Origin of the sequence: Brevundimonas sp. (genome assembly GCF_046299535.1) — a bacterium.
Lineage (GTDB): Bacteria > Pseudomonadota > Alphaproteobacteria > Caulobacterales > Caulobacteraceae > Brevundimonas.
This window is the reverse complement of sequence record NZ_JBKBIB010000017.1, coordinates 1-42,907: the sequence shown is the minus strand read 5'-3', so window position 1 is coordinate 42,907 and position 42,907 is coordinate 1. Positions and strand designations below refer to the sequence as shown.

The window sequence follows — 42,907 nt, the reverse complement described above, 5'->3', positions numbered from 1 at the left end:
CGCCGGCCTTCGCCAGCGTCATCGTGATCGCCGCCGTCAGCGTCGTCTTGCCGTGGTCAACGTGGCCGATCGTGCCGATGTTGCAGTGCGGCTTGTTACGTTCGAACTTTTCCTTGGCCATATCTCTTAGCTCCTGTCCCCCAAACGGGGTCCTTTAAGGTTGGGGGTGTGGGTTAGGCGTACTTCTTGATCACTTCGTCGGCGACGTGTTGCGGCACCGGGTCATAGTGGTCGTACTGCATGGTGAACTGCGCGCGGCCTTGCGACATGCCGCGCAGGTTGTTGACGTAGCCGAACATGTTGGCCAGCGGCACGAAGGCGTTCACGACGGTGGCGTTGCCGCGCACGTCCTGGCCCTGGATCATGCCGCGACGGCCGTTCAGGTCGCCGATGACCGAACCCAGATACTCCTCCGGGGTCACGACCTCGACGGCCATGATCGGTTCCAGCAGCTTGGGCGCGCCCTGGGTGCGCAGTTCCTTGAAGGCGGCGCGCGAAGCGATTTCAAACGCCAGCACCGAGGAGTCCACGTCGTGGTAGGCGCCGTCGATCAGGGTGGCCTTGAAGTCGATCAGCGGGAAGCCGGCCAGCAGGCCGTTGTCCTTGGCGGACTCGATGCCCTTCTGGACGCCCGGGATATATTCCTTGGGCACGTTGCCGCCGACGATCTTGGACTCGAACACGAAGCCCGAACCCGGCTCGCCCGGCTCGAACAGCATCTTGATGCGGGCGAACTGACCCGTGCCGCCGGTCTGCTTCTTGTGCGTGTAGTCGATCTCGGCGGCCTTGCCGAGGGACTCGCGGTAGGCCACCTGCGGCGCGCCGATGGTCGCCTCGACCTTGTAGGTGCGCTTCAGGATGTCGATCTTGATGTCCAGGTGCAGCTCGCCCATGCCCTTCAGGATCGTCTGGCCCGACTCGTGGTCGGTGGAGACGGTGAAGGACGGATCCTCGGACGCCAGCTTGGCCAGGGCGACGCCCAGCTTCTCCTGGTCGGCCTTGGTCTTGGGCTCGACGGCGATCTCGATGACCGGCGCCGGGAACTCCATCTTCTCAAGGATGACGGGCGACTTGACCGGGTCGCACAGGGTGTCACCGGTGCGGGTGTCCTTCAGGCCGGCCAGGGCGACGATGTCGCCGGCGTAGGCTTCCTTGATGTCCTCACGGTTGTTGGAGTGCATCAGCAGCATGCGGCCGACGCGCTCTTTCTTGTCGCGGGTCGAGTTCAGCAGGCCCATGCCCGTTTCCATCTTGCCGGAGTAGATGCGGCAGAAGGTCAGCGAACCGACGAAGGGGTCGTCCATGATCTTGAACGCCAGAACCGACAGCGGCTCGTCGTCCGAGGCGTGACGGACGACCGGCTCTTCGGTCTTGTAGTCCAGGCCCGGAGTCGGGGGGATGTCCAGCGGCGACGGCAGATAATCGACCACTGCGTCCAGCAGCGGCTGCACGCCCTTGTTCTTGAACGCCGAGCCGCACAGGATCGGATAGAAGGCCGCCGTCAGAACCGCCTTGCGCAGGCACTTCTTGATTACGTCCTCGGAGGGCTCGTTGCCTTCCAGGTAGGCTTCCATCGCCTCGTCGTCGAGTTCGACGGCGCTCTCGATCAGATAGCTGCGGGCGGCCGTGGCCTTCTCGACCAGATCAGCGGGGATCTCTTCCTCGGAGAACTCGGCGCCCAGGCCGTCGTTTTCCCAGATGATCGCCTTCATGCGCACCAGATCGACGATGCCGCGCAGGTCGGATTCCTGACCGACCGGCAGCTGGATCGGAACGGCCTTCACGCCCAGGCGGTCGCGGATCGACTGAACCGAGGTTTCGAAGTCGGCGCCCAGCTTGTCCATCTTGTTGACGAAGATGATGCGCGGCACGCGGTACTTGTCGGCCTGGCGCCAGACAGTCTCGGTCTGGGGCTCCACGCCGGCGTTGCCGTCCAGCACGGTCACCGCGCCGTCGAGCACGCGCAGCGAGCGCTCGACTTCAATGGTGAAGTCCACGTGGCCCGGGGTGTCGATGATGTTGAGGCGCTTCTCTTTCCAGAAGGCGGTCGTCGCGGCGGACGTGATGGTGATGCCGCGCTCCTGCTCCTGGTCCATCCAGTCCATGGTCGCGGCGCCGTCGTGGACTTCGCCGATCTTGTGGGACTTGCCGGTGTAATAGAGAATCCGCTCGGTCGTCGTCGTCTTGCCCGCGTCGATGTGGGCCATGATGCCGAAGTTGCGGTAATCCTCGATCTTGTTGATGCGGGCCATATTCGAAAACTCGGGTGTTCGGCGCCGATCCGGCGCCTGGGTCAGGGAGGGGTCTTCAGGAGCGCGGGCGGTCTAACGCAAACCGCCCGCTTCTTGAAGGGCCGTCAGCCGGAAATCCGGCTTACCAGCGGTAGTGAGAGAAGGCGCGGTTGGCTTCGGCCATCTTGTGGGTGTCTTCGCGCTTCTTGACCGCGGTGCCGCGGTTGTTGGCGGCGTCCAGCAGCTCGGCGGCCAGCTTTTCGGTCATGGTGTTCTCGCCGCGGTTGCGCGCGGCGTTGACCAGCCAGCGGATGGCCAGGGCGCGACGGCGATCGGGGCGAACCTCGACCGGCACCTGATAGGTGGCGCCGCCGACCCGGCGCGACCGGACCTCGACCGCCGGAGCGACGTTTTCCAGCGCCGAGTGGAAGGTCGCGACCGGCTCCTGGTCCTTCTTCTTCTCGGCCAGGATTTCGAAGGCGCCGTAGACGATGTTCTCGGCGACGGCCTTCTTGCCCTCGTACATGACGTAATTCATGAACTTGGTGACGATCAGATCACCGTACTTGGGATCCGGCAGAACTTCACGCTTCTGTGCGCGGTGACGACGGGACATGGGGTTATCCTCTTAAATAATATTCTGGACGCGCAGGGCTTACTTCGGACGCTTCGCGCCGTAGTGCGAACGGCGCTGCTTGCGGTCCTTCACGCCTTGCGTGTCCAGCACGCCGCGCAGGATGTGGTAGCGGACGCCGGGAAGGTCCTTCACGCGGCCGCCGCGAATCAGGACCACCGAGTGCTCCTGAAGATTGTGACCCTCGCCGGGGATGTAGCACACGGCTTCGTAGCCGTTCTTGGCCAGGCGGACCTTGGCCACCTTACGAAGCGCCGAGTTGGGCTTCTTCGGGGTCGTCGTATAGACGCGGGTGCAGACGCCGCGACGCTGGGGCGAACCCTCCAGGGCCGGCACCTTGTTGCGCACGGGCTTGGGCTTGCGAGGCTTGCGGATCAGCTGGTTGATCGTAGGCATTCGTGTCTGGTCTCTTCTGCGATGGAGGCGTGTGCCTGTCGGCCGGGGCGCCTCGCGTTCCTTCTTTTGGACGTGGCCGAAAACCGCGCCCGGGCTGTTATCGAGACCGACCGTGCGCTCAAACAGCCCCCGGTTCGCCGCCTCCGGCGAACCGGCGCGACAAGCACAATGGGCCGGAACGCGCGCTTCGGGCGTTCCGGCGGGCTCAGCCCGTCCGTTCGATTGTCACGAGATCAGCAGACGGCGGACCGCCCATGCCTCGAAGTGCGCGCCGTTTACGCTTTGACCCGCAAAAGGTCAAGCGCGTGAAAGCGTTTGCCACATCCGGCCCCCTCCCCTAGCTTGGCCTTGGGCTGGGCTGCGGGTGGACGATTGAGGGGCCATGTCCGCAGTGACACGTCTTGGCAGACTCGCGGCGCGTAACAGGGCCCTGACCACCGTCATGGCCGGGTCGCTGGCGCTGCACCTGGCCCTGCTGGTCACAGTGGGCATGCGGACCGGCCTGGACATGTCCGGCTACAGGTCGCCGCCCGAGCCCCTCTACATCCGGATTGAGCCCCGGCCCATGTTGCGAGGCGAGACGCCGCGCGAAACCCCCGTCACGGTGATCGAGGAGCCTCGCGACGCGCCCGCCCTCACCCGGGAAATTCGCCTGCGCGCGCCCGAGCGTATTGAGGACGAGGAAGAGCGCCGCCGGCTTGAGGCGCTGCGTCTGCCGGTCCGGCCCTCTGCGGCGGATCAGGACGTGGAGCCGCGCTGGCTTGTGACACCCGACGCCGCCGGGGACCAGGTGGCCCGGGCCCTGCGCTCTTCCGGCCTGGCGTGCAGCCGCCCCCGCAACCAGATGACGCCCGCCGAGCGCGCCGCCTGCGACGAGCGCTTCACCGGCGCCGGCGACGCTCCGGCCATTCGCGGCAGCGGCGATCCCGAACGTGACGAAGGCTTCGCCCGTCAGGGTCGCGCCAACATCGCCCGCTATGAAGCGCAGCGCGCGCCGCTGCCGGGCGGAACCGGCGTGGTCGGGCCCGGCGACTGCCCCGGCTCAAACCTTGGCATGGGCTGTGCGGGCGCCCACCTGCGCGAGGTGCCGGGGGTGGACATGCGCCAGGGGGCCGAAACCCCCATCCGTCAGCGCAGCAACCGGGTGGACGAGGATTAGGCCAGCGCCCCGCGCACCCGCCACCCGGCCATCAGGCCCAGCCCCGCCAGCACCGCCATGGCCAGATACCCCAGCGCCCCGTAAGCATCATACAGCGGTCCCGCCATCAGGGTCGCCAGCCCGATCAGCACGCCGGAAGACAGGGCTGACAGCAGGGTCTGGGCCGCCGTCTGGTTGGCGGAGGGCGCCAGACGCTCCACGATCTGCAATCCGGCCAGGAACGTCGCAGCGAAGCTGAGCGCATGCAGGGCCTGCAGCGGCCACAGCAGCCACAGGGGCGGCATTAAGGCCAGGGCGACCCAGCGCACCACAGCCGCCGCGCCCCCGATCATCAGCAGCAGCCACGGCCCGATGCCGCGCCGCCGCCGCCAGGGCTCCACCATCCACATGAACAGCACCTCGGCGATGACGCTGAAGCCCCACAGCATGCCGGTCATGGACTCCGGGATGCCCCGCGCCTTCCACTCGATGGCCGAGAATCCGTACAGGAAGGCGTGGGTGGCCTGGATGGCGCCCACGGCCAGGATGGCGGTCATGAACACCGGGTCGGCGACCAGGGCGCCCAGGCCCCGGAATCGCTCTCGCTTCGGCGGGGCGGCGCCCTCCCGGACCCGCTCGGCGGGCAGGACGGTGAGGGCGACCACCGCGCCGATCAGACAGGCGGCGGCGATCCAGACGATGATCACGTCGGGCGAGGCGCGCAGCAGCAGCGCCCCCATGGCCACATTGGCGACCACGAAGGCCAGAGACCCGGCGCTGCGCGGGGCGGCGAAGGTGAATCCCTCGCGCGCGGCGCCCCTCAGGGTCAGCACGTCGGCCAGGGGGATCACCGCCGCCGCCGCCGTGGCCCCGATGAACCACAAGGGCAGCCACAGGGCGAAACCCTCCACCAGCCCCGCCGCTCCGTATCCGAGCGCCGCCACCACGCTGAGGATGGCGATGGCGGTGCGGCGCAGGGCGAAGCCGTCGGCCCAGACCGCGATCATGGGCCCGGTCACCAGCCGCGCCAGCATGGGCGCCGCCAGCAGGGTCCCGATCTCGGCCCCGCTCAGCCCCTGGGACTGGAACCACAGGCCGGCGAACGGCAGGCTGACGCCGGTGGCGCCGAACAGCAGGATGTAGTGCAGCGCATTGCGCCAGGCGGTGCTCATGGCCGGGCCTTTAGCAGGCGGGCGGGTTACACAACCAGCCGCTCATTCCCGCGAAAGCGGGAACCCAGTCCTTTGGGTGTTGCAGCGGGCAAAGGATATCCACGGCGCCGGTCCTGAAATACAGGTGCAGCTGGACAGAACTGGGTCCCCGCTTTCGCGGGGATGAGCGGAAAAACGGATCAGGCCGTGTCCTGCCGCCGGAACAGCCGGCCCTTCTCGGCCCACAGCACGAACACCAGCGCCCCCAGACCGCAGACCACGAAGCCCAGGGACAGGGGCAGGGTCGAGCCGTCGTACTGCTGGCCGATGAAGAAGCCGATCAGGGCCCCGCCCACGGTGGTGATCAGTCCCTGCACCGAGGACGCCGTGCCCGCGATATGGCCCAGCGGCTGCATGGCCATGGCCCCGAAATTGCCGGGCACCAGGCCGAAGAACAGCATGGTGGCGGCCTGCAGGGCGATGAAGGTCCACAGGGTCTCATGGCCCATGGCGGAGACCAGCACGTGCAGCGCCGCCATGCCGGTGAAGCCGAACAGGGCCAGGTGCGACAGGAACCGCATGCCCAGCCGCTCCACCAGCCGCGCATTAAGGATCGAGGCCACGGCGATGGCCCCCGCAATGCCCGCGAAGGCGATGGGGAAGACATTGGGCCGCCCGAAGGTGTCGGCGAAGATCTGCTGGGCCGAGTTGATGAAGCCGAACAGGGCGCCGGTGATCATCATCATGCCCAGCATGTAGCCCACCGCCTGGCGATGGGTCAGGCTCTCGCGGAAGCCCGCCGCGATGCGGCTGATTTTGATGGGCAGGCGATACTCGGGGTGCAGGGTCTCCGGCAGCTTGAAGGCGCACCAGACCAGCCCCGCCGCGCCCGCCGCGCCCAGCACCAGGAAGATGGCCCGCCACTCGGCGAAGAACAGCACCAGCTGGCCCAGGCTGGGCGCGATGATCGGCACGCCCAGGAAGACGATAAAGGCCAGCGACATGACCCGGGCCATGGTCCGGCCGGAGTAGCAGTCGCGCACGATGGACACCGCCAGCACCCGCAGCGCCGCCGCCCCCACGCCCTGCAGGGCCCGCGCGATCAGCAGGCTGTCGAAGGTGGGCGCCAGGGCCGCGATCAGGCCGAACAGGGTGTAGATCCCGAGGCCGATCAGCAGCAGCGGCTTGCGCCCGAACCGGTCGGCCAGCGGCCCATAGACGATCTGCGCCCCGCCGAAGCCCAGCAGATAGGCGGTCACCACCCACTGCCGGTCATTGTCCGCCAGCACGCCCAGGTCCGACCCGATCTGCGGCAGGGCCGGCAGCATGGCGTCGATGGCCAGGGCGTTCAGCGCCATCAGGGCGGCGATGGTGACGACAAAGGCCCTGAACCCCAGACCGGGATGCGGCGGGGCGGACGAAGGGGAGGCTGGCGCGGACATCGGCCCCATATCGGCGCACGATGTGACGGAAGCTAGGGCGAGAAGGAAAAATCCTCCCCCCTTGGGGGAGGGGGACCATGCGAAGCATGGTGGAGGGGGTCCATCCGCCGCACGATCAAAAGACCTGTCCGCCGAACAACCTTGACCATAATATCCGCCTCATGGACGCCACGAAGGAAACCGTCACCCGGGCCCGTCAGCTTCGTCGCAAGTTGACCTTGCCCGAGGTGATCCTCTGGAACGCTTTGCGCGGTCGCCGCATGGATGGCCGGCGTTTCCGCCGCCAGCATCCGCTCGGCCCGTACATCCTCGATTTCTACTGCGCAGAGGCGCGGCTGGCCGTGGAGATCGACGGATCGGCTCACGACCATCCGGACAAGGTCGAGCACGACCAGCGCCGCACGCGATGGCTGGAAAGCTGCGGCGTTCGGGTGCTGCGCATTCCAGCGCGCGAGGTGCTCGGAAATCTGGATGGGGTGCTGGCCGGGTTGTGCGTCGCGCTAGGGGCGACCCGAGCACAGCGGTGAAGCGGAAACACCCCCTCCACCGCTTCGCGGTCCCCCTCCCCCAAAGGGGGAGGATTTACGCCGCCCGGTTCGAGCCCTCCGGCGCGGTCCAGCGCAGCACCGGCTGGCGGGCGGCGCGGGTTTCGTCCAGACGCCGCATGGGGGCGTGGAACGGGGCGCCCTTGAAGCGGTCCACGTCGCCGGCCTTGGCCGCCGTCGCCAGCGCGCGCATGGCCTCGATGAAGCGGTCCAGCTCGGCCTTGGACTCCGTCTCGGTGGGCTCGATCAGCATCGCCCCGTGCACCACCAGCGGGAAATACATGGTCATGGGGTGGAAGCCCTCGTCGATCATCGCCTTGGCGAAATCGAGGGTGGTGATGTCCGTGCCCTTCAGCCATTCGTCGTCGAACAGGGCCTCGTGCATGCACGGCCCCTCGGGGAAGGCCGGGCTCATCAGGTCCTCAAGGCGGGCCTTGATGTAGTTGGCGTTCAGCACCGCGTCCTCGGCCACCTGACGCAGGCCGTCCGAGCCGTGGCTCATCATGTAGCTGAGCGCGCGCACATACATGCCCATCTGGCCCTGGAAGGCGCACAGGCGGCCGAACGCCTGTTCCGCCTCGTCCTCGGCGAACTCCAGCAGCTTGAAGCCGTCCTTGCCGCCGACCACCCAGGGGGCCGGGGCGAACGGGGCCAGCGCCTCGGACAGCACCACCGGGCCCGCGCCCGGTCCGCCGCCGCCGTGGGGCGTGGAGAAGGTCTTGTGCAGGTTGATGTGCATGGCGTCGACGCCCAGATCGCCCGGCCGCACCCGGCCGACGATGGCGTTGAAATTGGCGCCGTCACAGTAGAAATACGCCCCCGCCTCGTGGGTCAGGCGGCTGATCTCCAGAATGTCCCGCTCGAACAGGCCGCAGGTGTTGGGATTGGTCACCATGATGGCGGCCACGTCGTCGCCCAGCCTGGCCTCCAGATCCGCCAGATCCACGCGCCCGTCGTCGGTCTGGGCGATCTCCACCACCTGATAGCCGACGAAGGCGGCGGTGGCGGGATTGGTGCCGTGGGCGCTGGTGGGCACCAGCACCTTGTTGCGGGGCTTGTCCGAGCGCAGGCCGTGACCCGCCGCCCGGTGCGCCGCGCGAATGGCCATCAGGCCGCACAGCTCGCCGTGGGCGCCGGCCTTGGGCGACAGCGCCACCGCCGGCATGCCGGTCAGGCTGGTCAGCCAGTGCGACAGGGAGTCCATCAGCTCCAGCGCGCCCTGCACCGTGGACTGCGGCTGCAGCGGGTGGATGTCCGAGAAGCCCGGCAGGCGCGCCATCTTCTCGTTCAGGCGCGGGTTGTGCTTCATGGTGCACGAGCCCAGCGGATAAATGGCCAGATCGATGGCGTGGTTCTTCTGGCTCAGCCGCACATAGTGGCGCATGGCCTCGGGCTCGCTCAGGCCCGGCAGGCCGATGGGATCGGCCCGCACCAGACCGCCCAGATCGCCGCCGTCGGTCTTCGGCTCCGGCAGGTCGACGCCGGTCTTGCCCCAGCCCTCGCCCTCAAAGATCAGCGCCTCGTCCTGCAGCAGGCCGCGACCGCCCGTCAGGGTGTCGGGCTTGGTCGAGACTTCGTTCGGCGTCGTGGGGCGTCCCACAGTGTTCATGGTGCTCATCACAGAACCTCCGCCAGGGCGGTCTTCAGGGATTGGATGTCGTCATCCGTCGTGGTCTCGGTGGCCGCGATCAGCAGCACGTCGTCGAAGCGGGCGCCGGGGTTCAGGCGGCCATAGGGCACGCCCGCCAGCACGCCGCGCTCGGCCAGCTGGTCGACCACCTCGGCGGCGTTCCTGGGCAGCTTCACCGCGAACTCGTTGAAGAAGCGCGGAGTCAGCACCTCCACGCCCGGCACCGACGCCACCGCATCGCGGGTCGCCAGCGCCTTCTCGTGGTTCAGCAGGGCCATGCGGCGCAGGCCCGTCTCGCCGAGCAGGCTCATGTGGATGGTGAACGCCAGCGAGCAGAGCCCGGAGTTGGTGCAGATGTTCGACGTCGCCTTGTCGCGGCGAATGTGCTGCTCGCGGGTGGACAGGGTCAGGACGAAGCCGCGCCGCCCCTCCGCGTCCGCCGTCTCGCCGCACAGGCGGCCGGGCATCTGGCGCACCAGCTTGTCGCGGGTGGCGAACAGTCCGACGTACGGGCCGCCGAAGTTCAGCGCATTGCCGATGGACTGGCCCTCGGCCGCCACGATGTCCGCGCCCATCTCGCCCGGCGACTTCAGCAGGCCCAGCGAGACCACCTCGGTCACCACCACGATCAGCAGGGCGCCGGCGGCCTGGGCCGCCTCGGCGATCTTCGTCACGTCGGTGGCCGTGCCGAACACGTTCGGCGTCTGCACCACCACGCAGGCGGTGTCGGCGTCGATGGCCGCGATCACCGCGTCCTCGGCGTCGATGGCCGGGTCCAGCGCCTGGGTCTCGACCCCCACCGCGTGCACCACCGTCTCGGTGGCCGACACATAGTGCGGGTGCACGCCGCCCGAGATCACCGCCTTGTTCCGGCGCGTCACCCGCGTGGCCATCAGCACGCCCTCGGCCATGGCGGTTGAGCCGTCATAGAGCGAGGCGTTGGCGACCGCCATGCCGGTCAGGTTCGCCACCTGGGTCTGGAATTCGTACAGATACTGCAGCGTGCCCTGGGCGATTTCCGGCTGATAGGGCGTGTAGCTGGTCAGGAACTCGGACCGCTGGATGATGTGGTCCACCGTCGCCGGCACATGGTGGCGATAGGCCCCGGCCCCGCAGAAGAACGGCGCATCCCCCGCCGCGGTGTTCTTCCCCGCCATGCGCTTGAGGGCGCGCTCGACCTCAAGCTCCCCCATCACGCGGGGCAGGTCCACAAAGCCGTCGCGCCGCGCCGCCTGGGGCACGTCCACGAACAGGTCATCCACGGATTTCGCCCCGATGGCGGCCAGCATGGCCGCGCGGTCGTCGGGCGTCAGGGGGAGGTAGCGCATGGCGGGGAGGTCCGTGCTGAAAGGGCTTTAGAGCGTGGTCAGATACTGGTCGTAGGCCGCCTGATCCATCAGGGCGTCCAGCGCCGAGGCGTCGGCCACCTTGATCCGGGCGAACCAGCCGTCGCCCTGCGGGTCGGCGTTGACCGTCTCGGGGGCCGAGGCCAGCACGGCGTTGGCCTCGACCACTTCACCGGCGACGGGGGCGTAGACGTCCGAGGCCGCCTTGACGCTCTCGACCACGGCGAAGCTGTCGCCCGCCTTCACGGTCTTGCCCACTTCCGGGGTCTCGACGAACACCACGTCGCCCAGCGCATCGGCGGCGTGCTTGGAGATGCCGACGGTGGCGACGTCGCCGTCCAGACGGACCCACTCATGTTCCTTGGTGTAACGCATTGGCTGGTTCCTTGCGGGCCTGAAATCAGGACCTGGGTTTGCGATAATAGCGGTTGGCGACGAACGGCGTGGCGACCACCTCGGCGGCCAGCGGCTTGCCGCGCACGATGACGGTCAGGGCGGTCCCGATCTCCGAGAACGCCGGCGGCGCATAGCCCATGGCGATGTTCTTGCCGAGTGTCGGCGACGGCCCGCCCGAGGTCACCTTGCCGATGACCTTGCCGTCCGCATCGGCGATCTCCGCGCCTTCACGGGCCGGGGCGCCTTCCTTGACGTGCAGGCCGACGCGGACCCGCGACAGGCCGCCGTCCAGCTCCTTCGCGATACGGTCGGCGCCGGGGAAGTCGGCGCGCTCCTTGCGCGACTTCGACAGGGCGAAGGTCAGGGCGGCCTCCACCGGGCTGGTGGTCTCGTCGGCGTCGTGGCCGTACAGCGGCAAACCCGCCTCCAGCCGCAGCGAGTCCCGCGCGCCCAGGCCGATGGGTTTGACCCGCGCGTCTTCGAGGATAGTGTTCCAGATGCGCTCGGCCTGATCCGCCGGCACCGAGATCTCGTAGCCGTCCTCGCCGGTGTAGCCCGAGCGCGAAACAAAGCAGTCCGCGCCGAACAGCATCAGCCGCGCACAGTCCATGAAGCCGAAATCCGCCAGCACCGGCTCGTGCGCCGCCATCACCTCGGCGGCTTCCGGCCCCTGGATCGCCAGCAGGGCCCGGTCCAGCCGGGTCAGCTTGGCGTCGCCCTGAAGCCCCGCCTCGATATGGGCGAAGTCGGCGTCCTTGCAGGCGGCGTTGACCACGATGAACAGGCCGTCGTGGTCGGGCTTGCCCGCCATCAGGTCGTCCATGATCCCGCCCTGGTCGTTCAGCAGCAGGGAGTATTTCTGGCGGCCCGCTTTCAGGATTTCATAGTCGCCGGGCACGAAGCGCTCGAACTGCGCCACGGCGTCCGCGCCGGTCAGCTTGGCCTGGCCCATGTGCGAGACGTCGAACAGGCCGGCGTGCTCGCGGGTCCAGCGGTGCTCGGCCAGCACGCCCTCGTACTGGACCGGCATGTCATAGCCCGCGAACGGCACCATGCGCGCGCCCAGCAATCGGTGCGCGGCGTTCAGCGGCGTGGTCTTCAGAATCTGGTCGCTCATGGGCGCGCTCCGGCTGAGGTGGGTCGGCGGCGCACCGGGCGAAGCTTCGCCCGTCACGCGCCCCCGCTGTCCTGAAGCCTGAGAGATTCCGGCGCCGAGCGTATGGCGCCTTGCTCCGTCGGCGAGCCCGAAGGCTGCTTTCCAGCGTTCCTGAGCCGTCGCGGTCCTTTTGCCTGAGCGTTTCCGGGGCGGTTGCGCCTTCGGCTCCGAGGCCCGGAATCAGGACCTCGATCTCTCCCGCGAGAGCCCGTCTTCCCTGTGCGCGGAACCCTTCGGAGTCAAGCGCCGCCGTGCCGCAGGGCCTGCGCCAGTCCACGCGCCGCCGCCCTGACGTCGGCCCAGGTCACGTCGAAACCGTCGTCGCCGCCGTAATACGGATCCTCCACCGGCTCCCCCGCCCGGCCCGCGTGATCCAGCATCAGGCTGAGCTCGGCCTGCGCGCCGGGCGGTCTCAGTCGTTCCAGATTGGCGAGATTTTCGCCGTCCATGGCCACGATGTGGGTGAAGCGGTCGAAGTCGTCCCCCCTCACCCGCCGCGCCCGGTAGCCGCCGATGTCCACGCCGTTGCGACGGGCGACGGCCTGGGCCCTGGGGTCCGGCGGCTCGCCCTGATGCCAGCCCCCCGTACCCGCCGAATCGACGTCCACCGCCAGCCCCAGCCGCTCCGCCTCCAGCCGGAACGCCGCCTCGGCCAGGGGCGAACGACAGATGTTGCCCAGACACACGAACAGGACAGCGATTTTCGACATCGGGACCACTCTTTATTCTTGCCGCGCGCAAACCCGTCGCGCCGCGCGGAAATCGGACGCCCGGGTCTTCTAAACGCAGCCGTTACCCGCTAGCAAAACGCCTTCGGAAACGGGTGATCGTTGTTCCGGGCTGATTCCGAGGAGCCGCCTTGCTGCTTGCCTTCCTGGCTGTCCTGCCGCTGATCGGCGCCCTGGCGCCCGCCCTCGCCATCCGCGCGGGCCGCGACGCCTGCGCCCTTGCCGCCGGTTTGGTGACGCTGTCGGCCATCATCATCCTGGCGACCATGGCCCCGGCGGTCATGGCGGGCGAGGTGATCCAGGCCCGCATGGACTGGATCCCGTCCCTGGGGCTGAACGCCAATTTCTTCCTTGATCCTCTGGGCCTGATGTTCGCCGGCATGATCCTGGGCATCGGCCTGCTGATCATCATCTACGCCCGGTTCTACCTGTCCAAGGCCGACCCCATGGGGCGGTTCTTCACCTATCTGCTGCTGTTCCAGGGCGCGATGCTGGGCATCGTGCTGTCGGACAACGTCCTGCTTCTGCTGATCTTCTGGGAGCTGACCAGCCTGTCGTCCTTCCTGCTGATCGGCTTCTGGCGTCACCTGCCCGAGGGGCGTCAGGGCGCGCGCATGGCCCTGGCGATCACCGGCGCGGGCGGGCTCAGCCTGATCGGCGGCCTGATGATCCTGGGCAATATCGCCGGGTCCTACGACCTGACCGTGATCCTGCAAAACCGCGAGGCGATCCAGGCCTCGCCGCTGTACCTGCCCGCCCTGATCCTGATCCTCGGCGGCTGTTTCACCAAGTCGGCCCAGTTCCCGTTCCACTTCTGGCTGCCCCACGCCATGGCCGCCCCCACGCCGGTCAGCGCCTATCTGCACTCGGCCACCATGGTGAAGGCGGGCGTCTTCATGCTGGCCCGCCTGTGGCCGGTGCTGGCGGGCACGGACGCCTGGTTCCTGATCGTGGCCTCCACCGGCCTCGTCACCATGGTGGTCGCCGCCTGCATCGCCCTGTTCAAGGACGACCTGAAGGGCCTGCTGGCCTATTCCACGGTCAGCCATCTGGGCTTCCTGACCATGCTGTTCGGTCTGGGCACCCCCATCGCGGCGGTGGTCGGCGTGTTCCACATCATCAACCACGCCACCTTCAAGGCCGCCCTGTTCATGAACGCGGGCATCGTCGATCACGAGGCGGGCACCCGCGATCTCAAGCGTCTGGGCGGGCTGTTCAGTCTCATGCCCATCGCCGGGACCCTGGCCCTGATCGCGGGCCTGTCCATGGCGGGCATTCCGCCGTTGAACGGCTTCATCTCCAAGGAGATGATGCTGGAGGAAGCCGCCCACACCGTCTGGCTGGGCCAGCCGTGGGTGTTCCCGGTGCTCGCCACCCTCGGCGCGACCCTGTCGGTGGCCTATTCGCTGCGCTACGTGATCCACGTCTATTTCGGGCCGAAGCGCGACGACTATCCGAAGAAACCCCACGATCCGGGCGTCGGCCTGTGGGGCCCGCCCGCGGTCCTGACCGCGCTGGTGGTCCTGATCGGCCTCATGCCCGCCCTGTTCGCCGGCCCCATCGTGGCGGCGACGGCCGGCGCCGTGATCGGCGCGGACCTGCCCTACTACTCGCTGACCCTCTGGCACGGCGTGACCCCGGCCCTGTTCATGAGCATCATCGCCGTGGCCGCGGGCGCCCTGCTTCTGTGGCGTCACCGCAATCTCGAAGCGATCTGGACCCGCATCGGCGTGCCCGAGGCCAAGGCCATGTTCGACGGTTTCGTGGAGGCCCTGGCCGCCGCCTGTCGCCGCCTGACCCTGAAAGTCCACAACGGCTCCCTGCAGCGCTACCTGGCCTTCTTCGTGGGAACCGCCATCGTGGTGGGCCTGGCCGGTTTCTTCACCGCGAGCCACAGCGAGGGCACGCGCGAGGTCATCGCCGCCACCCCCGTCGCCATGATCGCCTGGCTGGTGCTGATCGCCGCCACCCTCGCCGTGGTGGTCGCCCACCGGGCGCGGTTCCTGTCGCTGATCTTCATCAGCGTGGTGGGCTCCACCATCGCCCTGACCTTCGTCTATCTGTCCGCCCCCGACCTGGCCCTGACCCAGATCTCGGTGGAGGTGGTGACCATCCTGTTGCTGCTGCTGGCCCTGAACCTGATGCCCAAGACCTCGCCGGCGGAAAGCTCGATCCCACGCAGGCTGCGCGATGGCCTGCTGGCGATCACCGGCGGACTGGGCGTGGGCGCGGCGGCCTGGGCCGTCATGACCCGCGACGGCATGGAGTCCATCTCCCGCTTCCACTGGGAGAACAGCTATTCCGGCGGCGGCGGCACCAATGTGGTCAACGTCATCCTCGTGGACTTCCGCGGTTTCGACACCTTCGGCGAGATCATCGTGCTGGGCATCGCGGCGCTGGCCATCTTCGCCCTGCTGGACACCGCCGACCGGGGCGCGGCCGGACGCCGTCTGGCGGGCTGGACGCCGGACCTGATCCGCTCGCCTGAGCGTCACCCCATGATGCTGGTGGTGGCCACCCGCCTGTTGCTGCCCCTGGCCCTGATGGCGGGCCTGTACATCTTCCTGCGCGGCCACAACGAGCCCGGCGGCGGCTTCATCGCCGGACTGGTGTTCTCCATCGCCCTGCTGATGCAGTTCATGGCCTCCGGCTGGGGCTGGGCCGACGCCCGCCTGCGCGCGGACAACCACAACCTGATCAGCTGGGGCGTGCTGATCGCGGGCCTGACCGGCGTCGGCTCGATGCTGTTCGGCGCGCCGTTCCTGACCAGCGCCTTCGACTATTTCACCCTGCCCGTGGTGGGCGAGTTCGAGCTGGCCACCGCCATGCTGTTCGACATCGGCGTGGCGCTGACCGTGGTGGGCGCCGTCATGCTGGCCCTGGCCCAGCTGTCCCGCGTCGGTCAGCGCGCCGAGAACCTTCAGCCTTCCGAGCACCCGATGGATATCGATCCCGCCCGTGACCCGTCCATGGAGACGAGGTCATGAGTCTGGAGTTCCTGATCGCCACCGCCATAGGCGTCATGACGGCGGCCGGCATCTACCTGGTCCTGCGCCGCCGCACCTTCCCGGTGGTCCTGGGCCTGGCCTTCCTGTCCTACGCCATCAATGTGTTCCTGTTCTCCATGGGGCGCGTGGTGGTGGATCTTCCGCCGATCTATGACAGCGCCGCGCCCGGCTATTCGGACCCGCTGCCCCAGGCCCTTGTGCTGACCGCCATCGTCATCGCCTTCGGCATGACCGCCTTCGTGGTGATCCTGGCCCTGCGGGCCTACCTCGAAACCGGAACCGATCAGGTGGACGGCCTGCCGGACGCCGTCCGCCCGGTGGAGGACGGCGTCGACGCCGACTCCATCATCCCCGACACCGAGGTGAAGGCGCCGCCCCCCCCAGGTCGCCCGAAGGGCGGCAGGAGGACCCGGAAATGACCGCCGCCATCGCTCCCTGGGTCGTCGCCCCTGTCATCATTCCGGCCCTGGCCGCGGCCCTGATCCTGCTGGTCATGCGTCGGCGCCTGGTGCTGTCGCGGGTCACGACCCTGGCGGTCTCGGCCGCCCTGGTGGTCATCAGCGCCGTCATGGTGGCCCACGCCTCCACCGGCGAGGTGGTCGCCTACGCCATGGGGAACTGGTCCGCGCCCTTCGGCATCGTGCTGGTTCTGGACCGCCTGTCCGCCCTGATGGTGCTGCTCACATCCGTGGTGGCCCTGGGCGTGCTGATCTACGCCATCGCCACGGGGCTGGACCGCAAGGGCTGGCACTTCCACCCCCTGTTCCAGTTCCAGCTGCTGGGCCTGAACGGCGCCTTCCTGACCGGCGACCTGTTCAACCTGTTCGTCTTCTTCGAGGTGCTGCTGCTGGCTTCCTACGGCCTGATGCTGCACGGCCAGGGCGCCGCGCGCCTGAAGGCAGGGGTGCAGTACGTCATCATCAACCTGGCCGGATCGGTGCTGTTCCTGATCGCGGTGGGGATGCTCTACGGCGTCACCGGCACCCTCAACATGGCCGACATGGCCCTGCGCGTGGCCGCCGCGCCCGAGGGGGACCAGGCCCTGCTCAAGTCCGCCGGCCTGTTGCTGATCGTCCTGTTCGCGCTCAAGGCGGCGCTGGTTCCGCTGCACTTCTGGCTGCCGCGCACCTACGCCCACACCTCCGGCGCGGTGGCGGCCCTGTTCGCCATCATGACCAAGGTGGGCGCCTACTGCATCATCCGCGTCGCCACCCTGATCTTCGGCGACGACAGCCAGGCCTCCGCCTGGGCGGCGGCCGACTGGATGCTGCCCGCCGCCCTGGTCACCATCACCCTGGGATATTTCGGGGTTCTGGCCGCGAAGGGTCTGCGGGATCTGGCCGCCTACGCGGTGATCGGCTCCATGGGCACCCTGCTGGCGGCGGTGGCGGTGTTCCAGCCGGACGCCATGTCCGCGGCCCTGTATTACACCGTCCACTCCACCCTGGCGGGCGCGGCCCTGTTCCTGGTCATGGATATGATCGCCGCGCGCCGGGGCGAATACGGCGACGCCATCAATGTGGGGCCCCGCTTCCAGGATGTGGAGAAGCTTTCGGCCCTGTTCTTCCTCGCCGCCATCGCCATGGTCGGCCTGCCGCCCCTGTCCGGCTTCCTGGGCAAGCTGCTGATCCTGGACGGCGTGCGTGACGCGCCGGGCGGATACTGGGTCTGGGCCGTCATCCTGATCACCACCGTCATCGGCATCCTCGGCTTCGCCCGCGCCGGCAGCCAGATCTTCTGGAAGAGCGCCTCGGTCGAGGGCGACTGCAAGGCCGGCCGCATCCACGGCGGCGGCGCGACCATGGCCGTGGCGGCCGGCTTCATCGCCCTGCTGGCCGCTTCGGCCCTCTTCGCCGGGCCGCTGACCGCCTATACGGACGCCACGGCCGCCCAGCTGTTCGACCCTGACGCCTACATCAACACCGTCATGGGAGGCCAGTCGTGAGCGAGCTTCCGGTCCAGCGCCCGTCCCTGATCCAGCGCATCCTGCCGCACCCGGCCCTGTCGGTGATGCTGGTGGTGGTGTGGATGCTCCTGCTGAACAGTCTCAGCTGGGGCGGGCTGGTGCTGGCCGTCGCCTTCGCCGTGGCCATCCCGCTGCTCACCAGCCGGTTCTGGCCGGGCAATCCGCGCATGCGCTTCGGCCCGCCCCTTTGGGGCTATCTGGCCATTGTGCTGTGGGACATCATGGTGGCCAATTTCCAGGTGGCCTGGATCATCCTGTTCCGCCGCAACCGGGACCTGCGTTCGCACTGGCTGGTCATCCCCACCGACCTGCGCTCGCCGGAAGCCATCACCGCCTTCGCCGCCACCATCAGCCTGACGCCCGGCACGGTCTCCACCGACATCTCCGCCGACGGCCGGGCCCTGCTGGTGCACATTCTGGATACGGCCGATCCCGACGCCGAGATCGCCCGCATCAAGTCCCGCTACGAGGCCCGCCTGCTGAGGATCTTCCCATGAGCCCCATCGGATACGCCCTCGGATTCGCCATCGGCTGCGTGGCGCTGGGCATGGCCCTGAACCTGTTCCGCCTGCTGCGCGGTCCCACCAGCGGCGACCGCATCCTGGCCCTGGACACCCTGACCATCAACATCATCGCCATGGTGGTGCTGTTCGGTCTGTGGGAGCGCACCGCCAACTATTTCGAGGCCGCCCTGCTGCTGGCCATGGTCGGGTTCCTGGGCACCGTGGCCTATTCCAAATTCCTCCTGCGCGGGGACATTGTGGAGTGACGCCCGTGATCGAGATCATCATCGAATATGTCATCGCCCTGCTGCTGGTCATCGGCGGCGGCTTCCTGCTGGTCGGCTCGTGGGGCCTGGCGCGGCTGCCGTCCCTGATGACGCGCCTGCACGGACCCACCAAGGCCACCACCCTGGGCGTCGGCGCCTGCCTGATCGCCTCCATGATCTTCTTCCCGGCCATGGAGGGGACCTATTCGGCGCACGAGCTGCTGATCACCCTGTTCCTGTTCCTGACCGCGCCGGTGACCGCCAACATGATCGCCAAGTCGCACCTGCACCGTCAGGGCCGCCACATCGATCCCAACCCCGCCGACGACATCCGCGAGGGCCTGCCCCAGCCTTCGGGCGGCAAGACCTGGGCCACCTTCGACGACAGCGCCACCCTGGACCAGAAGGTCGTCAGCGATCTCTGAGGTCATGGGCTCCCGGTTGCCTTGCTGCGCCGCACAAGGCATAGGGGCGGTTCGTCGGACCCGGACCTGATCCGGGTGGCTACGCCGGGCGCCGATCCCCCGGACACACCACAGGCCTGACGGCCGACAGTGGCTGCACCCACGCCGTGACGGGGCGACGGGTCCGCTGGTCCTCCCCGGACGACCCATGAAAATCATCTCCCTCGCGCGCCAGGAGTGGCTCGCCAGCCCCCGCCGCGATCTGCTGGCGGGCACCGTCGTGGCCCTGGCCCTGATCCCCGAGGCCATCGCCTTCTCGATCATCGCCGGGGTCGATCCGGCGGTCGGCCTCTACGCCAGCTTCGTCATCGCCGTGACCATCGCCTTCGTCGGCGGACGCCCGGCCATGATCTCGGCCGCCACCGGCGCCATGGCCCTGCTCATGGTCACCCTCGTGCGGGACCACGGCCTCGAATATCTGTTCGCCGCCTCCATCCTCACCGGGGTGATCCAGATCATCGTCGGGGTGCTGAAACTGGGGCGCTACATCAAATTCGTCTCGCGCTCGGTGATGACCGGCTTCGTCAACTCCCTGGCCATCCTGATGTTTCTGGCCCAGCTGCCCGAGCTCATAGGCGCCAACTGGCAGACGTACGCCATGGTCGCGGGCGGTCTGGCCATCATCTATCTGCTGCCGCGCCTGACCAAGGCCATCCCCTCGCCCCTGATCGCCATCGTGGTGCTGGCCGGTCTGGCCATGTGGCTGAACATCGACGTGCGCACCGTGGGCGACATGGGCCAGATGCCCTCGACCCTGCCCGTGTTCCACCTGCCCGACGTGCCCCTGACATGGGAGACCCTGGCCATCATCGGCCCGGTGGCCGCCACCCTGGCCTTCGTGGGCCTGCTGGAATCCCTGCTGACCGCCAACCTGCTGGACGACATCACCGACACCCCGTCGGACAAGGACATGGAGTCCCGCGGTCAGGGCATCGCCAACATCCTGTCGCCCCTGTTCGGCGGCATGGCCGGCTGCGCCATGATCGGCCAGTCGATCATCAACGTCACCTCCGGCGCGCGCGGGAGACTGTCCACCCTGTGGGCCGGCCTGTTTCTGCTGTTCCTGATCCTGGTGCTTCAGGACTGGGTGGCGCGGATTCCCATGGCCGCGCTGGTGGCCGTGATGATCATGGTCTCCATCGGCACATTCGACTGGGGCTCGGTCCGGCGCCTGCGCTCGACCCCGATGCAGTCCTCCATCGTCATGATCGCCACCACCCTCACCGTGGTCCTGACCCACGACCTGTCCAAGGGCGTGATGCTGGGCGTGATCCTGTCGGCCATCTTCTTCATCCGCCGTCTCGGCAAGATGATCGAGGTGGTCGAAGCCGGGGACAGCACCGACGAGGTGCGCCGCTACACCGTGCGCGGCCACGTCTTCTTCGTCTCGGCGGATCTGTTCGCGGCGGCCTTCGAGTATCACGGCCAGCCCGAGCGCGTGATCATCGACATGAGCGACGCCCACCTGTGGGACATCACCGCCGTCGCCGCCGTGGACAAGGTGGTGTTCCGCTATCGCCGCCGGGGCGTGAAGGTCGAGGTCTACGGCATGAACGCCGCCGCCCGGACCCTGGTCGCCCGCACCGGCAAACACGACAAGGCCCACCTGCCCGAGGGCGCGGTGCATTAGGTTGTCTGCCTTTGACAAACCCGTGCGGGTTTAGAACTGAGCGTCTCGTTGATAGCGCTCGGTCCGCTCCTGCTCTCTCCGCTCCCTCAGATCGGTCGCCATCTCGCTGAGAAATCCGCCGTGCGCGTATCCATTCTGGTCGCTGGATTCGACGCCAAGGCCCGCCGTGGTCTCCTTTCGGAGCCACGCCACCTGATACGTCAAGCGCTGAATAGCGTTGATAATGGCGCTAGCTGCTAGCCCAACCGTGACCGCTAGTGCGACAGTGCAGATGACGATGACCCAGATCATTAGTTTGGCTCCCCTTCCGCCCTAACCGTACGTCAGGAACGTCTCGATCTCCGCCCTCGACCCCAGCATCACCGGCACGCGCTGGTGCAGGGCGTCCGGGACCACGTCCAGCATGGGCTGCGTCCCGTCGCTGGCCGCGCCGCCGGCCTGCTCCATCACCATGGCCATGGGCGCCGCCTCGTACATCAGGCGCAGGCGGCCCGGCTTGGACGGGTCCTTGCGGTCCGCCGGGTACATGAACACCCCGCCGCGCATCATGATGCGGTTCACGTCCGCCACCATGGACGCCACCCAGCGCATGTTGAAATCCTTGCCGCGCGGCCCCGTGGTCCCCGCCAGACAGTCGGCGATGTAGCGCTGCACCGGCACGTGCCAGTGGCGCTGGTTCGACGCATTGATGGCGAATTCCTTCGTTTCCACCGGCACGGCGATGCGGTCGTGGGTCAGCACCCATTCGCCGCTGACCGGCTCCAGGGTGAAGCCGAACACGCCGTCGCCAAGGGTGAACACCAGCAGGGTCTGGGGCCCGTAGACCACATAGCCCGCCGCGACCTGCTCCCGTCCCGGCTGGAAGAAGTCCTCGGCCACCGGATCGCGCGGCGTCTCCACCAGCGGCGCGGGCAGCACCGAGAAGATGGTGCCGATGGACACGTTGACCTCGATGTTGCTGGACCCGTCCAGCGGATCGAACAGCACCAGCCAGCCCTCGTTCGGGCCGACCTGGGCCACCGGCACGATGCCGTCCTGCTCTTCCGACGCCGCCGCCACCACGCCCGGCGCGGCGCGGCACACGTCCATCATGATGTCGTCGGCGGCCAGATCGAGGGTCTTCTGCACCTCGCCCTGCACATTGGTGTCGCCCGCCGTGCCCAGCATGTCCGCCGTCGCGCCCTGACGCACCGCATGGCTGATGCGCACGCATCCGTCGGCGATCCCGGCGATCAGCCCCTTCAGGCTTTCGGGGGCGGACTGAGCCTTCAGAAAGGCGGCGAGGGTCTTGCCGGACGTTTGGGCCATGAGGGTCTCCGTATGCTGAAGGCGATCTCGCATCCCGCGACGCGGGGCGCAACCTGCGCTATCCGTAGCGAAACGAAACGGGAGGAATCGCATGGGTCATGGCCCCTTGAACGGCCTGAAGGTCGTGGAGTTCGCCGGAATTGGACCGGCGCCCTTCTGCGCCACCCTCCTGTCGGATCTGGGCGCCGAGGTGCTGCGCATCGATCGTCCGGGCGGCGGCGCGGCGCCCCATGACGTCACCGCGCGCGGACGGGCCGGCTCGCTGGCGCTGGATCTGAAGGCCGGCGCCGACCGCGAAACCGCCCTGCAGGCCATCGCCGCCGCCGACGTGCTGATCGAGGGCTTCCGCCCCGGTGTCATGGAGCGGCTGGGCCTCGGGCCGGATGAGGCGCTGGCCGCCAATCCGCGCCTGATCTACGGCCGCATGACCGGCTGGGGCCAGACCGGGCCGCTGGCCCACGCGGCGGGCCACGACATCAACTACATCGCCGTCACCGGCGCCCTGGACGCCATCGGGCCGAAGGGCGGCGATCCGGTCCCGCCGCTCAATCTGGTGGGCGACTACGGCGGCGGCTCGCTCTATCTGGCCATGGGCATCCTCGCCGCCCTGCATGAGCGCCAGACCTCGGGCGAGGGTCAGGTGATCGACGCGGCCGTGGTGGACGGGACCGTCTCCCTGATGGGGGTGTTCAGCTGGCTCACCCATGACGGCCTCACTAGCATGAAGCGGGGCGAGGGCCTCTTGAACGGCGCCATGCCCTTCTATCGCACCTACGCCTGCGCCGACGGCCGCCACGTCTCGGTCGGCCCATTGGAGCCCGCCTTCTATCTGGAGCTGCGCACCCGCCTCGGCCTCCCGCCCCAGCCTGCGGGCGACATGGACCAGCAGGCCGCCGAACTGGCCGCCGTCTTCATGACCCGGCCCCGCGACCACTGGACCACCCTGCTGGAAGGGACCGACGCCTGCTTCGCCCCGGTTTTGTCTCTGGACGAGGCCCCCGCGCATCCCCATCTGGCCGCCCGCGAGAGCTTCACCGAGGCCTTCGGCGTCACCCAGCCCGCCCCCGCCCCGCGCTTCTCCCGCACGCCGGGCGCCCTTCAGGGTCCGCCTGCAAAGGCGGGCGAAAACGGCGAAGCGGTGCTGGCGCGCTGGTCGGACGCGACGATTTAATCCCACTGTCCGGGAGCGGTGTATACTGGCCTGAGCCGACACCGCCGCCGGGAGGCGATTTCGGACATTTCGTACAATTCGGACACGTTTTTTCTGACTCCGAAATCCGCCCTGCCGGACGCCGGTTTCGGACAATTCGGACAATTCGGACCCTGTTTTTCGCCGTCAGGATCCGAAACTGAAAGATCGGGCGGTGGAGCCTCCTGACCTCAGGCCCTATGGTCCGCCGACCTGAAGGAGTCGCCCATGTCCCAACCCGTCATCGTCATCACCGGCGCCCACGGCGCCCTCGGCTCTGCGGTCGCCAGGGCGGCCGGCGAAGCGGGCTGGACCGTCGCGGCCGTCGACCACGCCGACAAGGGCGACCTTCCCGGCGCGGCCCTGACCCTGTGCGGCGTGGACCTCACCGACGCGGCTCAGGCGGACAAGGCCATACAAACCGTCGCCGACCAGCTCGGCCGCATCGACGCCCTGCTCAACATCGCCGGCGGCTTCGTCTGGCAGACCCTTGAGGACGGCGACCCCGCCGCCTGGGGCCGCATGCACGCCCTGAATGTGACCACCGCCCTGAACGCCAGCCGCGCCGCCCTGCCCTTCCTGAAACAGGCGCCCGACGGCCGCATCGTCAATGTGGGCGCGGCGGGGGCGCAGAAGGCCGCCGCCGGCATGGGCGCCTACGCCGCCTCCAAGGCGGGGGTCCATCGCCTGACCGAGGCCCTGGCCGAGGAGCTCAAGGACAGCGCCGTCACCGTCAACGCGGTCCTGCCCTCCATCATCGACACCCCCGCCAACCGCGCCGACATGGGCGAGGAGAACGCGGACAAGTGGGTCAAGCCCGCCGATCTGGCCGCCGTCATGCTGTTCCTGGCCTCCCCCGCCGCCCGGGCGATCACCGGCGCCCTGATCCCCGTCACCGGCCGGGTCTGAGCCATGACGCCCCGCCGCAGCGTCCTCTACCTGCCCGCCTCCAACCCCCGCGCGGTGGAGAAGGCCCGCACCCTGCCCTGCGACGTGGTGGTGCTGGATCTGGAGGACGCCGTCGGCCCGGACGACAAGGCCGCCGCCCGCGACGCCGCCGTCGCCGCCCTGCGTCAGGGCGGCTTTCAGGCCCCCGAGGTCGGGGTCCGCGTCAACGGCCTGGACACCGACTGGGGCGACGGCGACCTGACCGCCCTGCACGCCGCCGGACCCGCCTTCATCGTCGCGCCCAAGGTCTCCACTGCTGATCAGGCCGCCGCCTTCACCGCCCGCCTGCCGGACGCCGCCGCCCTGTGGGCCATGATCGAGACGCCCGGCGCCCTGTTCCATCTGGACGCCATCGCCGCCACGCCGGGCCTCGGCGCCCTGATGCTGGGGGTCAACGATCTGGCCGCCATGCTGCGCAGCGGCCCCGCCCCCGATCGCGAGCCCCTGAAGACCGCCATGAGCCTGACCGTCGCCGCCGCCCGGGCCCACGGCCTGTCCCCCATCGACGGGGTCTTCAACGCCCTGGACGACGACGCCGGGTTCGAAGCCGAATGCCGTCAGGGCCGCCTCTACGGCTTCGACGGCAAGAGCCTGATCCACCCCCGCCAGATCGCGGGCGCCAACGCCGCTTTCTCTCCCTCCGCCGACGACATCGCCTGGGCCGAGGCGGTGGTCGCCGCCTTCGACAACCCCGGCCACGCCGGAAAAGGGGTCATCCGCGTCGAGGGCGCCATGGTGGAGCGGCTTCATCTGGCGCGCGCCCGCGACACGCTCGCCTTGCGTGATCTCGCCGGAACACTCTAAGAGTTCACGGACTCGTTATCATCAGGCTCCGGATCTCATTGTCAGTCGCCTCGCCATCCCCGTCCGCCGGAGCTGATCCGGACGCCAGCGACGCGCCGTCTGACGCCATTCCCGGCCTCGCCGGACGGCGCTTCCTGATCATCTCGGCGCCCTTCGGCTCCTATTCGCGAAAGCTTGCGGCGGTCCTGCGCGCGAACGGCGCGGTAGTGCGGCGCATGATCTTCAACGCGGGTGATCTTCTGGACTGGGGCGGCAGGGACGCCGTCAAGTTCCGGCGCGGCGGCGAGGCCTGGCCCCACGCCCTCCCCGGTCTGGCGGAGCGCTACACCGACCTCGTCCTTTTCGGGGAAGCCGGCATCTACAACCAGACCGTGATCGAACAGGCCAACCGCCTCAAGGCGTCGGTCTGGGTCATCGAGAACGGCTATTTCCGTCCCCACTGGGTGACCATGGAGCGGAATGGCGTCAACGCCCGCTCCACCTTGCCCCGGTCCGCCGAGGGCTATCCGGCGCCCGCGCCCCGCGAGCCGCCGTTCCAGCCTGCGGGCACCATCCTGCCGCACCACGTCTGGAACCTTGCCCGCTATCACACCGTACAGGTGGCCGGCAGCGTGCTCTACCCTCGCTATGTACGCCCGTACACGCGTCACGCCATCGCCCAGGCGGCCGGCCATGCCTGGCGGTACCTGAAGCTGCGCATCGCCTCGCCGCGGGACACCGATACAGGGGTTATCGCCGGGCGCGGGCCGTTCTTCATCGCCTGCCTCCAGCGCGAGGGCGACACCACCCTTCTGCGCTACTCCGACTACGCCACCAACACCGCCTTTCTGGAAAGGGTGGTGGAGGATTTCGCCCGTACCGCCCCGGCTGAAGCGCGTCTGGTGGTGAAGAACCATCCGCTGGATCCCGGACTGGTGAACTACAGCGCCGTGGTCCGCCGGCTGGGGCGGCGGCACGGCGTCGAGGGCCGTATCGACTTCATCGACGGCGGCAATCTCGCCGAGCTCTGCCGCGCCTCGCGGGGCATGATCGTCAATAACTCCACCGCGGCCTTGTCGGCCGTGGGTTTCGGCACTCCGGTCAAGGTGCTGGGCGAGGCCTTCTTTGATTTCGAGGGCCTGACGGATCAGAAACCGCTGTCCGACTTCTGGCGGTCGCCGGCGCCGCCGGACCACGACCTGTATATCCGCTTCCGCGAACACGTGCTTCACCGCACCCAGATCAACGGCAGCTATCACAACCCCGCCATGCAGGAGGCCACGGCCCGCCGCATGGCCATGGCCTTCGCCGGGGGCTGGGACCGGGCCCAGGTCCAGTGAGCACGCCCGCGCCCGCATGGGTCTGCGCGCCGGGCGTCCGCCGCCTGCCCAATCTGGCGGCCTTCCTGCCCGAATACGATCTGCGCGCCCTGCCTGGCCGCGACATACAGGCCGTGCTGGGCTGGGGCCTGAAGCCCACAGCCGCCCACGGCCGCCGCTGGGCAGAACAACACGGCTTGCCCTATGTGGCGCTGGAAGACGGTCTGCTTCGCTCCGTGGGTCTGGGCGAGACGGGCGCAGCGTCGCTCAGCGTCGTGGCCGATGATGTGGGGATCTACTACGACGCCACCCGCCCCTCGCGGCTGGAGCAACTGATCGCCGGGGCGCCGGGCTGGATGTCGCCCGACCTGCGGATCCGCGCCCGCGCCCTGATCGACCGCATCGTCGAAAGCGGCGTCTCCAAGACCAATATGGGCGGCCCGCTGGACGAGGCCCAGCTCAAGCCCGGCCGCCGCATCCTGATCGTGGACCAGACCCACGGCGACGCCTCCATCGGCTTCGGCATGGCCAGCAACCAGTCGTTCATCGACATGCTGGACGCCGCCCGCCGCGACGAGCCCGGCGCCCAGCTTATCGTCAAGCGCCATCCGGCCGTGGCCGCGGGCCGCAAACAGGGCTGCATCCCCGCCGACCGCCTCGGCGACGCCACCCTGATCGACACCGACGTCCGGCCCGCCGACCTGCTGGCCCATGTGGACGCGGTCTATACGGTCACCAGCGGCCTGGGGTGGGAGGCGCTGCTGCGCGGCCTGCCGGTCCGCTGCTTCGGCGCGCCCTTCTATTCCGGCTGGGGCCTGACCACAGATGCTGTGGACACAGGCCGCCGGGGCCTGTTGCGCGAGATCGAGTCCATCGCCGCCGCCGCCCTGATCCGCTACGCCCGCTATGTGGACCCGGTCACCGACCGCGCCTGCGATGCGGAACAGGCGCTGGAGCGCCTCATCGCCCTGCGGGATCGGGCCGAGCGGCTGGCCGGCCTGAACGCCTGCGTCGCCTTCGCCCCGGCCAAGCGCCCGCCCGTGCGCCGCTTGCTGAATTCGCCCAAGGGACCGGTGCGCTATTTTGCGTCCGCATCCGCCGCCCGGACCGCCGCCGAAGCCGAGGACGGCCGCATCGTGTGCTGGGCCTCACGCACCGGCCCCGACTTCGATCAGGCGACCGAGGGTTTCACCGGTCCGGTCCTGCGCATGGAGGACGGCTTCATTCGGTCGCGCGGCCTCGGCTCGGACTTCGTCGGCGCCCTGTCCATCACCCTTGATGACCTGGGGGTCTATTACGACGCCACGCGCCCCTCGCGGCTGGAGGCCCTGATCGAACAGGGCGGGTTCCCCCCCGCCCTGCTGGCCCGCGCCGCCCGCCTCCGCGAGCGGATCGTCGAGGCCGGCCTCAGCAAATACAATCTGCCCGCCCCGCCCGGCGCCTTCGACGCCTGGCCTAAAGACCGCAAGCGAATCCTCATTGTGGGCCAGGTCGAGAACGACCAGTCGATCCTGAAAGGCTGCGCCGACATCCGCACCAACGCCGGACTGGTCGCCGCCGTGCGGGCGGACCACCCGGACGCCTTCCTGATCTACAAGACCCACCCCGACGTGCTCGCCGGCAACCGCCCCGGCCTGCTGGACGGCGCCGCCCTGGACGCCGTGGACGCCTCGGCCGACGGGCTGGACATCAGCCAGTGTGTGGACCACGCCCACCGTCTGGCCACCCTGACCTCCCTGTCGGGCTTCGAGGCCCTGCTGCGCGGCAAGCCCGTGACCACCTACGGCACGCCCTTCTTCGCTGGCTGGGGCCTGACCGAGGACCGCGTCCCCTGCCCCCGTCGTAGACGCCGGGCGACCCTGGACGAACTGGTCGCCGCCGCCCTGATTCTGTACCCCGTGTATGTGGCCCCGGGCGGCTGGCCCTGCGAGGTCGAGGATCTGGTCGAGGCCCTCATCGCCGCCCGCGACAAGCCCGCGCCGCCGCCCCCCTCGAACCAGATCGCTCGTTGGTGGACCGGAATTCGCGCCAGTCTCGACCGGACGCCGCCGCCGTCCTATTGATGGGGTTCGTCAACAAAACGGACAAACCGTGACCCAGACCATTCAGGCCGTCATCGCAGCGACCGGCCTTCACACCCCCGAGCAGTCCATCTCCAACGCCGAGTTGGTGGCCGCCTACAACGCCTTCGCCGAGCGCTTCAATGCGGCGAACGCAGAAGCCATCGCCGCCGGTGAGCTGGAGTCGCTCACGCCCTCCTCGTCCGAGTTCATCGAGAAGGCGTCGGGCATCAAGTCCCGCTTCGTGGTGGAGAAGTCGGGCATCCTAGATCCGGACCGCATGGTCCCGCACATTCCCGAACGCGGGAACGACGAGCTCTCGGTGCTGGGCGAAATGGCGGTCAAAGCCGCCCAGGAGGCCATCGCCCGCTGGGGCAAGCCGGTCAGCGAGATCGGCGCCGTCATCTGCGCCGCCTCCAACATGCAGCGCCCCTACCCCGCCATGGCCATCGAGGTCCAGCAGGCCCTGGGCATCCACGGGTTCGCCTTCGACATGAACGTGGCGTGCTCATCGGCCACCTTCGGCCTCAAGACCGCCGCCGACTTCATCGGCTCCGGCTCGGTCAAGGCGGTGCTGATGGTGAACCCCGAGATCTGCTCGGCCCACCTGAACTTCAGGGATCGCGACAGCCACTTCATCTTCGGCGACGTGGCCACCGCCGTGATCATCGAGGCCGCCGATCAGGCGACCGGCGGCTGGGACATTCTCGGGACCCGGCTCAAGACCGTCTTCTCCAACAACATCCGCAACAATTTCGGCTTCCTGAACCGCGCCGCCCGCGAGGACGTGAGCGCCGTCGCCGACGGGGCCCGCCCTGACGGCCTCACCGACAAGCTGTTCGTCCAGCAGGGCCGCAAGGTCTTCAAGGACGTGGTGCCCATGGTCTCCGAGATGATCGTGGACCACGCCCGCGAGTTGGCCATCGATCCGACAGACCTGAAACGCCTGTGGCTGCACCAGGCCAACATCAACATGAACGAGATGATCGGCAAGCGCGTGCTGGGCCGCGAGCCTGCGCCGGGCGAAAACGTCATCATCCTCGACGACTACGCCAACACCTCGTCGGCAGGGTCCATCATCGCCTTCCACCTGCACAACGACGGCTTCGCTCCGGGCGACACCGGCCTGATCTGCAGCTTCGGCGCCGGCTACTCGGCGGGCTCGGTGTTCGTCCGCAAGCGCGCCTGACGCGCTCAAGCAGCGAGGCCCCGCACGCCGAGCGTTAGCGCCCAACACGCGCTCAAGTAGCGAGGCCCCGCGGGCCGAGCGTTAGCGACCAAAAAAGAAGAAAGACGCGCTTCCTCTCCGAAGCGCGCCTTTCCTGCTCGATAGCGGGGCTCCGTCTCCGGAGCCCCGATGTCATCCGGCTTTAGAAGCGGCGGATGTAGCTCACCGAGTAAACGTCGGCTTCGCCGCCGTCGTCAGTGAAGTCACGGCGTGTCCAGTCGCCACGGACGCCATTCTGGCCGTCGAAGAAGTAGTTGGCGCCGACGCCGTAGTTCCAGCTTTCACCGTCCTCACGGGCGCTCACGCCGGCGGCCGAAGCCTTGATCTCGGTCGTGCCGTAGCCCAGGCGGGCGAACAGCTCGAAGTTCGGGCTGACGGGCAGGAACGCCACGCCGTAAGCGGCCAGGTCGTAGCGATGCTCGATGTCAGCCGTCACGCCGGCGATGGTGACTTCGTCATCGCGCACGCCGACGGAACCTTCACCCTCGAAACCGAAGTACGGCGTGAGCTTGGCGCCGAAACGTCCAGTGATGGCGCCGAGTTCAACGTCGGTGTCATCAGCTTGCATGTGCGAGTAACCCAGCGAACCGTAGTATTCGGGCGCAGGCCAGCTTTGCGCCATGGCGGGCGCGGCGGCGAACATCGCGATGGCGGCGGTAGAGAGAAGAATCGTTTTCATTTAGTAACACTCCGTGAGCAGCGACTTCTTTGGTCGCCAGCCCCTTATCCCAGCGAGTGTTCAAGTAGGTACGACTTGGGGCGGTTCCAAGGCCGAACGATTACACAAGCGTAACGGTGGCTCAAAAGACACATACGCCGTTCCGGGGGCTCTTGACGCATCTCGCGGAAAGCCGGACCCTGGCGGTCTGATAGCGCTACCACGACATCAAGATCGCCGGGCGCGACAGGGAGGATGATCATGATCTCCAGACGCCGCCTGCTGGGCGCTTTCGCCGCACTCGGCCTCATTCTCACGCCGGTCACAGCCGTGGCCGACAATGCGCGATGGGTCGGCGCATGGGCCTCGTCCCAAATGGTCGCCGAGAATGAACACGCCTTGCCCGATGGCGCCATGGATAACGTCACCCTGCGGCAGGTGGTGCGGCTCACTGCATCGGGCGACCAGATCCGGGTGCGGGTTTCCAACGCATTGGGCGACGCGCCGCTTCATATCCGGAGCGCCGAGGTGGCCCGATCGGCCACACGCGACGGCGCGTTGGTCGATCCGGCCACGGTCAGGCCCCTCACCTTCGCAGGCCGGCATGACGTCATGGTCCCCGCCGGGGCCGAGTTCAATTCCGATCCGGCGAATTTCCCGGCCGAGGCCCTGTCCCATCTGGCCGTGACCCTGCATGTCGCGGATGCGCCCCCGCGCCTCACCGCCCATCCGGGCGCGCGCGCCACCAGCCGCATGGCGCCGGGCGACCAGACCGGCGCCGGAGCCCTGACCGGGGAGACCACCTTCACCCGCTGGTACCTGCTGTCCGGTGTGGACGTGCTGGGCCCGCCAGACGCCGGGGCGATCGTCGTGCTGGGCGACTCCATCACCGACGGCTATGGCGTCCAGCCGGACACCGACACGCGCTGGCCGGACTTTCTGGCCGAGCGGCTGCAGGCCGACCCCCGCACGACGCACCTCAGCGTGTTGAACCACGGCATCGGCGGCAACCGGGTGCTGCGTGACGGTCTGGGGCCCAATGCCCTGGCGCGGTTCGAGCGGGACGTGCTGGGCCAGACCGGCGTGACCCATCTGATCCTTCTGGAAGGCGTAAACGATCTGGGCGTGCTGACCCGCGACACGCCGGCCACGCCGGAGGCCCACGCTGCGCTGGTCGCCGACATGATCGCCGCCTACGCGCAGATGACCGCCCGGGCGCGGGCGCGAGGCATAACCGTCATCGGCGCCACCATCACGCCCTTTGGCGGCTCCGACTATTATCGCCCGGGGGCGGCAAACGAGGCGGACCGGCAGGCGATCAACGCCTGGTTCCGGACGCCCGGAAACGTGGACGCGGTGATCGATTTTGACGCGGTCCTGCGCGATCCGGATCGGCCCACGCACCTTCGGGCCGAGTACGACAGCGATGGCCTGCACCCGTCCATTGAGGGCTACCGCGCCATGGGCGAGGCGGTGGACCTGACGCTGTTTCTGACGCACGAAGACTGATGCGCCTCCCCCTGATCGTTTTCGCCGCCGCCCTGTGTCTTCCGGCCGCCGCCGGGGCGCAGCAGATCGCCATCACCATCGACGACGCCCCGGTCCACGGGCCTGTGCCCGAGGGCGAGACCTATGTGGGTGTCGCCGCCCGCATGATCGCGGCGCTGAGCGAGGCAGGCGACGCCCCGGCGACCATCTTCATCAACGGCGGGTCGATCGAGCAGAACCCGGACGCCGCCGCGGCGCTGGACCTTTGGCGGGCGGCCGGCCACGCGCTGGGCAACCACACCTGGACGCACGAGAATCCGAACGTCATCGGCGCCGAGGCCTATGAGGCCGGAATCCTGTACAATGAGCCGCTGCTCGCCGTGCTGATGGGCGAGCGGGACTGGCGCTGGTTCCGATATCCTTTCCTGGCCGAGGGCGATGACCCGGCGCTGCGCGACCGGATCAGGGGCTTTCTGGACCAGCGGGGCTACCGGGTGGCCTCGGTCACCATGAGCTTTGACGACTGGGCCTGGACCGAGCCCTATGTGCGCTGCCGGGCGCAGGGCGACGACGCGGCCATCGACCGGTTGGAGCGGGCCTATATGGAGGCCGCCGAGGCCGCCTTCGACCATTCACAGGCCATGGCGCAGATGCTCTATGGCGAGGACATCCCCTATGTCCTGCTGCTGCACACCGGCGCGTTCCACGCCCGCATGCTGCCGCAGGTGCTGGGGCTGTACCGGGACAAGGGCGCCGCGTTCGTCTCCCTTGAAGAGGCGCAGCGCCACCCCTTCTATGAGGCGGACATGCGGGTGACGCCGTCGGACGGACCGCTTTATCTGGAGACGGCGCTGGCGGCGCAGGGTCAGACCGCACCGCCGAAGCCGCGGGACATCGCCTGGCTTGAGACCGTCTGCCGCTAGCGGTCCTTTTCGCGCTCGGTGCCGGCCTTGGCATGCAGCGCCGCCTGCGCCGCCGCCAAGCGCGCGATGGGCACGCGGTAGGGGGAGCAGCTGACGTAGTCGAGACCCGCATCTTCGCAGAAGGCGATGGAGGACGGGTCGCCGCCGTGCTCGCCGCAGATGCCCAGCTTGACGTCCGGACGCACGGCCCGGCCCCGCTCGGCGGCGATGCGGATCAGGTCGCCTACGCCCTCCTGATCCAGCCGCACGAAGGGATCGGTCTCGAAGATGCCCTTGTCCATGTAGGCCTGCAGGAAGCGGCCGGAGTCGTCACGGCTGATGCCGAACGTGGTCTGGGTCAGGTCGTTGGTGCCGAAAGAGAAGAACTCGGCATTCTCGGCCAGGTCCCCGGCGCGCAGGGCGGCGCGAGGCAGCTCGATCATCGTACCGACCTGATAGTCGACCCGGTCGCCCGCCGCCGCGAAAACCGCCTCGGCGGTGCGGTCGGTCAGCTCGCGCAGGTATTTCATCTCAAGACCCAGCGCGACCAGCGGGTGCATGATCTCCGGCGTCGGCGCGGCGCCCGAGGCGGCCTTCACCGCCAGCGCCGCCTCAAGGATGGCGCGCACCTGCATCTCGTAGATCTCGGGATAGGCCACGCCGAGGCGGCAGCCGCGATGGCCCAGCATGGGGTTGGTCTCGGCCAGGTCCTTCGCGCGGCGTTTCAGCTTGGCCGCGTCCAGGCCCGATGACGCCGCCAGGGCGTCGATGTCCTCGTCAGAGTGCGGAATGAACTCATGCAGGGGCGGATCCAGCAGCCGGATCGTCACCGGCAGGCCGGCCATGATCTGAAACAGCTCCGTGAAGTCCGCCTTCTGGAACGGCTCGATCTTGGCCAGGGCCGCGCGACGGCCCTGTTCGTCGTCGGCGAGGATCATTTCGCGCACCGCGGCGATCCGGGTCTCGTCGAAGAACATGTGCTCGGTGCGGCACAGGCCAATGCCCTCGGCGCCGAAGCCGCGCGCGGTCTTCGCGTCCAGCGGGGTCTCTGCATTGGCCCGCACCTTCAGGCGGCGCACCTTGTCGGCCCAGGCCATCAGTGTCTGGAAGTCACCGGTCAGCTCCGGCTCGATCATGTCGACCGCGCCCTCCAGCACCTCGCCCTTCGAGCCGTCGATGGTGACGATCTCGCCCGCACGGAACTCGCGGCCCCGGGCGCGGAACAGGCCCGCCTCCTCGTCGATGTGGATTTCGCCGGCGCCGGAGACGCAAGGCCGCCCCATGCCGCGCGCCACCACCGCAGCGTGGCTGGTCATGCCGCCGCGGGCCGTGACGATGCCGCGCGCCGCGTGCATGCCGTGGATGTCCTCGGGGGAGGTCTCCTCGCGGACCAGAATGACCGCGTCGCCCAGTTGGCCCAACCGTTCGGCCTCGTCGGAATCGAACACCACCTTGCCCGTGGCCGCGCCGGGGCTGGCGGGCAGGCCGGCGGCGATGACGTTGCGATGGGCCCTGGGGTCGAGGGTGGGGTGCAGCAGCTGGTCCAGCGCCGAGGGATCGACCCGCTGGATGGCTTCTTCCTGGCTGATGACGCCCTCGGCGGCCAGGTCTACAGCGATCTTCAGCGCCGCCTTGCCGGTGCGCTTCCCGTTGCGGGTCTGCAGCATGTAGAGCCGGCCCTGTTCGACCGTGAACTCGATGTCCTGCATGTCGCGGTAGTGGCTTTCCAGCTTGCCGACCACCTCCACGAACTGGCCGAACACCTCCGGCATGGCCTCTTCCATGGAGGGGGCGCTCTCGCCCATTTCCTCGCGGCCCGCCTTCGTCAGGGACTGGGGCGTGCGGATGCCGGCGACCACGTCCTCGCCCTGGGCGTTGATCAGGAACTCGCCGTACAGCTTCGCCTCGCCCGTGGACGGGTTGCGGGTGAAGGCCACGCCGGTGGCCGAGGTCTGGCCCATGTTGCCGAACACCATGGACTGGATGTTCACCGCCGTGCCCCAGCTCTCGGGGATGTCGTGCATGCGGCGATAGAATTTGGCCCGGTCGTTCATCCAGCTGTCGAACACGGCGCCCACGGCGCCCCACAGCTGGGCGGCGGGATCCTGCGGGAAGGGCTCGCCCTGTTCGCGCTCGACCACGGCCTTGTAGTCGGCGACCACCTTTTCCCAGTCCCCGGCCGTCAGCTCGGTGTCGACCGAGACGCCGAGGCGGTCCTTGTGGTCGTCCAGAACCTCCTCGAACAGGTCATGGCCGATTCCCAGCACCACATTGGAATACATGGTGATGAAGCGGCGATAGCTGTCCAGGGCGAAGCGTCGGTCGCCGGACAGGGCCGCCAGCCCCTCCACCGTCTGGTCGTTCAGGCCCAGGTTCAGCACCGTGTCCATCATGCCCGGCATGGAGGCGCGGGCGCCCGAGCGCACCGACACAAGCAGCGGATTGGCCGCGTCGCCGAAGCGCTTGCCGGTCAGGGTCTCCACCTGCTCCAGCGCCGTCTTCACCTGGTCCTCCAGATCGGCGGGGTAGGTCTGGCCCTGGGAGAAATAGTGGACGCAGGCCTCGGTGGTGACGGTGAAACCGGGCGGCACCGGGAGCCCGAGGGAGGACATCTCCGCAAGGTTGGCGCCCTTGCCGCCGAGAAGGTTCTTCATCGAAGCGTCGCCGTCGGCGGAGCCGCCGCCGAAGCCGTACACCCACTGGGTCATGTCTGCGTCGATCCTGAGTTTCAGTCTGGAGAATGGACGGGTTGAGCCCCGCCTCTGAGCCGGCGGGAAGCTAGCGCGGCGATGCGGCAAAGGCCATGGCGGGCTGTAACAAATCGTGAGACGGGACGGATGCGGCCCTGGCCCACACCCCTCCTGATGACAGATCAATCCAGGCCGAAACGCTGTTCGAAACGGCCCAGGGCGGCGGGCGGAAGCTTGACCACCAGATGGACGCGGCCATCGGCGTCGGTGTCGCGGAAGGTCACGCGGCCATGCTCATAAAGCCAGGCCAGGGCCTCGCCCTGTCCGGGGTCGAGGGTCAGGCGGGTTTCCGGCTCGTCGTCCACCAGGGCGGCGATGGCCTCGCGCAGGGACTCGATCCCCTCCCCGGTCCACGCCGACACCGCGACGGCCTTGCCCTCGCGCAGCTGACGGGCCGCCTGTCCGAGAACGGCCTCGCGGTCCTCCTCCGACAGCAGGTCGATCTTGTTCCAGACCTCCAGCACCCGCCGGCTACGGCCCTCGGGCACGGGGATCTGCTCCAGCACCTGCTCCACGTCGCGGCGCTGGGCCTCGGTGTCGGTGCTGGCGATGTCGCGCACGTGCAGGATCAGGTCGGCCTCGCCCACCTCCTCCAGCGTGGCGCGAAAGGCGGCCACCAGTTCGTGCGGCAGGTCCGAGATGAAACCCACCGTGTCGGCGATGATGGCCGGGCGGCCCTGCGGCAGGCGGATGGTGCGCTGGGTGGTGTCCAGGGTGGCGAACAGCAGATCCTTGGCCAGGACCTCCGAGCCGGTCAGCCGGTTGAACAGGGTCGACTTGCCCGCGTTGGTGTAGCCCACCAGCGCCACGGACGGGAACGGCACGCGCTTCCGGGCCTTGCGGTGAAGGGCGCGGGTGCGGCGCACGTCTTCCAGCTCGGCCTTCAGCTTGTCGATGCGGTCGGCGATCATGCGCCGGTCCAGCTCGATCTGGGTTTCGCCGGGGCCGCCGGTGGAGCCGGTGCCGCCGCGCTGGCGCTCCAGGTGGGTCCAGGTGCGCACCAGCCGCGAGCGCTCGTAGTCCAGCCGCGCCAGTTCCACCTGCAGTCGCCCCTCGGCGGTGCGGGCCCGGCGACCGAAAATCTCGAGGATAAGGCCGGAACGGTCGATGACCTTGACCTCCCACGCCTTCTCCAGATTGCGCTGCTGCACCGGGGTCAGGGCGTCGTCGATGACCACCACATCGGCCTCGGCGGCGCGGATCAGGGCGGCGATCTCGTCCACCTTGCCCATGCCGAACAGGGTGGCGGGCACGGTGCGGCGCAGGCGGGCCACCTCGGCGGCGCGCACGTCCAGATCCAGCGCGCCGGACAGGCCGACAGCCTCTCCCAGCCGCTCCTCGGCCAGACGCGCGGACGTCCCGCGACCGTCGGGGTGAATGACGACGGCGCGCTGGACCGCAGGGGCGTGGTCAATGAGTTTGGAGGTCAATCAGTCCTCATCCGCCTCGGGCTCGTACAGCTGCACGGGCGCGGAAGGCATGATGGTGGAGATGGCGTGCTTGTATACCAGCTGGGACTGGCCGTCGCGACGCAGCAGCACACAGAAGTTGTCGAACCAGGTGACGATGCCCTGCAGCTTCACGCCGTTCACCAGAAAGATCGTCAGGGGGGTCTTGGTCTTGCGGACGCTGTTGAGGAAGGCGTCCTGAAGGTTCTGTCTCTTGTCTTGCGACATGGCCAGGTTTGTCCTGTTCTTCGTTGTTGATCGACCGGCGCCGGGGAGGACGCCGGACACGACGGATATGCCGTGGACTGACCCTAGCCCGCACGTGGGCGCGACGGCAACGATCTAGATCGCCTCGTCGCGGGTCTTGTCCAGATAGAGATCGCGCAGGCGCTTCGCCAGTGGGCCGGGCTTGCCGTCGCCGATCTTCGCCCCGTCGATTCCCACCACCGGCAGGACAAAGGCCGAGGCGGAGGTCACGAAGGCTTCGCGCGCCTGTTTGGCGTCCTCGACGCTGAAGGGGCGCTCATCGACGGTCAGACCTTCCTCCCGGACAATTTCCATCAGGGTCTGGCGGGTGATGCCCCGCAGGATGTTGGCCTGGATGTCGCGGGTTCTGAGCGCGCCGTCCTTGTCCACGATCCAGGCGTTGTTGGATGTGCCCTCGGTGACCAGACCCATCTCGTCCACCAGCCAGGCGTCGCCGGCGCCGGCGTCCAGCGCCGCCTGCTTGGCCAGAACGTTGGGCAGCAGGCCCACCGTCTTGATGTCACAGCGACCCCAGCGGTTGTCCGGCTGGGTCAATACGGTGATGCCCTTGGCGGCCTTCGCGTCCAGCGCGTCGAAATTCATGGATTTGGCGGTCACCACCACGCTGGGCGGGGTGCCCGGCGGCGGGAACGGGTGGTCGCGCCGGGCCGTGCCGCGGGTGACCTGCAGATAGACGATGCCGTCGCGCACCCGGTTCCTGCGCACCGTCTCGCGCAACACTCGGGTCAGGGCCTCCCGGCTCATGGGCGGGTCGATGCGCAGTTCGGAGAGGCTCCGGAACAGGCGCGCCATGTGACCTTCGAAATCGGCCAGCCGCCCGTCGGCGACGGACCAGACCTCATAGACCCCGTCGGCGAACTGGAAGCCCCGGTCCTCCACATGGACCACCGCCTGGCCGTGGGGCCGGTAGACTCCGTTGACGTAAGCGACCCTGGACATCAGTCCCCGTTTCCTTCCTCGTCCTCAGCACCGCCGCGCGCGGGCGCCACGCCCAGCGACTTCAGCTTCCGGTGCAGCGCCGACCGCTCCATGCCAATGAAGGCGGCCGTGCGCGAGATGTTGCCGCCGAAGCGCATGATCTGGGCGGTCAGGTACTCGCGCTCGAACACCTCGCGCGCCTCGCGCAGCGGCAGGCCGATGACCCGCTCGGTCCCCATGGTGGCCGCCGCGCCGGTGCTGGCCACTTCCTGCGGCAGCATGTCGGCGGTGATGGGCTCGGACGGATCGCCTGTGGCCAGGATCAGCAGACGCTCCACATTGTTGCGCAGCTGGCGGACATTGCCGGGCCAGTCGTGGACCTGCAGCACCGCCAGGGCGTCCTCGCTGAGGACCCGCCGGGGGAGCCCCTGGGACTCGCAAAGAATCTCCACGAAATAGTTGACCAGTTCGCCGATGTCCTCCCGACGTTCCGACAGCGGCGGCACGCGGATCGGCACCACGTTCAGGCGGTGGAACAGATCCTCCCTGAATCGTCCGTCGGCGATCTCGTGACGCAGATCGCGCGAGGTGGAGGTGATGACGCGCACGTCCACCTGGACGTCGGTGTCGCCGCCCACGCGGCGGAAGCGCTGCTCAACCAGCACGCGCAGGATACGGCTCTGGCTCTCGCGGGGCATGTCGCCCACCTCGTCCAGATACAGGGTGCCGTTGTGGGCGCGCTCGAATACGCCGATCTTGGAGGGACGGCCGCCCGCCCCTTCCTCGCCGAACAGCTCGATGTCGAGCCGCTCGGGCGTCATGCCGGCGGCGGAGATGGCCACGAACTCGGAGCGGGCGCGCGGGCTGCCGTCGTGAATCTGGCGGGCGACCAGCTCCTTGCCCGAACCGGGCGGACCAGCGACCAGCACGCGGCTGTTGGCCGGGGCGACCTTCGAGATGGTGGAGCGCAGCTGCTGGGCCGCGTTGGATGTCCCGATCAGGCCCGTCGGCACGAAAGCCTTGGCGCGCAGCCGGCGGTTCTCGCGCCTGAGGGTCGAGGCCTCCAGCGCTCGCTCGACCACCAGCACCAGCCGGTCGGACTTGAAGGGCTTCTCGAGGAAGTCGTAGGCGCCGCGCTTCAGCGCGCTGACGGCCGTCTCGATGTTGCCGTGCCCGGAGATCATGACCACCGGGAGGTCGGCGTCCAGCTCCATGACAAGGTCGAGCAGTTCCAGCCCGTCCATGCCGCCGCCCTGCATCCAGATATCCAGCACCAGAAGCGAGGGCTTCCTGGCCTTGATGGCGGCCAGGGCCTCCTCGGAGTTGGACGCGGTGCGCACCGCGTGGCCCTCGTCCTCCAGAAGGCCGGAAACCAGATCACGGATATCGGCCTCATCATCGACGACAAGAACGTCGGCGCCGCCAGGTGTGACTCGCATATCGCCTCTCTACTGCTTCGACGCTGTTTGACCAGCGCCCGCTGAACTCGAAGTCTGAAGGGGAAGAACCATGCAGAACCGCGCCCCGCCCAGATTCTGGGCGTCGGCCAGCTTGAGATCGCCGCCGTGGTCCTCACAGATGCGCTTGACGATGGCCAGACCAAGGCCGGTGCCCTTTTCCCGGGTGGTGACATAGGGCTCGGTCAGGCGATCGCGGTCCTTTTCAGGCAGGCCGATCCCGTCATCCTCGACGATGAAGGTGGCGCGGTCCGCGTCCACCTCCAGCATGACGGAGACGCCTCCCGCCGCCGCACCGCCCTGGACCCGGGCGCCCGTCACCGCCTCGCCGGCGTTCTTGAGCAGGTTGGCCAGGGCCTGGCCGATCATCCGGCCGTCGCAGCTGATGACGGCCTCGGGCAGGGGCTCGGTCATGTGAACGGCCACTTCGGGATCCGCCACGCGCTGGGCGAACACGGCCTGACGCAGCAACTCGGCGGCGTCCTCGGGCGCGAAGCGCGGCGCGGGCATTCGGGCGAAGGACGAGAACTCGTCCACCATTCGGCCGATGTCGCCTACCTGACGGATGATGGTCTCGGTGCAGCGGTCGAAGGTCTCCACGTCGTCGGCCACCTGGGATCGGTACTTGCGGCGCAGGCGTTCGGCCGAAAGCTGGATGGGGGTCAGGGGGTTCTTGATCTCGTGGGCGATGCGGCGGGCCACATCCTTCCAGGCCGCGTTGCGCTGGGCCGTCACCAGTCGGGTGATGTCGTCGAAGGTCAGCACCATCTCGCCGCCAAGCCCGCCTTCGACTCGCACCCGCAGGCGCAAGGTCTCGCCGTCGCGGGTGACGTCGATTTCCTCGTCCACGCGGGCCTCGCCGCGGGCGACCAGATCGCCAAGCTCCGGCGCGACCTTGGCCAGGGCCTTGCCCAGAACCTTCGGCTCCTGGATCGACAGAAGCTGGGTGGCGCTTTCGTTGATGGCCGAGATGCGGCCCTTCCTGTCCAGGCCGATGACGCCGGCGCTGACGCCCGACAGAACGGTTTCGATGAACAGGCTGCGGGCCTGGGCGTCCTCGCTGGCGGCGCGCAGGGCCTCCTGCTGCGCCTGAAGGTCGCCGGTCATGCGGTTGAAGGCGCGCGACAGGACCGCGATCTCCTCCGGGTCGGCGCTGGAATCCACACGGGCGGACAGGTCACCCTCGGCCACCCGGTCGGCCGCCTGCACCAGGCGCGCCACGGGCCGGGAAATGGCGTTGGCGGCGGCCAGGCCCAGCCAGACGGCGCCCACCAGCACCAGCAGCGCCGTCTCCACATAGCTGAGGGCGAAGGCTGCCTGGATCCGGGCGCGGCTCTCCTCGGCCTCGCGGTAGGCCTCGATGGAGTCGATGGAGGTGTTCATCTGGGCGATCAGGCCGGGGGCCAGGGGCCGAACCACATAGAGATAGGCGTCACCGTAGTCCGGCAGCGGATACAGGATGCGGATGGCGTCCGGGTTCTGTGTCGCCTCCACAGCGGCGTCCTCTCCCGCTGCGGCGATCTCGATGGCTGACGTCGGCGGCGCCAGATAGGGCGGCGCCTCCGGCGTCTCGCCCCGGGCCATCACCTCGCCCTCGCCGTTCAGGATATAGATGGCCGGATAGCCGAAGAATTCCGCCATCTGGGTCAGGGCGTTGGAAAACTGGATGCGGTTCGGGAAGACCTGCCGCACCGGTCCCCCAAGTTCGTTCGACATGGTGGCCAGATCGCGCTCCATGTCCGTCTGCACATCCAGCACATAGGCCCGACCGATGGAGGCGCCGTTATCGACGGCGGCCTGCACGTTGGCGCTGAACCACTGGTCCACGCCCCGGTTGACCAGAACCCCGAACACCAGGGCGATCAGGATGGCTGGCGCCACCGCCACCAGCGAGAACAGGGTTACGAAGCGTAGATGCAGCCGGGCCCCGGCGTCGCGCTCGCGGGCAAGATTGACCACCCTCAGGCCCACCACCATGGCGAGGAAGGCGATCAGAACCAGATTGGCCAGCAGGATGACCAGCACCGCCTGACTGGCGGCCGCCTGGGCGCCGCCCCGGCCCGAGTCCACCCCCGGCGCGGCCGCCACCAGCCACACGCCCGCGCCGGTCACAACGGCCGCCACGGCGTAGGCCAGCCAGAACAGCGCGCGGCCGCGATTGTGGAGCGTCCAGTCCCACAACGCATGCAGCCTGCTCCCGGCAGGCTCCTCGCCCATATCGATGGCGCTGTCGGTTGGCGCGCGGTCCGTCATGCAGGGAGCCTAGGCCGCGCTGTGGCCTGAACTCAACACAAATGTTGCCGAATTACGCCACCAGACGCGCGGACGTCGATGACCAGAGGTCCGACAGGGCCGTCTCAACCGCCTCGGGCGTTTCCAGCCGGCACAGGCGGGCCTTGGCCTGACGGCGCTCCAGCGGACAGTACGGCCACGACGCCTGCTCTACGTACCAGCCCAGATGCTTGCGGAACATCTTCAGGCCCAGTCCCTCGCCATAGAAGGCCAGGGTCTGCCGGAAATGGTCGAGCACGATGGCCAGTCGCTGTGGGGCGTCCGGTTCGGCCGCCGCCGGGTCGCCGTTCAGGGCCGCGTCCAGACGGGCCGCCAGCCACGGACGGCCATAGACGCCTCGGCCCAGCATCAGGGCGTCGGCGCCGGACGCCGCCAGCGCGGCCCGAGCGTCGTCCGGGGTCAGGATGTCGCCGTTGACGATGACCGGGATGGAGACCGCCGCCTTGACCTCGCCCACGGCGGTCCAGTCGGCCTGGCCGGTGTAGAACTGCTTGCGGGTGCGGCCGTGGACGGTGACGGCCTGCACCCCGAGCGCCTCGGCCCGGCGGGCCAGCTCGGGCGCGTTGCGGCTGGCGTCGTCCCAGCCCAGCCGCATCTTGACCGTCACGGGGCGCGACGTGGCCTTCACCACCGCCTGGATGATGTCGCAGGCCAGATCCAGATCGCGCATCAGGGCCGAGCCGGAGGCCACGCCCGTGACCTCCTTGGCGGGACAGCCGTAGTTCAGGTCGATGATGTCGGCGCCCGCGCGCTCGGCCATGGCTGCGCCTTCAGCCATGCGGCCCGGGTCGCGGCCCACCAGCTGGATCACCGTCAGGGGCAGGCCCTCGCCCACCGCGGCGCGGCGCACGACGTCGGGCCGGGCGCGGGCCAGCTCGGCGGCGGCGACCATCTCGGTGGCCACATAGGGCGCGCCCAGGGCTGAGGCCACGCGCCGGAACGGCAGGTCCGTGATGCCGGTCATGGGCGCGGTCAGCACCCGGCCGGGCACGGTGACGTCGCCGATCTGAAGCTTGCCGTTCATGGCGGGCATTTAGAGGTTCAGGCCCGCGCGGTCCATCAGGGCGCGGAAATCGGCCGGAATGGGCGCCTCGACCGTGAGGGTTTCACCCTCGGGGTGGGGGAAGGTCAGCCGGGCGGCGTGCAGCATCAGGCGCGGCGCCGCGCCGCCCAAGAAGGTCAGGGCCCCACCATAGCGGACGTCGCCCACCAGCGGCCGCCACATGTGGGGCATCTGCACCCGCAGCTGATACATGCGCCCG

The 42,907-nt window shown here is 68.6% G+C and carries 37 protein-coding genes, 2 pseudogenes, 1 riboswitch and 1 other annotated feature; of the genes and pseudogenes, 17 read left to right on the top strand and 22 right to left on the bottom strand.

Translation table 11 applies throughout. The annotated features are described in order from the left end of the window. From ACK4FB_RS13410 to rpsL, 4 genes are all read right to left on the bottom strand, one after another. Nucleotides 1-121: GTP-binding protein (locus ACK4FB_RS13410; protein WP_293345763.1), on the bottom strand; the 121-nt coding region annotated here is incomplete at its 3' end. Nucleotides 122-173: 52 nt separating this feature from the next. After that, the gene (gene fusA / locus ACK4FB_RS13405; RefSeq protein WP_409753208.1) at nucleotides 174-2,252 is read right to left on the bottom strand and encodes an elongation factor G; all 2,079 of its coding nucleotides are present in this window, start codon (nucleotides 2,250-2,252) and stop codon (nucleotides 174-176) included. 121 nt (nucleotides 2,253-2,373) lie between these two features. Beyond that, complete coding sequence (gene rpsG / locus ACK4FB_RS13400) at nucleotides 2,374-2,847, bottom strand: 30S ribosomal protein S7 (protein WP_021697984.1); 474 nt, start codon at nucleotides 2,845-2,847, stop codon at nucleotides 2,374-2,376. Between the two features lie 39 nt (nucleotides 2,848-2,886). Further along, nucleotides 2,887-3,261: a 30S ribosomal protein S12 gene (rpsL, locus tag ACK4FB_RS13395; RefSeq protein WP_021697983.1), complete on the bottom strand. Its 375-nt coding sequence runs from the start codon at nucleotides 3,259-3,261 to the stop codon at nucleotides 2,887-2,889. A 382-nt stretch (nucleotides 3,262-3,643) separates the two neighbouring features. Here rpsL and ACK4FB_RS13390 point away from each other — a divergent pair, with 382 nt between their 5' ends. Beyond that, nucleotides 3,644-4,420 (top strand): hypothetical protein, encoded by a 777-nt coding sequence (locus ACK4FB_RS13390; protein WP_409753205.1) that lies wholly within the window; start codon nucleotides 3,644-3,646, stop codon nucleotides 4,418-4,420. On the opposite strand, the gene ACK4FB_RS13385 is transcribed toward ACK4FB_RS13390, so the two are convergent. Further along, nucleotides 4,417-5,571: an MFS transporter gene (locus ACK4FB_RS13385; RefSeq protein WP_409753202.1), complete on the bottom strand. Its 1,155-nt coding sequence runs from the start codon at nucleotides 5,569-5,571 to the stop codon at nucleotides 4,417-4,419. The two genes, ACK4FB_RS13390 and ACK4FB_RS13385, sit on opposite strands and share 4 nt — an antisense overlap. 179 nt (nucleotides 5,572-5,750) lie before the next feature. Continuing rightward, nucleotides 5,751-6,992: a multidrug effflux MFS transporter gene (locus ACK4FB_RS13380; protein ID WP_409753199.1), complete on the bottom strand. Its 1,242-nt coding sequence runs from the start codon at nucleotides 6,990-6,992 to the stop codon at nucleotides 5,751-5,753. 77 nt (nucleotides 6,993-7,069) lie between these two features. On the opposite strand from ACK4FB_RS13380, the gene ACK4FB_RS13375 reads away from it, so the two are divergent. Next, nucleotides 7,070-7,519 carry an endonuclease domain-containing protein gene (locus ACK4FB_RS13375; protein ID WP_409753196.1) on the top strand — a complete coding sequence of 150 codons (450 nt, stop codon included), beginning with the start codon at nucleotides 7,070-7,072 and terminating at the stop codon, nucleotides 7,517-7,519. 55 nt (nucleotides 7,520-7,574) lie between these two features. Here the strand turns inward: ACK4FB_RS13375 and gcvPB are convergent, their stop codons facing one another. The 5 genes from gcvPB to ACK4FB_RS13350 form a co-directional block, all read right to left on the bottom strand. Then, on the bottom strand, nucleotides 7,575-9,155 hold the full coding sequence (gene gcvPB, locus ACK4FB_RS13370) for an aminomethyl-transferring glycine dehydrogenase subunit GcvPB (protein ID WP_409753193.1): 1,581 nt from the start codon (nucleotides 9,153-9,155) through the stop codon (nucleotides 7,575-7,577). Further along, on the bottom strand, nucleotides 9,155-10,495 hold the full coding sequence (gene gcvPA / locus ACK4FB_RS13365; RefSeq protein ID WP_409753190.1) for an aminomethyl-transferring glycine dehydrogenase subunit GcvPA: 1,341 nt from the start codon (nucleotides 10,493-10,495) through the stop codon (nucleotides 9,155-9,157). Before gcvPA ends, gcvPB begins: the two co-directional genes overlap by 1 nt. A gap of 27 nt (nucleotides 10,496-10,522) precedes the next feature. Continuing rightward, nucleotides 10,523-10,888 carry a glycine cleavage system protein GcvH gene (gene gcvH / locus ACK4FB_RS13360; RefSeq protein ID WP_021697338.1) on the bottom strand — a complete coding sequence of 122 codons (366 nt, stop codon included), beginning with the start codon at nucleotides 10,886-10,888 and terminating at the stop codon, nucleotides 10,523-10,525. A gap of 25 nt (nucleotides 10,889-10,913) precedes the next feature. Further along, nucleotides 10,914-12,026: a glycine cleavage system aminomethyltransferase GcvT gene (gene gcvT, locus ACK4FB_RS13355; RefSeq protein WP_409753187.1), complete on the bottom strand. Its 1,113-nt coding sequence runs from the start codon at nucleotides 12,024-12,026 to the stop codon at nucleotides 10,914-10,916. Between the two features lie 151 nt (nucleotides 12,027-12,177). Further along, a riboswitch (glycine riboswitch) is annotated at nucleotides 12,178-12,276 on the bottom strand. A gap of 28 nt (nucleotides 12,277-12,304) precedes the next feature. Next, nucleotides 12,305-12,775 (bottom strand): low molecular weight protein-tyrosine-phosphatase, encoded by a 471-nt coding sequence (locus ACK4FB_RS13350; protein WP_409753184.1) that lies wholly within the window; start codon nucleotides 12,773-12,775, stop codon nucleotides 12,305-12,307. A gap of 149 nt (nucleotides 12,776-12,924) precedes the next feature. Here ACK4FB_RS13350 and ACK4FB_RS13345 point away from each other — a divergent pair, with 149 nt between their 5' ends. The 7 genes and pseudogenes from ACK4FB_RS13345 to ACK4FB_RS13315 all read left to right on the top strand — a co-directional run bounded on the left by ACK4FB_RS13345 (nucleotide 12,925) and on the right by ACK4FB_RS13315 (nucleotide 20,630). Then, the gene (locus tag ACK4FB_RS13345) at nucleotides 12,925-15,780 is read left to right on the top strand and encodes a monovalent cation/H+ antiporter subunit A (protein WP_409753181.1); all 2,856 of its coding nucleotides are present in this window, start codon (nucleotides 12,925-12,927) and stop codon (nucleotides 15,778-15,780) included. 2 nt (nucleotides 15,781-15,782) lie between these two features. After that, nucleotides 15,783-16,097, top strand: a pseudogene (locus tag ACK4FB_RS13340) (Na+/H+ antiporter subunit C); the annotation flags it as partial. A 119-nt stretch (nucleotides 16,098-16,216) separates the two neighbouring features. Next, nucleotides 16,217-17,746, top strand: coding sequence for a monovalent cation/H+ antiporter subunit D (locus ACK4FB_RS13335; protein WP_409753178.1), 1,530 nt, complete (start codon nucleotides 16,217-16,219; stop codon nucleotides 17,744-17,746). Then, the gene (locus ACK4FB_RS13330) at nucleotides 17,743-18,264 is read left to right on the top strand and encodes a Na+/H+ antiporter subunit E (protein WP_409753175.1); all 522 of its coding nucleotides are present in this window, start codon (nucleotides 17,743-17,745) and stop codon (nucleotides 18,262-18,264) included. Before ACK4FB_RS13335 ends, ACK4FB_RS13330 begins: the two co-directional genes overlap by 4 nt. Beyond that, nucleotides 18,261-18,536 carry a K+/H+ antiporter subunit F gene (locus ACK4FB_RS13325; protein WP_292107586.1) on the top strand — a complete coding sequence of 92 codons (276 nt, stop codon included), beginning with the start codon at nucleotides 18,261-18,263 and terminating at the stop codon, nucleotides 18,534-18,536. The genes ACK4FB_RS13330 and ACK4FB_RS13325 overlap by 4 nt, the downstream gene beginning before the upstream one ends. Nucleotides 18,537-18,541: 5 nt before the next feature. After that, the gene (locus tag ACK4FB_RS13320) at nucleotides 18,542-18,961 is read left to right on the top strand and encodes a Na+/H+ antiporter subunit G (RefSeq protein WP_409753172.1); all 420 of its coding nucleotides are present in this window, start codon (nucleotides 18,542-18,544) and stop codon (nucleotides 18,959-18,961) included. 53 nt (nucleotides 18,962-19,014) lie between these two features. Then, nucleotides 19,015-19,070: a sequence feature (sul1 is cis-regulatory element that is thought to sense ions involved in sulfur or methionine metabolism; They are found in Alphaproteobacteria), on the top strand. Between the two features lie 84 nt (nucleotides 19,071-19,154). Then, on the top strand, nucleotides 19,155-20,630 hold the full coding sequence (locus ACK4FB_RS13315) for a SulP family inorganic anion transporter (RefSeq protein WP_409753220.1): 1,476 nt from the start codon (nucleotides 19,155-19,157) through the stop codon (nucleotides 20,628-20,630). Between the two features lie 30 nt (nucleotides 20,631-20,660). Here the strand turns inward: ACK4FB_RS13315 and ACK4FB_RS13310 are convergent, their stop codons facing one another. After that, on the bottom strand, nucleotides 20,661-20,921 hold the full coding sequence (locus ACK4FB_RS13310; protein WP_409753170.1) for a hypothetical protein: 261 nt from the start codon (nucleotides 20,919-20,921) through the stop codon (nucleotides 20,661-20,663). 21 nt (nucleotides 20,922-20,942) lie between these two features. Then, nucleotides 20,943-21,938 (bottom strand): class 1 fructose-bisphosphatase, encoded by a 996-nt coding sequence (locus ACK4FB_RS13305; RefSeq protein ID WP_409753167.1) that lies wholly within the window; start codon nucleotides 21,936-21,938, stop codon nucleotides 20,943-20,945. 91 nt (nucleotides 21,939-22,029) lie between these two features. On the opposite strand from ACK4FB_RS13305, the gene ACK4FB_RS13300 reads away from it, so the two are divergent. The 6 genes from ACK4FB_RS13300 (at nucleotide 22,030) to ACK4FB_RS13275 (ending at nucleotide 29,426) form a co-directional block, all read left to right on the top strand. Further along, nucleotides 22,030-23,109 (top strand): CaiB/BaiF CoA transferase family protein, encoded by a 1,080-nt coding sequence (locus tag ACK4FB_RS13300; RefSeq protein ID WP_409753164.1) that lies wholly within the window; start codon nucleotides 22,030-22,032, stop codon nucleotides 23,107-23,109. 246 nt (nucleotides 23,110-23,355) lie between these two features. Further along, entirely contained in the window at nucleotides 23,356-24,036 is a 681-nt protein-coding gene (locus tag ACK4FB_RS13295; protein WP_409753161.1) for an SDR family NAD(P)-dependent oxidoreductase, read from the top strand. 3 nt (nucleotides 24,037-24,039) lie between these two features. Continuing rightward, nucleotides 24,040-24,879: an HpcH/HpaI aldolase/citrate lyase family protein gene (locus ACK4FB_RS13290; RefSeq protein WP_409753158.1), complete on the top strand. Its 840-nt coding sequence runs from the start codon at nucleotides 24,040-24,042 to the stop codon at nucleotides 24,877-24,879. A gap of 38 nt (nucleotides 24,880-24,917) precedes the next feature. After that, nucleotides 24,918-26,198, top strand: coding sequence for a capsular biosynthesis protein (locus ACK4FB_RS13285; protein ID WP_409753155.1), 1,281 nt, complete (start codon nucleotides 24,918-24,920; stop codon nucleotides 26,196-26,198). Further along, nucleotides 26,195-28,240 (top strand): capsular polysaccharide biosynthesis protein, encoded by a 2,046-nt coding sequence (locus tag ACK4FB_RS13280; protein ID WP_409753152.1) that lies wholly within the window; start codon nucleotides 26,195-26,197, stop codon nucleotides 28,238-28,240. Before ACK4FB_RS13285 ends, ACK4FB_RS13280 begins: the two co-directional genes overlap by 4 nt. 40 nt (nucleotides 28,241-28,280) lie before the next feature. After that, the gene (locus tag ACK4FB_RS13275; RefSeq protein WP_409753217.1) at nucleotides 28,281-29,426 is read left to right on the top strand and encodes a beta-ketoacyl-ACP synthase III; all 1,146 of its coding nucleotides are present in this window, start codon (nucleotides 28,281-28,283) and stop codon (nucleotides 29,424-29,426) included. A 181-nt stretch (nucleotides 29,427-29,607) separates the two neighbouring features. Here the strand turns inward: ACK4FB_RS13275 and ACK4FB_RS13270 are convergent, their stop codons facing one another. Continuing rightward, the gene (locus ACK4FB_RS13270; RefSeq protein WP_409753150.1) at nucleotides 29,608-30,144 is read right to left on the bottom strand and encodes a porin family protein; all 537 of its coding nucleotides are present in this window, start codon (nucleotides 30,142-30,144) and stop codon (nucleotides 29,608-29,610) included. 240 nt (nucleotides 30,145-30,384) lie between these two features. Between ACK4FB_RS13270 and ACK4FB_RS13265 the strand changes: the two genes are divergently transcribed. Both ACK4FB_RS13265 and ACK4FB_RS13260 read left to right on the top strand, forming a co-directional pair. Beyond that, entirely contained in the window at nucleotides 30,385-31,632 is a 1,248-nt protein-coding gene (locus ACK4FB_RS13265) for an SGNH/GDSL hydrolase family protein (RefSeq protein WP_409753147.1), read from the top strand. Then, on the top strand, nucleotides 31,632-32,534 hold the full coding sequence (locus ACK4FB_RS13260) for a polysaccharide deacetylase family protein (protein WP_409753144.1): 903 nt from the start codon (nucleotides 31,632-31,634) through the stop codon (nucleotides 32,532-32,534). Before ACK4FB_RS13265 ends, ACK4FB_RS13260 begins: the two co-directional genes overlap by 1 nt. Here ACK4FB_RS13260 and ppdK read toward each other — a convergent pair. From ppdK to ACK4FB_RS13220, 8 genes and pseudogenes are all read right to left on the bottom strand, one after another. Beyond that, the gene (ppdK, locus tag ACK4FB_RS13255) at nucleotides 32,531-35,221 is read right to left on the bottom strand and encodes a pyruvate, phosphate dikinase (protein ID WP_409753141.1); all 2,691 of its coding nucleotides are present in this window, start codon (nucleotides 35,219-35,221) and stop codon (nucleotides 32,531-32,533) included. The genes ACK4FB_RS13260 and ppdK overlap by 4 nt on opposite strands. A gap of 164 nt (nucleotides 35,222-35,385) precedes the next feature. Next, nucleotides 35,386-36,693, bottom strand: coding sequence for a GTPase HflX (gene hflX / locus ACK4FB_RS13250; protein ID WP_409753138.1), 1,308 nt, complete (start codon nucleotides 36,691-36,693; stop codon nucleotides 35,386-35,388). Next, nucleotides 36,694-36,939: an RNA chaperone Hfq gene (hfq, locus tag ACK4FB_RS13245; protein ID WP_409693268.1), complete on the bottom strand. Its 246-nt coding sequence runs from the start codon at nucleotides 36,937-36,939 to the stop codon at nucleotides 36,694-36,696. Between the two features lie 114 nt (nucleotides 36,940-37,053). Then, nucleotides 37,054-37,917: a D-amino-acid transaminase gene (locus ACK4FB_RS13240; RefSeq protein WP_409753135.1), complete on the bottom strand. Its 864-nt coding sequence runs from the start codon at nucleotides 37,915-37,917 to the stop codon at nucleotides 37,054-37,056. Continuing rightward, nucleotides 37,917-39,335, bottom strand: a complete 1,419-nt coding sequence (locus tag ACK4FB_RS13235) for a sigma-54-dependent transcriptional regulator (protein ID WP_409753132.1) — start codon at nucleotides 39,333-39,335, stop codon at nucleotides 37,917-37,919. Before ACK4FB_RS13235 ends, ACK4FB_RS13240 begins: the two co-directional genes overlap by 1 nt. A 9-nt stretch (nucleotides 39,336-39,344) precedes the next feature. Then, nucleotides 39,345-41,570, bottom strand: coding sequence for an ATP-binding protein (locus ACK4FB_RS13230; RefSeq protein ID WP_409753214.1), 2,226 nt, complete (start codon nucleotides 41,568-41,570; stop codon nucleotides 39,345-39,347). 88 nt (nucleotides 41,571-41,658) lie between these two features. Next, nucleotides 41,659-42,669, bottom strand: a complete 1,011-nt coding sequence (dusB, locus tag ACK4FB_RS13225; protein ID WP_409753211.1) for a tRNA dihydrouridine synthase DusB — start codon at nucleotides 42,667-42,669, stop codon at nucleotides 41,659-41,661. Nucleotides 42,670-42,678: 9 nt separating this feature from the next. Then, nucleotides 42,679-42,907, bottom strand: a pseudogene (locus ACK4FB_RS13220) (RluA family pseudouridine synthase); the annotation flags it as partial.

What these genes read in the sequence shown, in the direction of transcription:
- fusA (WP_409753208.1), bottom strand. Translation starts at nt 2,252, where the DNA reads ATGGCCCGCATCAACAAGATCGAGGATTACCGCAACTTCGGCATCATG.
- rpsG (WP_021697984.1), bottom strand. Translation starts at nt 2,847, where the DNA reads ATGTCCCGTCGTCACCGCGCACAGAAGCGTGAAGTTCTGCCGGATCCC.
- rpsL (WP_021697983.1), bottom strand. Translation starts at nt 3,261, where the DNA reads ATGCCTACGATCAACCAGCTGATCCGCAAGCCTCGCAAGCCCAAGCCC.
- ACK4FB_RS13390 (WP_409753205.1), top strand. Translation starts at nt 3,644, where the DNA reads ATGTCCGCAGTGACACGTCTTGGCAGACTCGCGGCGCGTAACAGGGCC.
- ACK4FB_RS13385 (WP_409753202.1), bottom strand. Translation starts at nt 5,571, where the DNA reads ATGAGCACCGCCTGGCGCAATGCGCTGCACTACATCCTGCTGTTCGGC.
- ACK4FB_RS13380 (WP_409753199.1), bottom strand. Translation starts at nt 6,992, where the DNA reads ATGTCCGCGCCAGCCTCCCCTTCGTCCGCCCCGCCGCATCCCGGTCTG.
- ACK4FB_RS13375 (WP_409753196.1), top strand. Translation starts at nt 7,070, where the DNA reads ATGCGAAGCATGGTGGAGGGGGTCCATCCGCCGCACGATCAAAAGACC.
- gcvPB (WP_409753193.1), bottom strand. Translation starts at nt 9,155, where the DNA reads ATGAGCACCATGAACACTGTGGGACGCCCCACGACGCCGAACGAAGTC.
- gcvPA (WP_409753190.1), bottom strand. Translation starts at nt 10,495, where the DNA reads ATGCGCTACCTCCCCCTGACGCCCGACGACCGCGCGGCCATGCTGGCC.
- gcvH (WP_021697338.1), bottom strand. Translation starts at nt 10,888, where the DNA reads ATGCGTTACACCAAGGAACATGAGTGGGTCCGTCTGGACGGCGACGTC.
- gcvT (WP_409753187.1), bottom strand. Translation starts at nt 12,026, where the DNA reads ATGAGCGACCAGATTCTGAAGACCACGCCGCTGAACGCCGCGCACCGA.
- ACK4FB_RS13350 (WP_409753184.1), bottom strand. Translation starts at nt 12,775, where the DNA reads ATGTCGAAAATCGCTGTCCTGTTCGTGTGTCTGGGCAACATCTGTCGT.
- ACK4FB_RS13335 (WP_409753178.1), top strand. Translation starts at nt 16,217, where the DNA reads ATGACCGCCGCCATCGCTCCCTGGGTCGTCGCCCCTGTCATCATTCCG.
- ACK4FB_RS13325 (WP_292107586.1), top strand. Translation starts at nt 18,261, where the DNA reads ATGAGCCCCATCGGATACGCCCTCGGATTCGCCATCGGCTGCGTGGCG.
- ACK4FB_RS13310 (WP_409753170.1), bottom strand. Translation starts at nt 20,921, where the DNA reads ATGATCTGGGTCATCGTCATCTGCACTGTCGCACTAGCGGTCACGGTT.
- ACK4FB_RS13305 (WP_409753167.1), bottom strand. Translation starts at nt 21,938, where the DNA reads ATGGCCCAAACGTCCGGCAAGACCCTCGCCGCCTTTCTGAAGGCTCAG.
- ACK4FB_RS13300 (WP_409753164.1), top strand. Translation starts at nt 22,030, where the DNA reads ATGGGTCATGGCCCCTTGAACGGCCTGAAGGTCGTGGAGTTCGCCGGA.
- ACK4FB_RS13295 (WP_409753161.1), top strand. Translation starts at nt 23,356, where the DNA reads ATGTCCCAACCCGTCATCGTCATCACCGGCGCCCACGGCGCCCTCGGC.
- ACK4FB_RS13290 (WP_409753158.1), top strand. Translation starts at nt 24,040, where the DNA reads ATGACGCCCCGCCGCAGCGTCCTCTACCTGCCCGCCTCCAACCCCCGC.
- ACK4FB_RS13270 (WP_409753150.1), bottom strand. Translation starts at nt 30,144, where the DNA reads ATGAAAACGATTCTTCTCTCTACCGCCGCCATCGCGATGTTCGCCGCC.
- ACK4FB_RS13265 (WP_409753147.1), top strand. Translation starts at nt 30,385, where the DNA reads ATGATCTCCAGACGCCGCCTGCTGGGCGCTTTCGCCGCACTCGGCCTC.
- ACK4FB_RS13260 (WP_409753144.1), top strand. Translation starts at nt 31,632, where the DNA reads ATGCGCCTCCCCCTGATCGTTTTCGCCGCCGCCCTGTGTCTTCCGGCC.
- ppdK (WP_409753141.1), bottom strand. Translation starts at nt 35,221, where the DNA reads ATGACCCAGTGGGTGTACGGCTTCGGCGGCGGCTCCGCCGACGGCGAC.
- hfq (WP_409693268.1), bottom strand. Translation starts at nt 36,939, where the DNA reads ATGTCGCAAGACAAGAGACAGAACCTTCAGGACGCCTTCCTCAACAGC.
- ACK4FB_RS13240 (WP_409753135.1), bottom strand. Translation starts at nt 37,917, where the DNA reads ATGTCCAGGGTCGCTTACGTCAACGGAGTCTACCGGCCCCACGGCCAG.
- ACK4FB_RS13235 (WP_409753132.1), bottom strand. Translation starts at nt 39,335, where the DNA reads ATGCGAGTCACACCTGGCGGCGCCGACGTTCTTGTCGTCGATGATGAG.
- ACK4FB_RS13230 (WP_409753214.1), bottom strand. Translation starts at nt 41,570, where the DNA reads ATGGGCGAGGAGCCTGCCGGGAGCAGGCTGCATGCGTTGTGGGACTGG.
- dusB (WP_409753211.1), bottom strand. Translation starts at nt 42,669, where the DNA reads ATGAACGGCAAGCTTCAGATCGGCGACGTCACCGTGCCCGGCCGGGTG.